This is a genomic window from Streptomyces yokosukanensis (assembly GCF_001514035.1).
Classification (GTDB): domain Bacteria; phylum Actinomycetota; class Actinomycetes; order Streptomycetales; family Streptomycetaceae; genus Streptomyces; species Streptomyces yokosukanensis.
Genome location: NZ_KQ948218.1, coordinates 1 through 57,671, shown reverse-complemented (window position 1 = coordinate 57,671; position 57,671 = coordinate 1). Strand labels below are relative to the sequence as shown.

The 57,671-nt window shown below is 72.2% G+C and carries 47 protein-coding genes, 1 pseudogene and 2 riboswitches (1 of these 50 running past the window's edge); of the genes and pseudogenes, 24 read left to right on the top strand and 24 right to left on the bottom strand.

The window, feature by feature from the left end; all coding sequences use genetic code 11:
- From AQI95_RS29445 to AQI95_RS29430, 4 genes are all read right to left on the bottom strand, one after another.
- A protein-coding gene (locus tag AQI95_RS29445; RefSeq protein ID WP_067130476.1) for an ABC transporter permease crosses the window boundary here: on the bottom strand, positions 1-792 show its 5' portion. It extends 216 nt beyond the left edge of the window; the window shows 792 of its 1,008 coding nt (coding positions 1-792); its start codon is at positions 790-792; its stop codon lies beyond the left edge, outside the window.
- Between the two features lie 341 nt (positions 793-1,133).
- Positions 1,134-1,919, bottom strand: coding sequence for an enhanced serine sensitivity protein SseB C-terminal domain-containing protein (locus AQI95_RS29440; protein WP_425264930.1), 786 nt, complete (start codon positions 1,917-1,919; stop codon positions 1,134-1,136).
- Positions 1,920-2,118: 199 nt separating this feature from the next.
- Entirely contained in the window at positions 2,119-2,910 is a 792-nt protein-coding gene (locus AQI95_RS29435) for an enhanced serine sensitivity protein SseB (RefSeq protein ID WP_067130468.1), read from the bottom strand.
- A gap of 227 nt (positions 2,911-3,137) precedes the next feature.
- Positions 3,138-3,809 (bottom strand): AAA family ATPase, encoded by a 672-nt coding sequence (locus AQI95_RS29430; protein WP_067130465.1) that lies wholly within the window; start codon positions 3,807-3,809, stop codon positions 3,138-3,140.
- A gap of 179 nt (positions 3,810-3,988) precedes the next feature.
- A riboswitch (glycine riboswitch) is annotated at positions 3,989-4,089 on the top strand.
- Positions 4,090-4,202, top strand: a riboswitch (glycine riboswitch). It begins immediately after the preceding riboswitch.
- Positions 4,203-4,245: 43 nt separating this feature from the next.
- Here AQI95_RS29430 and gcvT point away from each other — a divergent pair.
- From gcvT to AQI95_RS29410, 4 genes are all read left to right on the top strand, one after another.
- The gene (gene gcvT / locus AQI95_RS29425; protein WP_067130462.1) at positions 4,246-5,364 is read left to right on the top strand and encodes a glycine cleavage system aminomethyltransferase GcvT; all 1,119 of its coding nucleotides are present in this window, start codon (positions 4,246-4,248) and stop codon (positions 5,362-5,364) included.
- 118 nt (positions 5,365-5,482) lie between these two features.
- Positions 5,483-5,860 (top strand): glycine cleavage system protein GcvH, encoded by a 378-nt coding sequence (gcvH, locus tag AQI95_RS29420; protein ID WP_067130459.1) that lies wholly within the window; start codon positions 5,483-5,485, stop codon positions 5,858-5,860.
- Between the two features lie 14 nt (positions 5,861-5,874).
- A complete protein-coding gene (gene glyA, locus AQI95_RS29415; protein ID WP_067130456.1) occupies positions 5,875-7,143 on the top strand; it encodes a serine hydroxymethyltransferase in 1,269 nt (422 codons plus the stop codon).
- A 94-nt stretch (positions 7,144-7,237) separates the two neighbouring features.
- Positions 7,238-8,605 carry an L-serine ammonia-lyase gene (locus AQI95_RS29410; protein ID WP_067130453.1) on the top strand — a complete coding sequence of 456 codons (1,368 nt, stop codon included), beginning with the start codon at positions 7,238-7,240 and terminating at the stop codon, positions 8,603-8,605.
- Positions 8,606-8,690: 85 nt separating this feature from the next.
- Here AQI95_RS29410 and AQI95_RS29405 read toward each other — a convergent pair whose 3' ends face one another.
- Positions 8,691-9,092, bottom strand: a complete 402-nt coding sequence (locus tag AQI95_RS29405; protein ID WP_067130451.1) for a DUF6177 family protein — start codon at positions 9,090-9,092, stop codon at positions 8,691-8,693.
- Positions 9,093-9,133: 41 nt separating this feature from the next.
- Positions 9,134-10,480, bottom strand: coding sequence for a lipase family protein (locus AQI95_RS29400; protein ID WP_067130448.1), 1,347 nt, complete (start codon positions 10,478-10,480; stop codon positions 9,134-9,136).
- A gap of 186 nt (positions 10,481-10,666) precedes the next feature.
- On the opposite strand from AQI95_RS29400, the gene AQI95_RS29395 reads away from it, so the two are divergent.
- Entirely contained in the window at positions 10,667-12,541 is a 1,875-nt protein-coding gene (locus AQI95_RS29395) for a hypothetical protein (protein ID WP_244188889.1), read from the top strand.
- Positions 12,542-12,548: 7 nt separating this feature from the next.
- Here the strand turns inward: AQI95_RS29395 and AQI95_RS29390 are convergent, their stop codons facing one another.
- The 4 genes from AQI95_RS29390 to AQI95_RS29375 all read right to left on the bottom strand — a co-directional run bounded on the left by AQI95_RS29390 (position 12,549) and on the right by AQI95_RS29375 (position 16,475).
- Positions 12,549-14,975: an NB-ARC domain-containing protein gene (locus AQI95_RS29390; protein WP_244188888.1), complete on the bottom strand. Its 2,427-nt coding sequence runs from the start codon at positions 14,973-14,975 to the stop codon at positions 12,549-12,551.
- Between the two features lie 96 nt (positions 14,976-15,071).
- On the bottom strand, positions 15,072-15,947 hold the full coding sequence (locus tag AQI95_RS29385; protein ID WP_279617031.1) for a class I SAM-dependent methyltransferase: 876 nt from the start codon (positions 15,945-15,947) through the stop codon (positions 15,072-15,074).
- Entirely contained in the window at positions 15,944-16,294 is a 351-nt protein-coding gene (locus AQI95_RS29380) for a VOC family protein (protein WP_067130439.1), read from the bottom strand. Before AQI95_RS29380 ends, AQI95_RS29385 begins: the two co-directional genes overlap by 4 nt.
- A gap of 1 nt (position 16,295) precedes the next feature.
- Positions 16,296-16,475: a ribbon-helix-helix domain-containing protein gene (locus AQI95_RS29375; RefSeq protein WP_067130436.1), complete on the bottom strand. Its 180-nt coding sequence runs from the start codon at positions 16,473-16,475 to the stop codon at positions 16,296-16,298.
- Between the two features lie 152 nt (positions 16,476-16,627).
- On the opposite strand from AQI95_RS29375, the gene AQI95_RS29370 reads away from it, so the two are divergent.
- Together AQI95_RS29370 and AQI95_RS29365 are read left to right on the top strand one after the other, a co-directional pair.
- Positions 16,628-17,665, top strand: a complete 1,038-nt coding sequence (locus AQI95_RS29370) for a phosphatidylinositol-specific phospholipase C domain-containing protein (RefSeq protein ID WP_208614291.1) — start codon at positions 16,628-16,630, stop codon at positions 17,663-17,665.
- 96 nt (positions 17,666-17,761) lie between these two features.
- Positions 17,762-18,316, top strand: a complete 555-nt coding sequence (locus AQI95_RS29365; RefSeq protein ID WP_067130433.1) for a glycoside hydrolase family 25 protein — start codon at positions 17,762-17,764, stop codon at positions 18,314-18,316.
- A gap of 12 nt (positions 18,317-18,328) precedes the next feature.
- Here the strand turns inward: AQI95_RS29365 and AQI95_RS29360 are convergent, their stop codons facing one another.
- The 9 genes from AQI95_RS29360 to AQI95_RS29320 form a co-directional block, all read right to left on the bottom strand.
- Complete coding sequence (locus tag AQI95_RS29360) at positions 18,329-18,991, bottom strand: NADPH-dependent F420 reductase (RefSeq protein WP_067130430.1); 663 nt, start codon at positions 18,989-18,991, stop codon at positions 18,329-18,331.
- Between the two features lie 160 nt (positions 18,992-19,151).
- Positions 19,152-19,364, bottom strand: coding sequence for an EF-hand domain-containing protein (locus tag AQI95_RS29355; protein ID WP_067130427.1), 213 nt, complete (start codon positions 19,362-19,364; stop codon positions 19,152-19,154).
- A gap of 204 nt (positions 19,365-19,568) precedes the next feature.
- On the bottom strand, positions 19,569-20,174 hold the full coding sequence (locus AQI95_RS29350) for an ADP-ribosyltransferase (RefSeq protein ID WP_067131024.1): 606 nt from the start codon (positions 20,172-20,174) through the stop codon (positions 19,569-19,571).
- A 77-nt stretch (positions 20,175-20,251) separates the two neighbouring features.
- Entirely contained in the window at positions 20,252-21,436 is a 1,185-nt protein-coding gene (locus AQI95_RS29345; protein ID WP_067130423.1) for a YncE family protein, read from the bottom strand.
- Complete coding sequence (locus AQI95_RS29340; RefSeq protein WP_067130420.1) at positions 21,436-22,242, bottom strand: polysaccharide deacetylase family protein; 807 nt, start codon at positions 22,240-22,242, stop codon at positions 21,436-21,438. Before AQI95_RS29340 ends, AQI95_RS29345 begins: the two co-directional genes overlap by 1 nt.
- A 126-nt stretch (positions 22,243-22,368) precedes the next feature.
- Positions 22,369-22,872, bottom strand: a complete 504-nt coding sequence (locus AQI95_RS29335; protein ID WP_067130417.1) for an ATP-binding protein — start codon at positions 22,870-22,872, stop codon at positions 22,369-22,371.
- A 298-nt stretch (positions 22,873-23,170) separates the two neighbouring features.
- On the bottom strand, positions 23,171-23,938 hold the full coding sequence (locus AQI95_RS29330) for an enoyl-CoA hydratase/isomerase family protein (protein WP_067130415.1): 768 nt from the start codon (positions 23,936-23,938) through the stop codon (positions 23,171-23,173).
- 160 nt (positions 23,939-24,098) lie between these two features.
- The gene (locus AQI95_RS29325) at positions 24,099-25,328 is read right to left on the bottom strand and encodes a L,D-transpeptidase (RefSeq protein WP_425264928.1); all 1,230 of its coding nucleotides are present in this window, start codon (positions 25,326-25,328) and stop codon (positions 24,099-24,101) included.
- Between the two features lie 259 nt (positions 25,329-25,587).
- On the bottom strand, positions 25,588-26,799 hold the full coding sequence (locus tag AQI95_RS29320) for a L,D-transpeptidase (protein WP_244188887.1): 1,212 nt from the start codon (positions 26,797-26,799) through the stop codon (positions 25,588-25,590).
- 308 nt (positions 26,800-27,107) lie between these two features.
- Between AQI95_RS29320 and glgX the strand changes: the two genes are divergently transcribed.
- The 5 genes and pseudogenes from glgX (at position 27,108) to AQI95_RS29295 (ending at position 32,709) form a co-directional block, all read left to right on the top strand.
- On the top strand, positions 27,108-29,369 hold the full coding sequence (gene glgX, locus AQI95_RS29315; protein ID WP_208614289.1) for a glycogen debranching protein GlgX: 2,262 nt from the start codon (positions 27,108-27,110) through the stop codon (positions 29,367-29,369).
- A 112-nt stretch (positions 29,370-29,481) separates the two neighbouring features.
- Entirely contained in the window at positions 29,482-29,988 is a 507-nt protein-coding gene (locus AQI95_RS29310; RefSeq protein WP_067130412.1) for a SigE family RNA polymerase sigma factor, read from the top strand.
- Positions 29,989-30,061: 73 nt separating this feature from the next.
- Positions 30,062-30,592: a hypothetical protein gene (locus AQI95_RS29305; RefSeq protein WP_244188900.1), complete on the top strand. Its 531-nt coding sequence runs from the start codon at positions 30,062-30,064 to the stop codon at positions 30,590-30,592.
- A gap of 66 nt (positions 30,593-30,658) precedes the next feature.
- Positions 30,659-31,444 (top strand): annotated as a pseudogene (locus tag AQI95_RS29300) (dolichyl-phosphate beta-glucosyltransferase); the annotation flags it as partial.
- A 26-nt stretch (positions 31,445-31,470) separates the two neighbouring features.
- The gene (locus AQI95_RS29295; RefSeq protein ID WP_067130407.1) at positions 31,471-32,709 is read left to right on the top strand and encodes a glycosyltransferase family protein; all 1,239 of its coding nucleotides are present in this window, start codon (positions 31,471-31,473) and stop codon (positions 32,707-32,709) included.
- Between the two features lie 99 nt (positions 32,710-32,808).
- On the opposite strand, the gene AQI95_RS29290 is transcribed toward AQI95_RS29295, so the two are convergent.
- Positions 32,809-33,333, bottom strand: a complete 525-nt coding sequence (locus AQI95_RS29290) for a hypothetical protein (RefSeq protein WP_067130404.1) — start codon at positions 33,331-33,333, stop codon at positions 32,809-32,811.
- Positions 33,334-33,609: 276 nt separating this feature from the next.
- Complete coding sequence (locus AQI95_RS29285; protein WP_067130401.1) at positions 33,610-34,110, bottom strand: hypothetical protein; 501 nt, start codon at positions 34,108-34,110, stop codon at positions 33,610-33,612.
- 103 nt (positions 34,111-34,213) lie between these two features.
- Here AQI95_RS29285 and AQI95_RS29280 point away from each other — a divergent pair, with 103 nt between their 5' ends.
- The gene (locus tag AQI95_RS29280) at positions 34,214-37,078 is read left to right on the top strand and encodes an AfsR/SARP family transcriptional regulator (protein WP_067130398.1); all 2,865 of its coding nucleotides are present in this window, start codon (positions 34,214-34,216) and stop codon (positions 37,076-37,078) included.
- An 88-nt stretch (positions 37,079-37,166) separates the two neighbouring features.
- Complete coding sequence (locus AQI95_RS29275; protein WP_067130395.1) at positions 37,167-37,709, top strand: ester cyclase; 543 nt, start codon at positions 37,167-37,169, stop codon at positions 37,707-37,709.
- Positions 37,710-37,736: 27 nt separating this feature from the next.
- Here AQI95_RS29275 and AQI95_RS29270 read toward each other — a convergent pair whose 3' ends face one another.
- Positions 37,737-39,599 (bottom strand): ABC transporter ATP-binding protein, encoded by a 1,863-nt coding sequence (locus AQI95_RS29270; RefSeq protein ID WP_067130392.1) that lies wholly within the window; start codon positions 39,597-39,599, stop codon positions 37,737-37,739.
- Complete coding sequence (locus AQI95_RS29265) at positions 39,596-41,413, bottom strand: ABC transporter ATP-binding protein (protein ID WP_067131010.1); 1,818 nt, start codon at positions 41,411-41,413, stop codon at positions 39,596-39,598. Before AQI95_RS29265 ends, AQI95_RS29270 begins: the two co-directional genes overlap by 4 nt.
- 203 nt (positions 41,414-41,616) lie before the next feature.
- On the opposite strand from AQI95_RS29265, the gene AQI95_RS29260 reads away from it, so the two are divergent.
- The 9 genes from AQI95_RS29260 to AQI95_RS29220 all read left to right on the top strand — a co-directional run bounded on the left by AQI95_RS29260 (position 41,617) and on the right by AQI95_RS29220 (position 53,745).
- Entirely contained in the window at positions 41,617-42,525 is a 909-nt protein-coding gene (locus AQI95_RS29260) for an ABC transporter ATP-binding protein (protein ID WP_067130389.1), read from the top strand.
- Positions 42,522-43,256 (top strand): ABC transporter permease, encoded by a 735-nt coding sequence (locus tag AQI95_RS29255; RefSeq protein WP_067130386.1) that lies wholly within the window; start codon positions 42,522-42,524, stop codon positions 43,254-43,256. Before AQI95_RS29260 ends, AQI95_RS29255 begins: the two co-directional genes overlap by 4 nt.
- A gap of 25 nt (positions 43,257-43,281) precedes the next feature.
- The gene (locus tag AQI95_RS29250; protein WP_067130383.1) at positions 43,282-44,532 is read left to right on the top strand and encodes a sensor histidine kinase; all 1,251 of its coding nucleotides are present in this window, start codon (positions 43,282-43,284) and stop codon (positions 44,530-44,532) included.
- Positions 44,522-45,166, top strand: coding sequence for a response regulator (locus AQI95_RS29245; protein ID WP_067130380.1), 645 nt, complete (start codon positions 44,522-44,524; stop codon positions 45,164-45,166). Before AQI95_RS29250 ends, AQI95_RS29245 begins: the two co-directional genes overlap by 11 nt.
- 87 nt (positions 45,167-45,253) lie before the next feature.
- Entirely contained in the window at positions 45,254-47,020 is a 1,767-nt protein-coding gene (locus AQI95_RS29240; RefSeq protein ID WP_067130377.1) for an ABC transporter transmembrane domain-containing protein, read from the top strand.
- The gene (locus AQI95_RS29235; protein WP_067130374.1) at positions 47,017-48,813 is read left to right on the top strand and encodes an ABC transporter ATP-binding protein; all 1,797 of its coding nucleotides are present in this window, start codon (positions 47,017-47,019) and stop codon (positions 48,811-48,813) included. Before AQI95_RS29240 ends, AQI95_RS29235 begins: the two co-directional genes overlap by 4 nt.
- A 405-nt stretch (positions 48,814-49,218) precedes the next feature.
- Complete coding sequence (locus tag AQI95_RS29230) at positions 49,219-51,273, top strand: M4 family metallopeptidase (RefSeq protein WP_067130371.1); 2,055 nt, start codon at positions 49,219-49,221, stop codon at positions 51,271-51,273.
- 238 nt (positions 51,274-51,511) lie between these two features.
- A complete protein-coding gene (locus AQI95_RS29225) occupies positions 51,512-53,152 on the top strand; it encodes a M4 family metallopeptidase (protein WP_067130368.1) in 1,641 nt (546 codons plus the stop codon).
- Positions 53,153-53,223: 71 nt separating this feature from the next.
- On the top strand, positions 53,224-53,745 hold the full coding sequence (locus AQI95_RS29220; RefSeq protein ID WP_067130365.1) for a DUF1990 domain-containing protein: 522 nt from the start codon (positions 53,224-53,226) through the stop codon (positions 53,743-53,745).
- Between the two features lie 49 nt (positions 53,746-53,794).
- On the opposite strand, the gene glgP is transcribed toward AQI95_RS29220, so the two are convergent.
- Positions 53,795-56,413: an alpha-glucan family phosphorylase gene (gene glgP / locus AQI95_RS29215; RefSeq protein WP_067130362.1), complete on the bottom strand. Its 2,619-nt coding sequence runs from the start codon at positions 56,411-56,413 to the stop codon at positions 53,795-53,797.
- A 343-nt stretch (positions 56,414-56,756) separates the two neighbouring features.
- Here glgP and AQI95_RS29210 point away from each other — a divergent pair.
- Positions 56,757-57,671: maltotransferase domain-containing protein (locus AQI95_RS29210; protein ID WP_159056605.1), on the top strand; the 915-nt coding region annotated here is incomplete at its 3' end.

Here is a 57,671-nt window from a genome sequence, read left to right as displayed (position 1 = left end):
CGTGGGGATCATCATCGTCGTGTAGACGATGATGGGCGCGACGAGGTTGGGCAGCAGCTCCTTGAAGAGGATGTAGAACTGCCCGGCGCCGAGCGAGCGCGCCGCCTCGACGTACTCTCGCTCGCGCATCGAGAGCGTCTGGCCACGGACCACCCGGCCGATGTACGGCCACCCGAAGAAGCCGATGACCAGGATCATCACGAAGACGCGCACGCCCGTGCCGGTGAGCCCGAGCATCTGGTTGGGCATGACGGAGACCAGCGCGATGATGAAGAGCAGCTGCGGGAAGGCGAGCAGGCCGTCCATGACGCGGCTGATGAGGGAGTCCACCCAGCCGCCGAAGAAGCCCGCCAGGATGCCGAGGACCGTGCCCAGGACGACGGCGACCACCGCGGACAGGAAGCCGACGAGCAGCGAGATCCGGGCGCCGTACAGGACGCGGGCGAAGATGTCGCGGCCGTTGACCGGCTCCACACCGAGCAGGTGGTCGCCGCTGATGCCGCCCAGCGAACCCTTGGGGGTGCTGAACAGCGGGTCGATCAGGCCCTGGTGGTAGACGTCCGGGTCCTGGCCGACGAGGCTCGTGATCACCGGTGCGAGCAGCGCGATCACGATGAGGAGGAGCACGACTATGCCGCCCGTCAGGGCGAGTCTGTCCCGCTTGAGGCGTTCCCAGGCGATGCGGCCCAGGGACCGGCCCTGGACGGCCGTCGCGCCGGTGGCCGCGACCGCAGCTTCCTCGGCCGCACCCGGGGCCGCTTCCGCGGTCGGCTCGTGCAATGGTGCCGTCATCAGGCTGGGACCCCTCTCAACCGGCTGTAGCCGGCCCGCACTTGCCGCTGGTAGCGGCATCAAACAGTCCGTCGTACACAGGGGCGAACCCCTTGAAGGGGGAGTCTTCAACGCTGGCGCGATCAGCCGCCAGCCTTGACAGGGAATGGATGCGCAACCGTGATGCAAGCAGGCGTTTCCTGTTATGCGGACAGGACGTCACGCCGAACGGACGACGATCCGTGCGCGCACGAGGCGCCATGGGCGCCGAACGTCGAGGTCAGCGGCGGGCGTGCGGCAGCGGGAGCCGGGGTTCGCCGGACCGGCGTACGGCGACGGGGGCCGGGGCTCGCCGGACCGGGTCAGTAGCTGCCGCGCACCGGCGGATATCCGTATCCGGCGGCCGGGGCCTGCTGCTGGGGGGAGGCCTGGAGCTGGGGCGGGGGCGGGGCCGCGTGGGCTTCGCGGTCGTAGAACGGGCGGGCATTGGCCCGCAGCCAGATCACCACCGGGTCGTAGTCGTCGGTCATCGCGACGGTCGACACCGGCAGCCCCTCGGGAACCGCGCCGATGGACTGCTGCATCATCGCGCGCACCGAGTCGACCGCGGCCGGCGAGGTGTCGTAGACGTCCAGGCCGATGGCGAGGTACGGCGCGCCGAGCGCGGGATGCACCCAGGCGCGGCGCAGCGAGCGCAGGGCCGGGGTGCGGTGGGCGTTCTGCGCGAGCAGGGCGTAGAACTGGGGGATCTCGATCCCGGGTTCGGTCAGCCGGAGGGGACCGGCGGGCTGGCGGTCCAGGCCCGTGGCGATGCGGCGCAGGTCCAGCCAGGGGATGCCGACGCCGCCGCCGGGGCCGTGCGGGTTGAGCCAGAGGCCGTAGTGGTCCGGGTAGAGGGTGCGGGCCACGTCGAGCGCGTCGACGACCTCGTACGACCGGTTCCAGCCGCTGGCCGAGAGTTCCTGGGCGGAGGTGACGCAGGGGGCGTAGTGGAAGCCCTCCACTTCCATGTTTCCGTACTGGGCGTCCGGGGAGCCGCCCTGGCCGTGCCACAGCAGCATCCAGATCTGGCCGGAGGACGGGGAGGCGAGGGCGCGCAGCAGGGCTTCGTAGGCGTCGTAGCGGCCGGGGGTGACCTGGCGCAGCATGTGCTCCACGCTGCCGCCGCCTACGCTGCCGATCTGGCTCGCGCTCACCTGTCGTGCCCTTCTTCGTCGGTGCCCCGGTGTTCGGGGACAGCTTATGCGCCGACCGGCTCGTGGCCTCTTGTCCGTGCGCGGGTGCGGGTCCGTCGTGGTGTCCCGCGCCGTCGCCCGCGCCCCTGGTCGGGAGCCCCCGCGCCGGCTTCTAGTGGCCGTACTGATAGAAGGGGCGGACGTTCGACTTGAGCCATGCGGCCACCGGGTCGTCCGTCACGTCCAGGAGGACCAGGGTGACCGGCCAGGGCACCGGGATCTTTCCGAGGGCTTTACCGAGGGCCTCCAGGGGGCGGGCGCGCAGGTCGCCCTCCCACTGGGAGAGTTCGACGCCGACGAACATGACCGGGTCGGCCGTCTCGACGGCGGCCAGGCAGCGGCGGGCGGTGAGGACGACGCCGGTCTCGGCGAACTCGGCGGACGCGGCGGAGAGGAAGTCGACCGGGTCGTCCTGCCAGTCGGGCTCGAAGAGACGGACCCGGCCACCGGTGGCGGGGCCGTCCAGCGGGGTACGGCCGGACCGGCACAGCTCGGCCACCGCCGCCGGCGGCAGCGGGATGCCGACCAGGGCGTCGGGGTTGACGGCGATGCCGACCTGCGCGGGCAGACCGCGGGCGAACTCAACGGCGGGGGCGATGGTGTACGACATGTGGGAGCCGGCCGCCTGGCGCAGCTGCTCCTCGGAGCTGAACACCGGGACGTACACCTGGCCTTCGATGTCCAGTGTCGGCAGGTCGAGCGGGCCGCTGTTCGGGCCGCCGCCCTGGGGCAGCGGGATCCAGAGCAGGCTGCGGCCGAGGACCTCGATGATCCGGCCCGCCGCGGCGGGTATGCCGAGGGAGGCGGAGAGCACCTCCTCCAGCTCGTTGCCGGGCCAGCCGCTGTGCGGCTGGGGGTGCGCCTGTGTCGGGAAGTCCGCGGGAATGTCCGCCGGGAAGTCCATCTGCCTACCGCCTGCTGGGAACCACTGCTGTGACCATGAAGGCTAGCGGGTGGCGGTGACAAGACCTCACCCTCTGCGCACGATCCGCACGCCTCACCGTCCGCTCCCGGCCGGGAGGCCGCACTGTCCGGTGACGGCCGTGAGGCCGCGCGGCCCGGTCGCGGCCGGGAGGCGGCTCGGTCCGGTCGCGGTCGGGAGGCGGCTCGGTCCGGTCGCGGTCGGCGGGGTCATCCGGTGAACGCGATCCGCCGCAGGGTGTCCGCCGCCGCGCGGTCCAGCAGCACCGCCGAGCCGCAGCCCGCGGGCAGCTCGCCCCGCTCGACCGCGCCGAGCAGCCGGGCGGTCGTACGCAGATGGCGGCGGAAGGCGTGGCGGGAGACGCCCCGGCCGCGCTCGCGCTGGCCTTCGCGGGCGGTCTCGGGGGTGACGTCGAGCAGCAGCAGATGCAGGGTGCCGCCGCGGCGGCGGGCCTCGCGGGCGAGCCAGGCGCGCACCCAGGGCTGGGTGCCGCAGTCGTGGACCACGGCGCCGTGCCCGGTGCGCAGGGCGCGGCGCAGACCGGCGTAGTGGGCGAGGCGGACCAGGGGGCGGTAGAGCGCGTAGGGCAGGAGGCGGGGCAGGCGGGCCGCGAAGCGGTCGCGGGTGTCCTGGGAGTCGATGCGGTGGCCGGGGACCGAGCGCCGCATCAGGGTGGACTTGCCGCTGCCGGGCAGGCCGGTGATCACCACCAGGTCCGCGGGTGCGAAGAGCAGGGCGCGCGGGCCGCGGCCGGCGCGGTCGCGCAGGTCGCGGACGACCGGGGCCGGGCGCTCGGCGCAGCGCTCGCGCGCCGGCGCGCAGGGCTGCTCCGGCACCGCGATGCCGGTGGTGGCGGTGGCGTACGCCGGGGTGCTGTTCACCGTGATCGTCCTCCCCCTGTCGGCTTGGCAATACCCATGCCCGCAATACGTAAAGAGAAGGTAATGGACGGTCGTCGGCGATTCGGTTCGCGTCCTGCCACAGGTCGGTTACAGATGCGGCCCTGACGGGCGGGGGTGCGGCGTGCAATGATGTGGCCGCCAACTGCATACCGGCCGCTTGAATCCGCGCGGGAGAGTCCCCGGCAGTCCGTCTGCCCGGGGCGCCGAAGGAGCAAGTCCCTCCCTTGAATCTCTCAGGCCCCGTTACCGCGCGGGCGAGGCACATCTGAAAAGCGGGCCGCTGCGACAGTGGCTCCACCCAAGGTGCAAGCCGTGATCGTCCCCGTGGCGGTCCCGGCGAACCTCTCAGGTTCCGATGACAGATGGGGAGGAACGTTCCTCGCCCGTCCCATCCTTCCCTGGGAGCGACCGACCGATGAGCAGTACTGAACTCCGTCACACCGCGCTCGATGCCCTGCATCGCTCGCTGGGCGCGACGATGACCGACTTCGCCGGCTGGGACATGCCCCTGCGGTACGGCTCCGAGCGCGACGAGCACATCGCCGTGCGGACCAAGGCGGGTCTCTTCGACCTCTCCCACATGGGCGAGATCACCGTCACCGGCGCCGACGCGGCCGCCCTGCTGAACTTCGCCCTGGTCGGCAACATCGCCTCCGTGGGCGTCGGCCGGGCCCGCTACACCATGATCTGCCAGGCCGACGGCGGCATCCTGGACGACCTGATCGTCTACCGGCTCGCCGAGACCGAGTACATGGTGGTGGCCAACGCCTCCAACGCCCAGGTGGTGCTGGACGCGCTGACCGAGCGTGCGGCGGGCTTCGACGCCGAGGTCCGCGACGACCGGGACGCCTACGCGCTGATCGCCGTGCAGGGGCCCGAGGCCCCGGGCATCCTGAAGTCGCTCACCGACGCCGACCTCGACGGGCTGAAGTACTACGCCGGGCTGCCCGGCACGGTCGCCGGTGTCCCCGCGCTGATCGCCCGCACCGGCTACACCGGCGAGGACGGCTTCGAGCTGTTCGTGACGCCGGAGCACGCCGTGGAGCTGTGGCAGGCGCTGACCAAGGCCGGCGAGGGCGTCGGCCTGGTCCCGTGCGGCCTGTCCTGCCGGGACACGCTGCGCCTGGAGGCGGGCATGCCGCTGTACGGGCACGAGCTGACCACGGACCTCACCCCCTTCGACGCCGGACTCGGCCGGGTGGTGAAGTTCGAGAAGGAGGGCGACTTCGTGGGCCGCGAGGCGCTCGCCGAGGCCGCCTTGCGCGCGCAGCAGAACCCGCCGCGGATCCTGGTCGGACTGATCGCCGAGGGCCGCCGGGTCCCGCGCGCCGGGTACACCGTCGTCGCGGGCGGCGCGGTGATCGGCGAGATCACCTCCGGCGCCCCCTCCCCCACGCTGGGCAAGCCGATCGCCATGGCCTACGTCGACGCGGCACACGCGGCGCCGGGCACCGAGGGCGTCGGCGTGGACATCCGGGGCAGTCACGAGCCCTACGAGGTCGTGGCACTGCCGTTCTACAAGCGTCAGAAGTGACACTGTCGTAGCCCCGAGCAGCCCCAGGACGTGACGTCGGGCACATCACCGCTGCCCGCGTGCGCTTCCAGCCAGCCCCCTTCACCAGCATTCACGCGCGTACAGGAGAATTCAGGACATGAGCAATCCCCAGCAGCTGCGCTACAGCAAGGAGCACGAGTGGCTGTCGGCCGCCGCGGACGGCGTGTCGACGGTCGGCATCACGGAGCACGCGGCCAACGCGCTCGGCGATGTCGTCTTCGTCCAGCTCCCCGAGGTCGGCTCCACCGTGTCCGCGGGCGAGACCTGCGGCGAGCTGGAGTCGACGAAGTCGGTCTCCGACCTGTACTCGCCGGTCTCCGGTGAGATCACCGAGGTCAACGAGGACGTCGTCGACGACCCGTCGCTGGTGAACTCGGCCCCCTTCGAGGGCGGCTGGCTGTTCAAGGTGCGCGTCGCGGAGGAGCCGGGCGACCTGCTCTCCGCCGACGAGTACACCGAGTTTTCCGGCAGCTGAGGAGGAGTAGTCGTATGACCGTCCTGAACACGCCCCTGCACGAGCTGGACCCGGAGATCGCCGCCGCGGTCGACGCCGAGCTGAACCGCCAGCAGACCACGCTGGAGATGATCGCCTCCGAGAACTTCGCGCCGCTCGCGGTGATGGAGGCACAGGGCACGGTCCTCACCAACAAGTACGCCGAGGGCTACCCGGGCCGCCGCTACTACGGCGGCTGCGAGCACGTCGACGTCGCCGAGCAGATCGCCATCGACCGGGTCAAGGAGCTGTTCGGCGCCGAGTACGCCAATGTGCAGCCCCACTCCGGCGCCTCCGCCAACCAGGCTGCCCTGTTCGCGCTGGCCCAGCCCGGGGACACCATCCTCGGCCTGGACCTCGCGCACGGCGGGCACCTGACCCACGGCATGCGCCTGAACTTCTCCGGCAAGCAGTTCGACGTGGTCGCCTACCACGTGGACGCCGAGACCGGCCTGGTCGACATGGCCGAGCTGGAGCGGCTCGCCAAGGAGCACCGCCCGAAGGTGATCATCGCGGGTTGGTCGGCGTACCCCCGTGAGCTGGACTTCGCCGAGTTCCGCCGGATCGCCGACGAGGTCGGGGCCTACCTGTGGGTCGACATGGCGCACTTCGCGGGCCTGGTCGCGGCCGGCCTCCACGCGAACCCGGTGCCGTACGCCGACGTGGTCACCTCCACGACGCACAAGACGCTCGGCGGCCCGCGCGGCGGCATCATCCTCGCCCGCAACAAGGACTTCGCGAAGAAGCTGAACTCGGCGGTCTTCCCCGGTTTCCAGGGCGGTCCGCTGGAGCACGTGATCGCCGCGAAGGCGGTCTCCTTCAAGGTCGCGGCCTCGGAGGACTTCAAGGAGCGCCAGCGTCGTACTGTTGAGGGTGCCCGGATCCTCGCCGAGCGCCTGACGGCGGCGGACGCCCGCGAGGTCGGGGTGAACGTGCTGTCCGGCGGCACGGACGTGCACCTGATCCTGGTCGACCTGCGCGACTCCGAGCTGGACGGCCAGCAGGCCGAGGACCGCCTCCACGAGGTCGGTATCACGGTCAACCGCAACGCCGTCCCGAACGACCCTCGCCCGCCGATGGTCACCTCGGGCCTGCGCATCGGTACGCCCGCCCTCGCGACCCGCGGCTTCACGGCCGAGGACTTCACCGAGGTCGCGGACGTGATCGCCGAGACGCTGAAGCCGTCCTACGACGGCGAGGCTCTCAAGGCGCGCGTGAAGGCGCTCGCCGACAAGCACCCGCTGTACCCGGGCCTGAACAAGTAGGTCCGGCCAAGCAAGTCCCTGGTGGGGCGCCCGACGGAGAGCACCGGAGGGTGTCCCGGGCGCCCCACCACCCCCTGTTCCCCAAGGAGTGACCGTGGCCATCTCGGTCTTCGACCTGTTCTCGATCGGCATCGGCCCGTCCAGCTCCCACACGGTCGGCCCGATGCGCGCGGCGCGGATGTTCATCCGCCGGCTGCGCAACGAAGGCCTGCTGGAAAGGACCGCCTCCGTCCGCACGGAGCTGTACGGCTCCCTGGGCGCCACCGGGCACGGCCACGGCACCCCCAAGGCCGTCCTGCTCGGCCTCGCCGGCGACTCGCCGCGCACGGTGGACGTGGAGAGCGCGGACGCGCGCGTGGAGGCGATGAGGTCCGAGGGCCGGATCCGGCTCCTGGGCGAGCAGGAGATCGCCTTCGACTTCGACCGCGACCTCGTGCTGCACCGCCGCAAGGCACTGCCGTACCACGCCAACGGCATGACCCTGTGGGCGTACGACGCCGCAGGCGCGGAACTCCTCGCCAAGACCTACTACTCGGTCGGCGGCGGCTTCGTGGTCGACGAGGACGCGGTCGGCGCGGACCGGATCAAGCTGGACGACACCGTCCTGAAGTACCCCTTCCGCACGGGCGACGAGCTGCTCCGCCTCACGAGCGAGACGGGCCTGTCGATCTCCTCGCTGATGCTGGAGAACGAGCGGGCCTGGCGCACGGAGGAGGAGATCCGCGCCGGTCTGCTGGAGATATGGCGGGTGATGCGCGAGTGCGTCGGGCGCGGCATGTCCCGCGAGGGGATCCTGCCGGGCGGTCTGAAGGTCCGCCGCCGCGCGGCCGTCTCCGCCCGCCAGCTGCGCGCCGAGGGCGACCCGCTGGCGCACGCCATGGAGTGGATCACGCTCTACGCGATGGCCGTGAACGAGGAGAACGCGGCCGGCGGCCGCGTCGTGACCGCGCCCACGAACGGCGCGGCGGGCATCATCCCGGCCGTCCTGCACTACTACATCAACTTCGTGCCGGGTGCCGACGAGGACGGCGTGGTGCGCTTCCTGCTGGCCGCCGGCGCGATCGGCATGCTCTTCAAGGAGAACGCGTCCATCTCCGGCGCCGAGGTCGGCTGCCAGGGCGAGGTGGGCTCCGCCTGCTCCATGGCCGCGGGCGCGCTGGCCGAGGTGCTCGGCGGCTCCCCGGAGCAGGTGGAGAACGCGGCCGAGATCGGCATGGAACACAACCTCGGCCTGACCTGCGACCCGGTCGGCGGTCTGGTCCAGATCCCGTGCATCGAGCGCAACGGCATGGCCGCGGTGAAGGCGGTCACCGCCGCCAAGATGGCCATGCGCGGCGACGGCTCCCACAAGGTGTCCCTGGACAAGGTCATCAAGACCATGAAGGACACCGGCGCGGACATGTCCGTGAAGTACAAGGAGACGGCGCGCGGCGGGCTTGCGGTGAACATCATCGAGTGCTGAGGGGATGGGCCCTGAGTAGCGGTTTCGTGTCGTTCGGCGCGTCCTGCGCGGTGACGCGCGAGCGGCACTCGATGCCGCGCGTCCTCTACGGGGCGCCCCGCAGGTGCCGCAGCAGCATCTCGAAGGCGGTCCAGCCCACTGCCGACTCGCCGTCCCCCAGCGGGTAGTAGTAGCCCGGTCTGGCGGCGACGCCGAGCCGTACCGGGGCGGCGGGAAGCGGCGGGCGGGCGGCGACGCCGGTGCCCGCCTCGGCGACTTCGGCGGGGCCCAGGGCGAAGCCGAACGGCACGGGTGGCCGTTCGAAGCAGGGCGGCACGGTGAGGTCCGCACCCTCCTCGCGCAGGTGCGCGAGGAGGGTGCGCAGGCCGTGCCGCGCGGCGAGCCCGGCGGCCAGGTCCGCCACGGCGGACACCGGCGGCTTCTCGCCGTCGCGGAAACCGACGGCGAGGGTGACGTCCTCCTCGACTCCGTCCGGTGTGCGCAGCACGCGCAGGGTGGCGAGGGCGGGCCCTTCGGCGGTGCCAGGTGTCAGGGTGTGGGCGTCGGTGTCTCCGGTGTCAGGGAGTTGCCCGCGGGGATGTGGCCGCAGTCGGACGGGGCCGTCCTGTCCGCGAATCGGTCACGCAGCCAGCCCATCGCGCCGGACGCCCAGGCCACGGCGGTGGGAACGTGGCTGAGCAGGTCGTACTGCTGGAACTTGATCGACTCGTTGCCGGTGGAGCAGTACTGCCGGGCCAGCGCACGTACGTCTCCGGCGACCATGACCCCGTCGCCGGATCCGATGCCCGCGGGGCTGTTGAAGGTTCCCTCCGTGACGCCCTGGCCGCCCTGCGCGATGAACCCGGGCACGGTCGGGGTGGGGGCCGACCCGAGGTTCATCTTGTTCACCGCCTCCACGAAAGGGCGCAGCGCGTTCGGGTCGGCGTACTGCGGCTTCATCATCTTCTTCCACGTCAACCCGGGGTAGTGGCCCAGTGCGTCGAGGAGCGAACCGTGCTCCAGCTTGTTGTACACCTCCAGGCCGTAGCTGCTCAGGTACGGCTTGAGGCCGATGCCGTACGCCCGGTCGACCCCGATGATCGACATGGGGATGACGCCGGACCACACGAGGGAGCCGTCGACGTACTTGAGGTTGTGCGCCGGGTCGACGAGCAGGCCGCCTTCGGCGAAGCCCACGAGCCGCTCATTCACCTCGGGCGCGTAGCTCGGCGCGAGCGCGGCGGCCCAGCCGGTCGCGATGGAACCGCCCGAGTAGCCGAGCAGGCCGACCCGGGTGTCGGCGTTCATGCCGGTGTCCGCGGACGAGCCGGTCGCGGCCCGGATCGAGTCCAGGGTGTTGGCCGCGTACTCGGGCCCGGCCGCGAAGTCGGCGCTCTGGCCTTCGGTGTCGGGGATGATGACGTTGTAGCCCTGCAACAGCAGCGGCACCAGGAAGAGGTTCTCGGAGTCGGTCGTGACACCGCCCAGAGTGACGTCACCGGCGACGGCCCGGGACGGCCCGTCCGCGGGGTTGAGGGAGTCGTAGTACGACTGGTACGAGACCGCCATGCTGCTGTCGCCGCGCAGACTGCGCACCACCGTGGTCACGTTGGCGGCCGGACGGCCTTGCGCGTCGGTCGTGCGGTAGAGCAGTTGGACCGCCTTCACCGGAGTGGGAATGCCCACGACGTGGTACGTCAGCGTGCGCTTCTTCAGCACGGCGCCCAGCGCGTACGAGGACAGCGGCTCGCTGCCGTCGTAGGTGTAGAACGCGTCCGTCGCCGCGGCCTTCGACGGCGCCGAAGGGGCGGCCACGGCCGTGGCGGCCGGAGTGGCGGTGGCGGCCAGCGCGGCGACGACTGCGGTCGCCAGGTACCGAATGGCGTTCTTCCTCATGACTCCCCCAGGGTCGTGAAACGGGTCACGCAGTTGATTCCGATTCAAGTTACCAACAGGTAACACCGATGTGCAGGATCTTGCGAAGAGAACTCCGGCGACAGCGGCCCGACATGTCCGTGACGCACGAGGAGACGGCTCGGGGCGGACTTGCGGTGAACATCGTCGAGTGCTGAGGTGAACCCCGTGACGGGTGGGGTGGGTGGGGCGGCGTGGTTGCGTGTGCCCGTGGGCGAGGACGCGGGGCGATGGGCCACGCGTGTGGGCTGTCGCCATGTGCTGCTGGTGGTGCACAACGTGACGTCGGCGACGCGTCTGCTGGACGTGCTGCCGCTGTTCGACGGCGATCTGCGCGTACAGCTGTCCGCCACCTGCACCGGGTCGTCCCCGTTCCTCGCCGGAGTGCCCGAGCTGCTGGCGCGGGCGGGGCTGCCCGTCCTGCCCTGGGAGCAGGCCAAGGCCACCCCGTTCGACCTGGTGGTCTCCGCCAGCTACGGTGGTGAACTCGGGTCGCTCCAGGGCAGGTTGGCCGTCCTGTCGCACGGGGTCGGCTACAATAAAAGGCTGGCGACACCGGACACCGGACACCGGACACCGGACACCGGACACCCGTCGCCCGCGCCCTCGGCGCCCGTCTTCGGCATGTCGCCGGACTGGCTCCTCCAGGACGGGCGTCCCCTCGCCGCCGCCACCGTCCTCTCCCACCCCGAACAGCTGGACCGGCTCCGCTCCGCCTGCCCGGAGGCGGCGCCCACCGCGGTCCTCGCCGGGGATCCGTGCCATGACCGCATCCTCGCCGCGCTCCCCCAACGCGACCGCTTCCGCCGCGCGTTGGGCGTCGGACCCGGCCGACGGCTGATCGTCGTCAGCTCCACCTGGGCACCGCGCTCCCTGTTCGGCGGAGCCTGGGAACCGGAGGCGGACGACCTGCTGCCCTGGCTGCTGTCCCGCCTCTCGACCGAGCTGCCGGCCGACGAGTACCGGACCGTCGCGGTCCTGCACCCCAACATCTGGTACGGCCACGGGCCCGGACAGGTCCGCGCCTGGCTGGACAACGCACGGCGGGCCGGCCTCGACGCGATCCCGCCCCTCGACGGGTGGCGGCAGGCCCTGATCGCCGCCGACTGCGTCCTCGGGGACCATTCGAGCGTCACCTACTACGCGGCGTCGATCGGCGTCCCCGTGCTGCTCGGCGCCTTCCCGCAGCAGGACCTCGACCCGCACTCACCGGTCGCCGCCCTCGGCCGCACCGCCCCGCGCCTGGTCCGCCGGGGCAGCCTGCGCGCCCAGATCGACCGGGTCGTCGCGGAGCACGATCCCGGCCGGTACAAGGAGCTGGCGGAGCAGACCAGTTCGGCACCGGGCGAGTCGGCCGCCCTGCTGCGCCATCTGTTCTACGGCCTCATGGACCTCCCCGAGCCCGCGGCGCACCCCGCACTGCTCGACCCGCTGCCCCTGCCGCCGTATCTGCCCGACCGCCGCACCGCCCCGGTCCGCGTCCTCACCGGCGGCATCGACGCCCGGCCGCCGCAGGTGTGCGTGGTCCGCTACGCCGCCGCCGGTGGCGAGCCGGCACCGGACGTGGTGCGCTGCGACTCCGCGCACACCGTGGTCGACGAGGAGACGCGGGAGACCGGCCGGCTGGGCGTCGCCGACGTCGTCGTACGGTACGCGGCCGAGGACGATCCACGGCTCGGGCCGCCGGCCGTCTGGACGGCGGAGGCGCTGGACCGCCACCCGTACTGCGGGCTGGCCGCCTACGTGGACGGACCGGACCGCTGTGTCGTACGCACCCGCGAGGGAGACCTCGTGCGGCTGTCGGCCGCCGCGGCCGCGGACGGGCGGGCCGATCTGTGCGATCCCGCGGCCTACGCCTCCGCGCTCTACGCCTGGCTCGTGAGCGGCAGGAGCCTGGCCGCGGCGGTCCCCGTCCTCACCGTACGCACCGGCGCCACCGCGCACCGCGTCACCGTCGAACCCCTCGCATCCGCACCCCTCTCGCCCGCGCCTCTCTCATCCGGCCCCCTCCCGTCCGGCCCCCTCTCGTCCGGCGCGCCGTGAGCCGGGCTCACGCCTCCAGCTCGGCGAGGCGCGCCCGGACCCGGGCGAGGGCGACGGGGTCCTCGTTCCGCTCGTGGCACGCAGCGGCGGTGCGCAGATCCTCCGCCTCCTGCGCGGGGCGGCCCGACCGTCGGTGGCAGCGGGCCCTCGCCTCGACGGCGTCGGCCAGTTGCAGTCCCGCGCCCGCCTCGGTCATCGTCTCGACGGCCGCGTCCAGGCACACGCGCGCCTGCTCCGCGTCCCCGGCCTCCAGGTGCGCGTCGCCCAGGCTCATGTAGACCCGGCCGGCGTTGTAGGCGTCGCCGCCGCCCGGCAGACGGCGAAACTGCGCGAGGGCGTCGTTCAACCGGGCCATGGCGGCGGGGAAGTCGCGCTGCCTGGTCCGGGCGCGCCCGATGTGGTGCTCCAGCAGGGCCGTGGCGCGCGGCACGTCCTGCCGGCCGTCCGCGTCCGGGCCGATCCGGCCCAGGATCCGCTGGGCCTCCTCGAAGCAGCGCTGGGCCGCGGCGAAGTCCCACTGCTTGAGGCGGAGCAGCCCCAGCGCCTCGACGGCGGTCGCCTCACCGCGGTGATGGCCGCAGTCGCGGTCGGCGGCCCGGGCCCGTTCGAGGGCGTCCTCGGCCTGCGCGACCTGGCCGGATCCCAGGTAGCCGAAGGCGAGCTGTGTGCACATGCGGCCCACGGCGCGCGGATCGCCGAACTCCTCTGCGCTGCGCCGGGCGGCCTCGACGCCGAGCAGATGCGTGTCGATCCACTGGGCGTGGAAGCCGAGCAGCAGATGCAGACCCCACAGGGCCTCGCACAGCTGCCAGACGAGGTCGTCGAAGCCGTGGTGCGCGGCGGCCCGGACGGCGGCCGCCAGGTTCTCCCGCTCGGCGCGCAGCTCGGCCAGCGCGCGCTTGCCGTCTTGGGGCTCGCGGTGCTCGGAGAGGGCGAGCCCCTGGTAGGCGGGGCCGAGCCGCCAGCGCAGCGGCATGACACGGAAGTCCGCGCCCGCCGCGAAGCGCAGCTGCGCGACCGCCACGCGGCGGACGGCGGCCGCCATCCGGCCGTGTCCGTCCTCGGCTTCGGCGAGACCGCGGGCGTGTGCCCGGGTCAGGTCGTGGAACCGGTAGCGCTCCTCGCCGACCTCCTCCAGCAGATGCGCCCTGGCCAGCCGCTCCAGCAGCGCCCGCGCCTCGTCCTCCTCGACGCCGGCGGCATGCGCGGCGCACCGGACGGTCACGGTCGGCCAGGGCCACACCGCGACGGCGCGGTAGAACGCGGCGCAGTCGGGGCTCAGTTCGGCGTAGGCGGCGTCCTGGACGAGTCGGACGGGGTCGGCCGTGCCGTCCGGGGTGTCGTCGCGCACGGCGGTGCCTCCCTGGTCCTGCCCGCGGCTCCGGTCGGACAGCTGCTGGGCGACGCGCTCCCAGGTGAGCTGGTGGCGGACGGCGAGGCCGGCACCCGTGGTGCACACCGCGAGGGGGATCCCACCGGTGCCTTCCGCCACGGCCCGGACGACGGCGTCCGGGGCGCAGGGGCGGTCGCGGCCGGCGACCCGCCGGATCAGGGTCACGGCGTCCTCGGTCGACAGCGGCCCCAGCGCGTACGGCCGGGCACCGTGCTCGGCGACGAGGCGCGGCAGGCGGTAGCGGCTGGTCACCAGGACGAGACAGGTCGGCGAGGCCGGCAGCAGCGGGCCGGCCTGGGCGTCGTCATGGGCGTTGTCCAGTACGACGATCAGGCGTCGCTCGGCCGTGCAGTCACGGTAGAGATCCCGCTGGCGTGCCTCGCCGCCCGTCACCATGGCGGGCGGCACGCCGAGCCGCTCCAGGAAGCGGGCGAGCACGTCGGAGGGTGCGAGCGCCGTGGCGGCCGAGGCGCCGCACAGGTCCGCGTACAGGACACCGTCGGGAAACCGCTCCCGCAGCTCGGCCGCGCAGTGGACGGCGGCGGCAGTCTTGCCGATGCCGCCCGGCCCGGTGAGAACGGCGATCGTCGGCGCGCCCGGCGAGCGCTCCTCGCGGCTCTCGCACTCCTCGCGGTCCAGCAGTCCGGTGATCCACGCGAGCACCTCCGCGCGGTCGGTGAACGCGGCCGTCGTCGGCGGCAGCATCTGCGGCCGGGAGGCGCCGTGCGCCACGGCGGGCACGGCCCGGGGCGACAGCCACCCGGCCTCACGGACCCACTCGGTCACCTCGCGGGCGAACTCCGGTGAACTGCGGGCGAGTTCCAGCAGCCGCCGGGCGGCCGCCGTCTGCTCGGGCTCGGTGACGGGCAGTCTGGGACGACCCGAACCGCTCGCCGGGTAGGCGGAGTTCCCCGTGCCGTCACCGTCGGCACGGCCCCGGCTGAGCAGGTCGTAGAGCCGCTCGGAGGTCCGTCGGCCCATCTCGCCGCCGGCTCCGGAAAGGGCGCCCGAGACGACCGTGCCGACGGCCGATACGGCCATGCCCATCAACGGTTCCAACTGGACTCCCCCAACTCGCCGTTCCGGTCATCGTAGCGACGCGCCGAAGGCGTCAGGCCGGAACGACGGGGGCGGGTTTCACGTGGTGGCCAGTAGCAGGTCCTCGCCGGTCGAGGGGCGCAGGCCGTCGGTGCGGCCGGCGAAGTACCGCTCGGCCAGTACGGTGCCCGGCACGTGCCGGGCCTCCCCGAAACCCGCCTCCCTGGCCAGGCGCAGCATCTCCTCGGGGGTGTAGAAGCTGCGGAACGGCGTGCCCGAGCCGCGTGCGCCGGCCGTGCTGGCGCGCAGGCCCGGCCGGTCGGCCTCGGCCACGAGGTCCTCCGGCAGCAGGAAGGTCATGGCGAGGGTCGAGCCGGGGGCCAGCCGGGCGATTTGGCGCAGGGTGGCGGCCGTGGCCTCCTCGGTGAGATACATCGTGACGCCGCTGGAGGCGACGACCGCCGGCCGGCCAGGGTCGAATCCGGCCGCGGTGAGCTGCTCGCTCCAGGCGCCGCCGCTCGTCTCGAAGTCGACCGGCACGAGGTGCAGCCGGTCGGGGACGCCGTGGCCGAGGGCGGTGAGCCGGCGGCGCTTCCATTCCTGCGGGCCGGGCCGGTCGACCTCGAAGACGCTCAGATGCGACGCGGCCTCGGGGGCGCGCTGGGCGAAGGTGTCGAGACCGGCACCCAGCAGGACGTACTGGTCGACGCCCCGGCCGGCCTGCTCGATGACCAGGTCCTCGATGAACCGGGCGCGGGCCACGACGGCCGCCCGGAACCCGCGCGTGGCCTGCGGGTCCATGTCGGGGCGGGTGCGCCAGCCGTCGTCCGGGTCCGCGATGCGCAGGCCGATCTCGTCCTCCAGCACATGCGGAGGCGGGTCGGCACGGACGTGCATGGCACGCCACAGGGCGCACCGCACGGCGGTGCCGTCCGGTCCGGTCCGCGTGTCCGCCGGGGGGCCGCCCGCCGTCACGGCTGGTCCTTCCGGGGGGCCTGGAGGCTCCACAGGCGCCCGTCGGGGTCGCGGACGGTCATCATCCGGGTGCCGAAGTGGGTGTCCTCGAAGGGGGTGACCACCTCGACGGCGGGATCGGCGCGGAACGCGTCCGCGTCCGGCACCTTGAACACGATCTGCGTCCGCGGCTCGCGGTCCTCGGGGATCTCGGCGATGAACACGGACGGACCGTCGCCGTTGCGCAACTGGCCGGAGTTGTGGTCGGTCGTGAACTCCAGGTCGTAGCCCAGCGCCTGGAAGAACGCGGCCGCCTTGCCCCAGTTGTGTGTCTCCAGGAAGACGGCCTCGATGCCTTCGGTCGCCATGTCAGGTCTCCTTCTCGGTCGGCTGCCGGTCCTGCCCCTGGGCGTCGTCGAGGTAGGCGCGCAGCGCGTCTGCGACCAGGGCCGACAGGGACGAGCCGGACTCGATGGCGCGGTACTTGACCTGCTTGATCAGCCCGATCGGCAGGTACACGTTGAACTGCTTGACCTCTTCGTCACCCACGCTTGCGAGGCTAGCATGCTAGCAATCTAGCCGCCAGCCGTGAGATGCCGCGCCGGACCGGGAGTGACTGATGTTCCTCCGGGAGCTACCGTGCAGTAACCGCTTGCTCCTACGCTTCCGTCAACTCGACGGAAACGAAGGAGAGTTGGGCGATGGGCGCAGTGAGACGAGCGGCGGCACTCCTGGGAGCGGCCGGCGTGCTGATGGCGGGGCCGGGCAACGCGCACGCGGCGGCGCCGAGGCTCTCCGAGACGACTTCGATCGGCACGCACAACGCGTACGACAAGGCGAAGTACACGTACTTCGCGCAGGCGCTGGACTCCGGCGCCTCACTGCTGGAGCTGGACGTGTACGTGGACAGCATCACGCACCGCTGGCGGGTCAGCCACAGCAATCCGTTCGGCGACGACAACAACTGCGAGGCCGCGAAGACCCCGGGCGAGCTGTACGGCAAGAACCGCGACCAGGACCTCGGCAGCTGCCTGGACAACATGGCCGCATGGAACCAGCTCCACCCCGACCACCCGCCGATCACCATCAAGGTCGAGATGAAGGTCGGCTTCAACAACAACGCAGGCATGGGGCCGGACGAGTTCGACACGCTGGTGTCCCAGAAGCTCGGCGGCAGTGTCTACAAGCCGGCCGATCTGCTGGGCGGCACCTACGGCTCGCTCGACGCGGCGGCGAAGGCGAACGCCTGGCCGAGCCGCGACTCCCTCAAGGGCAAGTTCCTCTTCGAGCTGATCCCGGGCACGGTGGAGCAGGCCAACCCGTTCGACCACTACTGGACGGACCAGGAGTACGGCGACCACCTGCGCGACCTGTACGCGGCCGGGAACATCTCCGAGGCCCAGGCCTTCCCCGCGGTGCTGGGCGCGGCGGGCGGCGACCCGCGGGCGACCCGCTGGACCTCGGACACCTCGATCCGCCCCTGGTTCGTGTTCTTCGACGGTGACGCGGCCAGTTACGTGAACAACGGCTACGACACCTCGTTCTACTCCACGAACCACTACATCTCGATCATGACGGACGCCTACAACGTCTCCCCGGCCATCTCCTCCACCAACCCGACGGACGCCGAGGTCGCCGCCCGGCTGGCACTGCTCGCCAAGGACCACGCGAGCATCATCACCTCCGACTGGTCGGCGAAGACCGCGTCGGTACTCAGTTCGACGGCCGCCCGGGGCTGACGTTCCTTGCGCCCGGGGCGGATCGGGGGTGCCATCGTGGGGCATCACCTATCCAGCAACTCCGGTCCCCCACCCGCACTTCGAGGAGTCCCCCACATGCTCCGCGGCATCGACGTCAGCGCGTACCAGTCGTCCTCCTACGACACGAGCGGTCTCTCCTTCGCCTTCATCAAGGCGACGGAGGGCCATTCGTACGTCAACCCCCACGCCGGCGCCCAGGCGAAGACCGCCCGTGACGCCGGCCTGGTCGTGGGCTTCTACCATTTCCTGTGGCCCGGCAACCTCACCGCCCAGGCCGAGTACTTCGTGGCCAAGGCCCCGTCGAAGGCGGGCGACATCCTCGCCGTCGACTGGGAGACCACCGGCGACGGCACCCATGCGAGCAACTCGGAGAAGGACAGCTTCCTCAGGAAGGTGAAGGCCCTGCGGCCCACCCACCGGATCGTCCTCTACACGAACCGCGACTTCTGGCTCAACATCGACAACACCTCCTACGCCGCCGACGGCCTGTGGATCGCCGACTACGTCACCGCCGGCAAACCCCGCATCCAGGCCAAGTGGCGGTTCCACCAGTACACGAGCGATCCCCACGACAAGGACGTGGCGAACTTCGCGACCAAGGCGGCGCTGCAGGACTGGGCGACGCCGTAAGGACGGGGCCCGTCAGCCCCGGAACTCGGCCGGGCGCACCTCGGAGGCCTCCGAGAGGGCGCGCTCGACTCCTTCCGCGTCCGCGCGAAGGCCGTAGACCGGGGTGCCGGGCTGCTGGCGCCAGGAGGTGTCGAGACCGCCCGCGTCGACCGTGTCGAAGCCGAGCGCGTCGATGAGGGCGCGGACGGTCCGCTTGGCCTGCTCGTCGTCGCCGGCGACCGGCAGGGCGATGCGCTCGGGGTCGCCCGCGGGGCGGTGGCGGTCCAGGATGTCCTGGGCGTAGGTGCCGTTGAAGGCCTTGATCACCGGGTGGCCGAGGTGCCGTTCGGTCCAGCGGCTCTCGGTGACGCCCTCGTCCTCGATGCCGGCGATCCGGCCGTCGCGCTCGCGCGGGTAGTAGTTGCCGGTGTCGATCACCGCCGCACCCTCGGCGGCGCCGTCCAGCAGGCCGGAGGGAAGGTCCGGGACCGACTTCAGGGGGACGGTGACGACGACCACCTGGGCGCCCGCGGCCGCGTCCTCGGCCCGGACCGGCGTCGCACCGGTCTCCTCGGCCAGTTCCTTGAGCGTCTCGGGTCCTCGGGAGTTGGCCACGGAGACGTCGTGGCCGAGGGCGGTGAGCCGCCGGGTGAGGTTGCCGCCGATGTTCCCCGCGCCGATGATGCCGATCTTCATGACAGGCCTTCCGGATGGACGACACTTGCATGCACGTGCATGCTTCTGTTGTCGGGCGTCAACCCCGGGCGGTCGGAGACTATTCCTGCCCTGTGGCGATCGGGTGAGCGCAGGGCATGACAAAGGGGCCCTCACCTGCGGGAGGGCCCCTTTGTGCGCGTCACTTGCTCAGGTACGCCCAGAACTCGTCGAACGACAGGACCTTGTCGCCGTTGAGGTCGCGCTGCTTGATGATGGCCTCGGCGACGGTCTCGGTGACGTTGAAGTCTCCTGCCTGCGCCAGGGCGGTCTTGAACTCGGCGGCCGTGATGAATCCGTCACCGTCCGCGTCGATCCGGTCGAACTGCTTGCGTGCTTCCTCGATGTCCGCCACCGATCCGCCCCTTTTGTTCGTGTTGCTGATGCCGTGCTGGCGTACTGACGCTGGTCAGATTAACGGCCCGGCCAGGCCTTCAGTGCCGCGCCCACCCGGCCGGACTCCTCCGAGGCACCGGCCGGGGTGTCCGGAGCGAGGACGCCGCCGTCGGAAAGGGGCGGGAACGCCCGTGGGCGCGGGCGTTCCCGGGGGCCGGTCAGGTCAGTGCCAGGGCCGGTAGTACGGATTGCTCACGCAGTCGTCGAGGATCTCGGTCTTGGTCGGCTTGTCGACCGGGCAGGCCCCGACGATGTACTGCCGGGCGATGCCGCCGGGGAAGGCGACCTCGACCTGGTCGGCCCATTTGTGGGTGTCGCCGATGGTCTTGTTCACATCGATGCCGCCCGGGGCGTCGATGTAGTAGTTGTACTTGGACTTCCAGGTCTTGTAGAGGTCGTGGTCGTAGGTCGTGGAGACGTACGGCGAGGGCTGGTTGACGAGGACGTACTGCTCGATGTCGTACTGGCCGTTCTCCACGTCCCGCGGGAAGAAGCCCTGTTCGAAGATGGCGCCGGGCGCGCGGTTGTCGTTGCGCCAGAGCGTGCCGCAGGTGGTGCGCCAGGCGGGCGCCGGGGTGATCCGGCCGAGGTCCACGTTCCGGTCGGCGGCGGCCTCGAGCTTGTCCGCGAACTGGGGACAGGACGGCGCGGCCTTGGCCGGTGCCGCCGCGGCGGGCGTCGTGGGAGCGGTGGCGGCCGTCGTGACGAGAACGGCGCCCAGGGACAGGGCAACGGCAACAAGCTGCCGCCGCAGGCGAGTTGAGATCATGTGGAGCACGATCCCCACTCACCGGCGGCGGCACGCGGATCATCACCCGAACGGCGGCGTGTCCAACTGACCGTGGTTCAACGGAAGATGCCCGTGTGACCCAGCGAGTAGCGGCCCGGCTGGGGATAGACCGCGAGGCCGTGCGGGCCGCTGCCGACCTTGATGCGGGCCAGCTGCCTGCCCGTGTGCGTGTCGATGGCGTACACCTCGGAGTTGTAGCGGCCGGACAGCCACAGGACCTTGCCGTCGGCGGAGACGCCGCCCATGTCGGGGCTGCCGCCGCCGGGCAGGTGCCACTTCTCGGCGAGCCGGTTCCGGGCGAAGTCGAAGACGGAGATCGAGCCCTCGCCCCGGTTGGAGATGTACATCTCGCGGGAGTCGCGGCTGATGTAGAGGCCGTGGCAGCCCTTGCCGGTGTAGAGGAAACGGGGCTTTGCGAAGGTGTCGCCGTCGAGGATCCACAGGCCGTTGGCCACCATGTCGGCGATGTAGAACAGCTTGCCGTCCGGGGAGATCTTGACGTCCTGCGGCATCGCCCCGCGGTACGGCAGCTTCTGCTGGGCGACGACCTTCATGCGCGCGGTGTCGACCTTGAGCAGTTCGCCGCTGAACTCGCAGGAGACGATGAAGTAGCGGCCGTCCGGGGAGAAGTCGGCGTGGTTGACGCCGTAGCAGCGGACCGGGACGGCCTTGGCGACCTTCATCGTGTGCGCGTCGCGGAAGACCAGCTGGCGGTCCATCGACGCCATGACGACGGCGTACTTGCCGTCGGGCGTGAAGTACAGGTTGTACGGGTCGTGCACGTCGACCGGCTTGCCGGCCTTGCCGGTTCTCGGGTCGATGGGGGTGAGGCTGTTGCCGAGGTCGTTGTTGACCCAGAGGGTCTTCAGGTCCCAGGAGGGTACGACGTGCTGGGGCTGGCGGCCGACCGGGATCGTGTCGATGATCTTGTAGGTCGCGGGGTCGAGGACGGTGACGGTGTTGGAGTTGGTGTTGGGGACGTACACCCGGGAGGGGAAGTTCCGCACGACCGGCGAGAGCCGGTTCGGGCGGTCGGCGGAGTAGAGGTCCTCGCGGTTCTCCACCGGCGGCATCCCGGGCAGCACGTTCACCCCCTGGGCTTCGACCCGCGGCCGTGCGGGGGGCTTGCTGCCGATGGCCTCGTTGTCGTGCCGGGAGCCGGAACTGCACGCGGACAGCAGAGTCAGGGCGGTGAGGGCGGCGCCCGCGGCCAGCAGGCGGGCGGCTTTCGTGGTTCGCATCAGCTCAGCAGCTCCGTGGTGGTGACCGCGCGCAGTCCGCGCCGGTCGAGTTCGTGGAGGAGGTCGGGCAGGGCGGCGACCGTGTCCGGGTATCCGAAGTGCAGGCTCACCACCGACCCGCCGCGCACCTCGGCGAGAACCTTGCGGGTGACGGCGGCGGCGCCGGGGCGGGTGTAGTCGAGCGAGTCGACGTCGTACGACAGCACGTGGGGGTAGCCGGCGGTGCGGGCGAGCCGCGTGACCAGCGGGGAGGCGGTCGGCGAGCGCGAGGGGCGGAACCAGGTGCCGATGGAGCCGGTGAGCCGCTTGAGCCGGTCCGCGCAGTCGGTGATCTCCTTGCGGGCGTCCGCCTCGGCCATGGTGTTGATGGAGATGTGCCGCTGGGTGTGGTTGCCGAGGTCGTGGCCGCCGTCGAGGATCCGCCGGGCGACGTCGGGGTGTTCGTCGAGCCAGGTGCCGACGGCGAGCACGGTGAGGTGGGCGCCCCGCTTCTCCGCCGCCTCGAGCAGCGAGTGGGCGATGCCGGGGTCCCCCTGGCCGTGGAAGGTGAGGGCGACCTGGGGGCGGGTGCGCGGACCGTGGGTGATCTGGGCGGGCTGTGCGGGGTAGGGGCGCGGGGCGGGGGCCGCCCGGACGCCGGCCGTGGGGGCACCGGCCGTGCGGTGGCCGGAGGCAGGGGCGGACGGGGAGGCGGCGGGCGGGGCGGCCTGGCCTGCGCCGCAACCGGCGGCGAGCGCGCCGCCGACGGCGAGCCCGGCGCCCGCGCGCAGCACCCCGCGTCGGTTGGTGGTGGTCACGCGCACCATTTAAGGGGCGATAGGTAAGAAAACCGCCGATTACCCCGAATGGGGGGCGATTTCGGGTCGCGCCCGGAGCAACGACCTGACCAGGGGGCGACCACCGGACTCCCGCCCTCACCGCAACGACAGGACCTAGCGGTCGGCGACTCTCATCTCGAACCATGTCGTCTTGCCGCGCGGCAGCAGATCCACGCCCCAGCGGTCGGAGAGTTTGTCCACGAGGAACAGGCCGCGGCCGCTGACGTCCATCTCCTGAACCGGCATCAGACAGGGCAGGCCGCGCGAGGGATCGCGGACCTCCACCCGGATCCAGCCGGGGCGGCGGCGCATCCGCAGGCCGAAGACCCGGGCGCCGGTGTGCCGTACGGCGTTGCCGACGAGTTCGGACACGAGTAAGACCGCGTCCTCGGTCAGCTTGGGGGTCAGCCGCCAGGTCCGCAGAACGACGACCTGGGCGAGGCGGCGCGCGGTGGCCGCGGATTCCGGGCGGGAGGGCAGCGGTACCTCTGCCTCCGTCGGGTTGCCGAACAGTTCGAGCGCCCTGAGCGCCTGTTCGTCCTCGACCGCGGGCGACCAGCGCGCCGCGGCCGCACGGCTGTGTCCCCGCGGCTGTTCGATGCCCTCCAGCCCCGCCATGCCCCCATGATGGCGGCCCGGAGCCCTCTTGGGGGCCGTTCCGGAGGAATACGCCCCCTGTACGCCCCTGTTCCACGCCGCGCGACCGGCATATGCCGACGTCATGTCACTGGCCGGCAGGGCCCGGTTGACCTGCGCGGACGGCTCACTTCCGGGCAATCGTCAGGCTCCCTCGACAGCACAGGCTTAAGGTTGCCTTAAGGCTCCCATAAACCGCTCCATCGAGGGACCCGGAGGAGACGATGCGTCAATTGCAAGGGATCCCACAGGAGTTACGGGGAAGTTCACCCCGCTGACGTCAGAGGAACTTGGCCTTGCCCGGACCCTCCTCGACGAAGCTGCGCATGCCGCGCTCGCGGTCCTCGGTGGCGAACAGGCCCGCGAACCAACCGCGTTCGACGGCGAGACCGGTGTCGATGTCGGTCTCCAGGCCGGTGTCGATCGACTCCTTCGCCGCGCGCAGGGCGATCGCCGGGCCCTGCGCGAGCCTCGCGGCCCAGGCGTGCGCCTGCTCGTAGACCTCGGCGGCCGGGACGACCCGGTCCACCAGGCCGATCGCGAGGGCCTCGTCGGCCTTCACCTGACGGCCCGTGAAGATGAGGTCCTTGGCCTTGGAGGGGCCGATCAGCCGGGGCAGCCGCTGGGTGCCGCCGGCGCCCGGGATCAGTCCGAGCAGGATCTCGGGCTGGCCGAGCTTGGCGTTGTCGGCAGCGATGCGGTAGTCGGCGCACAGGGCCAGCTCGCAGCCGCCGCCGAGGGCGTAGCCGGTGATGGCGGCGACGACGGGCTTGGGGATACGGGTCACGGCCGTGAAGGAGTCCTGCAGGGCGCGGGCGCGCTGGATCATCGCGGGGTGGTCCATGTTCTGCATTTCCTTGATGTCCGCGCCCGCCGCGAACACCCGCTCACCGCCGTAGATCACCACGGCGCGCACGTCGTCGCGGCGCGTGGCCTCCTCGGCCAGTTCCTTCAGCCGGTCCTGGGTGGCGACGTCCAGCGCGTTCATCGGCGGCCGGTCCAGACGCAGGGTTCCGACACCTTCGGCGACTTCGAGATTGACGGTCATGCAGGCAGGTTAACGGGGACTAACGGCGACGGGGCGGGTGCGGTCGATCACACTCGGCCGGGGGTCTGGGGGTTGCCCCCAGGCGGGCACAGCACGGGGACCAACGGCGACGGACCCGGTGCCGTACCTCACAGCACCGGGTCCGTACGTCACGCGTGGGTCACTTCGTCCAGTCCGCCCAGGACATGTTCCAGCCGTTGAGCCCGTTGTCCGGGGCCACCGTGTGGTCGTGGGAGTTCTTCACGATCACCACGTCGCCGATGATCGAGTGGTTGAACATCCAGGCGGCCGGGGTGGACTTGTCGTAGCCGCCGCGCACGTCGCTCAGGCCGACACAGCCGTGGCTGGCGTTGTAGTTGCCGAACGCGTCGCCGCCCCAGTAGTTGCCGTGCAGGAAGGTGCCGGAGGTGGTCAGGCGCATGGCGTGCGGGACGTCCTTGATGTCGTACTCGCCACCGTAGCCGACGGTCTCGCCGTTCATACGGGTGACGGCGAGCCGCTCGCTGATGACCATCTGGCCGTTCCAGGTCGCGTAGCCGGGCTTGCCGGTGGTGACCGGGATGGTCTTGACGACCTTGCCGTCCTGGGTGACCTTCATCGTGTGCTTCGCGGCGTCCACGACGGAGACCTGGTTGCGGCCGATGGTGAACTTCACGGTCTTGTGCTGCTCGCCGTAGACGCCGGCGCGGCCCTCGACCCCGTCGAGGTCGAGGTCGACGGTGACCTTGGTGCCTTCCTTCCAGTACTTCTCGGGGCGGAAGTCCAGGCGGTCGTTGCCGAACCAGTGGCCCTCGACGTCGACGGCGGGCTGGGTCGTGATCTTGATGGCCTTCTCGACGGCCTTCGGGTCGGTGATGCCCCGGGTGAAGTTGACGGAGAACGGCATGCCGACGCCGACGGTGGAGCCGTCCTCGGGGGTGAAGTCGCCGAGGAAGGTGTTCTTCGGGGTCAGCGTCGTGAACGTGGAGTCCTCGGCGGCCGCACGGCCGTCGGAGTCCTTGGCGACCGCGTGCACCGTGTACTTGGTGGCCGCGGCCAGGTGGCTCGACGGCGTCCACGACGCGCCGGAGCCGGTGATGGTGCCGTCGATCTTCTCGCCCTTGGCGTCCTTGACGGTGACCTCGGTCAGCTTGCCCTTGGCGACGTCCACCTTCAGCGCGCCGCTGGTGTCGACGCCGGTGGCGCCGGACTTGGGCGTGATGGTGACCGCGGCGGTGGACTGCCGCTCGGCCTGCTGGGTGCCGCCCTTGCCCTTGCCGTCGTCCGCCCCCTTGCCGCCTCCCCCGCCGCACGCGGTGAGGGACAGCACCAGGGCGCCGGCCATGACCGCCAGTCCCCCACGACCTCGCCGCCCCGCCGTCGACGCCCCCGATATAGGCCGCACGTTCAACTCGTTCTCCCCTCGCCGGACCTGGTCAGGCCCGCTCCCCACCACATTGGTGCGCGCATATTAACCGTCTGGTTCTCAGCGGGGTGTCAGGCGTATGTCACCGTTGCGTCGCAACTTCCGTCCGGCGCGCCGACTGCGGACCCCGCCCCAGGAACGTCTACCCGCCCCGGGCCGAAAGCGTGCCGGAGCGCGGGGACATGGCCCGGAGCGGCTTCGTCGTCGCGGTACCGGCGGGGAAGGGAGTCCCGCCCCCCGGCGGTCACTTGGCGGACGGATCCGCCGTCCACTGCGGCCAGGGCATGTTCCAGCCGCCCAGGCCGTTGTCGGGGGCGACCGTCCGCTCCGCGCTGTTGACCACCTCGATGACGTCACCGATGAGGCTGCGGTCGAAGAACCAGCCCGCGGGGGTGTCCGAGCCGCCCCCCTTGACGTCCCTGAGGCCCACGCAGCCGTGGCTGACGTTGACGTGCCCGGGGGCGGTCGGCGACCAGTAGTTGCCGTGCAGGAAGGTGCCGGAGTCGGTGAGCTTCATGGCGTGCGGGACGTCGGGGATGTCGTACTCGCCGCCGAAGCCGACCGTGCGGCTGTTCATGCGGGTGACGTCCAGCATGTCCATCACCACCATCCTGCCGTTGTACGTGGGGTTCCTCGGAGCGCCCGCGGTGACGGGCACGGTGGCGAGCAGCCGGCCGTCCCGGCGTACCTCCATGGTGTGCCGGGCCGCGTCCACCAGCGAGACCTGGCTGCGGCCTACGGTGAAGGCGAAGGTCTTGTCCTGCAGCCCGTAGACGCCGGGCGCTCCCTGGACGTCGCGCAGGTTCAGGTCGACGGTGACCTCGGTGCCGGGTTTCCAGTACTGCTCGGGGCGGAAGTCCAGACGGTCGTTGCCGAACCAGTGCGGGCGGATCTCGACGGGCGGCCGTGCGCTGACCCGGACGGCACGTGCGACGGCGGCGCGGTCGGTGATGTGCCGGTTGAAGGCGAGCGAGACGATCATGCCGGTGCCGACGACGGCACGGTTCTCGGGGGTGACGTAGCCGATGAACCGCTGGTCGGGGACGAGCGTCGTGAACGTGGTGTGCCGGGCCGAACGGCGGCCGTCCGGATCCACTGCCACGACGTCGACGGTGTACCTGGCGGCGAGCGCCAGCCGGTCCTCGTCCGGACGCCAGGTCAGGCCGTCGGCGCTGATCCGCCCGGGGACCGCGGAGTCCTGCGCGTCCTGCGACTTCACGACGGTCACCTTCTCCAGACGGCCGCCGGGCACCCGGATCCGCAGCGGCCGGCCGGGACGGACGGCCCTGCCGCCGTCGGCGGGGGTGACGCGGATGACGTCCTCGGGTGCCGGGGGTGCGCCGGGCTCCCCGCCCGGGGCGAGCGGGCCGGAGCACCCCGCGAGCAGGGCCGCCCATGCCATCGCGGCGGCCAGCACGGCTCCCGTGCGCCGTGCGCGTCCTTCTACGTGCCTCACGCGGGGCTCAACGACCGGGCCCGCTCCGGGGAAACGTGAGTGCGACGCACGCACTGGGCAGAACAGAGGGAAGGACGACACGCTGGGGAGCCGCCGCGCCCGCGCCGGAGGGGGCGCCTTCTGGATCCGTCGGCCGGATCAGCCGGCCGTGAGGGACGAAACGGCCGACGCCGACACGATCGAGAAGGCACCCCCTCCTGCCGGGGCGCAGCCGTACCGGGTGGCCGGGGTGCCGCGGGGCACACCCGGCCCTTCGGCACGGCCGACTGCGCCGCCCCGGGGGCGAGCCACTGAAAGAGGGGCCGAAGGTGACGAGCGCAGCCGAGCAGCGGGCACCGGCCGGGGAGCCGGCCGCCGGGACCGGGCAGCAGCCGGCCGTGGTGAACGGCGCCCGGCGCGCCGCGGTGCCGGCCCCGGTGGTGTGGCCGGGTGCGCCGACCCCGCTGGGGGCCCGGTTCCGGGTCGGCCCGGACGGGGTCGCGGGCACCAACTTCGCGCTGTGGGCGGCCGGGGCGGAGGCGGTCCGGGTGTGCCTGTTCGACGAGCGGGGCCGCGAGACACAGCTCGGTCTGAGCGAACTGACCCACGAGATCTGGCACGGCTTCGTGCCGGGCGTGATGCCGGGGCAGCGCTACGGCTACCGGGTGGACGGCCGCTGGGACCCCTGGACCGGCGCCCGCTGGAACCCGGCCAAACTGCTGCTGGACCCCTACGCGCGGGCGGTGGACGCGGGCGAGGGAAACGACTACGGCCGGCTGCCGCCCGAGGTGTACGGGCATGTCCGGGACTGGCCCGAGCAGTCGGTCGCCGACACCGTGCGCGACGACCGGGACTCGGCACCGTACGTCCCGAAGGGTGTCGTCGTGCACGACGACGACGACTGGTCCGACGACCGGCGGCCCAAGACGCCCTGGGCGGACTCGGTGATCTACGAACTGCATGTGCGCGGCTTCACCAAGCGGCACCCCGGCATCCCGCGGCAGCTGCGCGGCACGTACGCCGGTCTGGCGCATCCGGCGGCGATCGAGCACCTGGTGACGCTGGGCGTGACGGCCGTCGAGCTGCTCCCCGTCCACCAGTTCGCGCACGAGGACCATCTGCTGCGCCGGGGCCTGCGCAACTACTGGGGCTACAACTCCGTCGGCTACTTCGCCCCGCACGCCGCCTACGCGGCCTCCGGTACGACGGGGCAGCAGGTCGGCGAGTTCAAGCGGATGGTGCGCGCGCTGCACGCCGCCGGCATCGAGGTCATCCTGGACGTGGTCTACAACCACACGGCGGAGGCGGGCGAGTTGGGCCCGACGCTGTCTCTGAAGGGCATCGACAACCGTGGCTACTACCGGCTCCAGGACGACGCCCGCCGGTACGCCGACTACACCGGCTGCGGCAACACCCTGCACGTGGTCCGGCCCCAGGTGCTGCGGCTGATCACCGACTCGCTGCGCTACTGGGTGACGGAGATGGGCGTGGACGGCTTCCGCTTCGACCTCGCGGCGGCGCTGGCCCGTTCGATGCACGACGTCGACATGCTGTCGCCGTTCCTGGCCGTGATCGCCCAGGACCCGGTCCTCAGGCGCGTCAAGCTGATCGCCGAGCCCTGGGACATCGGCTCCGGCGGCTACCAGGTGGGTGCCTTCCCACCCCTGTGGACGGAGTGGAACGACCGCTACCGGGGCGCGGTCCGGGACTTCTGGCGGCACGCCCTGCCGGACGTCCGCGAGATGGGCTACCGGCTGTCCGGCTCCAGCGACCTGTACGCCTGGGGCGGGCGGCGCCCGTACGCCTCGGTCAACTTCGTCACCGCGCACGACGGTTTCACCCTGCGCGACCTGGTGTCGTACGAGCGCAAGCACAACGAGGCCAACGGCGAGGACAACCGTGACGGCACCGACGACAACCGTTCCTGGAACTGCGGCACGGAGGGCGAGACGCGGGACGAGGGGGTACGGGCGCTGCGCCGGCGCCAGCTGCGCAATCTGCTGACGACCCTGCTGCTGTCCACCGGCGTGCCCATGCTGGTGGCAGGCGACGAACTCGGCCGCACCCAGCGCGGCAACAACAACGCCTACTGCCAGGACAACGAGATCGGCTGGGTGGACTGGTCGCTGCTGGACGACCCGGCCTGGCGTCCGCTGTTCGACCTGACCTGCCGGCTGATCGCACTGCGCCACCGGCACCCGGTGCTGCACCGCCGCGCCTTCTTCTCCGGCCGCGCGCACGCGGCGGACGGGCTGCGCGACCTGGCCTGGTTCACCCCGCGGGGCACGGAGATGACCGAGGCCGACTGGTACGCCCCCGCGGCCACGCTCGGCATGTATCTGTCCGGGCGGGACATCCCGGGCCGTGACGAACGGGGCGCGCCGGTCACGGACGACAGTTTTCTCGCGGTGCTGCACGCGGGCGACGGCCCGACCGGCTTCGTCCTGCCGGGTCCGCCGTGGGCCGAGCGGTACGAGGTGCTCGTGGACACCTCCCGCGAGGACCAGGCCGAACCGCCGGGTACGGTCCACGGGGCGGCGGCGCGGATCACGGTGCCGGCACGCGCGGTGCTGCTGCTGAGGGTGGCCTGAGCCTGTGTGAGAACCGTGCGTGACGCGGATCACGCCCTTCGGGTGCAGCGCCCCAGGGGCTCCAGGGCCTTATTCCTGGTGTAGGCAGCCGGCGAGGACAGGAACCGTGAGGATGGAGCAGGCCAGGGCCGGTGAGTACGACGCGTTCGTGGCGGCCCGCTGGTCGGTGTTGTTCCATCTGGCCCGTCTGCTCACCGGAGGGGATCGGCATCGGGCCGAGGACCTGTTGCAGGAGTCCTTGGTCAAGCTGTGGTTCGTCTGGCCGAAGGTCGCCGACGAGGCACCGGAGGCGTATGTGCGCCAGGTGCTGGCGCGGGCCGCGGGCCGTTCCGCCCGTCGGCGCTGGTGGGGCGAGCGGCCGGTGGAGGTGCTGCCCGAGGTGGCGGCGAGTGGCGACATGTCGGCGACCGTGGCCGAACGCTCCCGGCTGGAGGCGGCGCTCGCCCAGCTGAGCCCGCAGCAGCGCGCCGCGGTCGTCCTGCGCTACTACCAGGACCTGCCCGACCGGCAGGTCGCGGAGATTCTGGGCTGCCCGGCGGGCACCGCCCGGTCCCATGCCGCGCGCGGGGTGGCCCGGCTGCGCCGGCTGCTGGCCGACGTCATCGAGCCGGTGGGGTGAGGGGGGACGCATGGAGCACATGGATCAGCGGGATCACATCGATCGCACGGATCACTTGGATCACGTGGATGACGTGGATGACGCGAATGACGTGGATCACTTCGAGCGGCAGCTGGCGCGGCTCATGCACGGCACCCGTGAGCAGACGGCCTTCGACGCCGGGCGCCGGGACCGGCTGCACGCGGGCGTGCGCGCCCGGCGCCGGGTGCGCGCGGCACGCCGGGCGGCCGGTTCCGTGCTGGCGCTGGCCGGGCTCGGCCTCGGGCTGTTCCTGTGGCCGCACGGCCATGTCGACGACCGGCCCAGCGCCCCGCGTCCCCGGCCCGCGACCAGTCCGACGCCCGGCCCGAGCATCTCTCCGAGCACCACGAACTCGCCGAGCGGGCCACCGCCGTCGTCCGCGACGGACTCCCCGACCCCGGACTCGACGCCGACCACCTCCAACCCGCCCGGGGCGGACGGGGGTTCGGCCACCAGCACCCAGCCGGCGCCGCCCGCCACGACCACGTCGCAGATCAGCACCACTCCCCCGGCCTCCGCGACACAGAGCGCACCGGCCGGACCGTCGGACACCCCTTCGTCGGAGATCAGCCCGACCCCCTGACCCGCCCCTCCCACCCCTTCCGCGTGCTTCGGCATGCCCGTATCTCTGGAACAAACGGGGAGCAACATGATGAAACTCCGCTCCGGCCGACCGTCGGCCCTGGCCCCCGCGCCTCGGCGCACCCCCCTGCCGAACCACGCCGAGGATCCCGTCCTGGACCTGGCCGTACCGGTGTTCAACGAGGAGAAGGACCTGGAGCCGAACGTCCGGCGGCTGCACACGCATCTGCGGGACACCTTCCCCTACCCGTTCCGGATCACCATCGCCGACAACGCGAGCACCGACGCCACCCCGGAGATCGCCGCCCGGCTCGCCGGCGAACTGCCCGAGGTGGTCTCGCTGCGGCTGCCCGAGAAGGGCCGCGGCCGGGCCCTCAGGGCGGCCTGGTCGGACTCGCGGGCGCCCGTGGTCGGGTATCTGGACGTCGACCTGTCCACCGGGCTCGCGGCGCTGCTGCCGCTGGTCGCGCCGCTCATCTCGGGCCATTCCGACCTGGCCATCGGCACCCGGCTCGCGTCCGGCGCACGCGTGGTGCGCGGCGCCAAGCGCGAGGTCATCTCCCGCTGCTACAACGTGCTGCTGCGCTGCACGCTCGCCGTCGGCTTCTCCGACGCGCAGTGCGGGTTCAAGGCGGTGCGCCGCGATGTCGCCGAACGGCTGCTGCCGCTGGTGCGGGACGGGGAGTGGTTCTTCGACACCGAGCTGCTGGTGCTGGCCGAGCGGGCGGGCCTGCGGATCCACGAGGTCCCGGTGGACTGGGTGGACGACCCCGACAGCAGCGTCGACATCGTCGCGACCGCGCTGGCCGACCTGCGCGGGATCGCGCGGATGCGCCGGACCCTGGCCCGCGGCCGGCGCCGTACCGGGCCGGTCGCCCCATGACCGTGACCATGCCCCGGCTCCGGACCCCGGCCGCACAGCCCGCGTCGGGCTCCCGGCTGCGGGCCGCCGCCCACCGGCACGGCCCCGTGCTCGCGCTGTTCGGCGCGCTGAAGCTGGCCGGTTTCTGCTCCTTCATGTACCTGCTGTCCTCCGCCGGGGACTTCCGCACCAAGGACCCCCGGTTCGGCGGCGGAGCGCACGCCTGGGACGTGCTCGCCACCTGGGACGGCTGGTGGTACCAGCAGATCGCCCTGCACGGCTACGACCCGCGGCTCGTCCCCGTCCCGGGCGCCACCGGCCTGATCACGCTGGAGGGCAACTCGGCGGCGTTCTTCCCGCTGTACCCGGCCCTGACACGGATGGTCATGGCGGTCACCGGCCTCGGCTCGTACGGCGCGGGCCTGCTGGTGTCGATCCTCGCCTCCTTCGCCGCCGCCCTCGGCATCTACGCGGTCGCCGAGCGGTTCGGCGGGCGGCGGGCCGGGTTCGCCGCGGCCGGGCTGTGGGCGGTGTGGCCGGGCTCGGGCGTGGAGTGGGCGGTCTACTCGGACTCCCTGTACGTCGCCCTGGCCGCCTGGACCTGTCACGCCGTCATGACCCGCCGCTGGCTCACCGCCGGCGTCCTCGCCTTCGCCGCCGGCCTCAACCGGCCCACGGCCGCCGCGCTGATCGCCGGGCTCGGCATCGCCGCCCTGCTGTCGCTGCGCCGCAGCGAGGACGGCGTCCTGCGCCCGCTGCTGGCAGCGGCCCTGGCCCCGCTGGGCCTGTTCGGCTACCTCCTGTGGGTCGGCAACCGCATGGGCGACCTGGGCGGCTACTTCACGCTGCAGTCGGGCGCCTGGGCGCACGAGTTCGACTACGGCAAGCAGACCCTGGACGTCCTCTCGTCCGTCCCGGTGGGCAAGTTCGACTATCTCTTCGCGTACCCCTTCGCGGACGTCATCTCGGTCGGCGTCATCCTGCTGGCCTGCGCGCTGCTGCCACTGCTGATACGGCTGCGCCCGCCGGCGGTGCTGATCGTGTACACCGTCCTCACCCTCGTCCTGGTCCTCGGCAGCCAGCAGATCGTCGCCAACATCTCCCGCTATCTGCTGCCCTGCTTCCCGCTGTTCCTGCCGCTCGCGGTCGCGATGCGCCGGCTGAGCCTGCCCGTGCAGTGCACCGTGCTCGGCATCGCAGCGCTCGCCTCCGGGTCGTACGCCGGGTACGCCCTGTTCGAGCTGGGGGTGCCGTGATCCGGACGGCCCCGCATCCGACGGGCAGGGCGATCGGCGGCCCGGCGCCGGGGCCGGTTCCTCCCGGGGGAGGCACCGGCCCCGGCGGGTAGTCGGGGCTCAGCTCAGGCCGAGGCTGGACAGGGCGGTCGTCCAGTCGGTCATCATGGCCTTCTGCGCATCGGTGAGGCTGACCTCATCCGCGCAGACGGCCTTCTTCAGCTTGTTCTCGACGGAGTCCTTGTCCGCGGAGGTCTCGTTGCCGTAGTGCGGCTCGGGCCACAGGTTCTGCTCGCTCCTCGGGGCGCCGCCGAGTTCGAGCGGGACGAAGTGGTCCTCCTCGTAGTCCGAGAGGCTGGTGTCGGAGTAGCCGTACTCGACGATCTGCTTCTTCTTCAGCGCGGTGGTGTAGGAGCTGGGCGGCCGCACGGTCGCGGTCCAGCCGGAGACGCAGATGGTGGAGCCGATGGTGCTCTGGGTGACGTCGGGGTTGAGGTCCCCGGGCGTACAGGCCGGGTCGGGCAGGGGGAGGTAGCTCTGGCTGCAGCCGGCGGCGTGGGCGGAGCCGGTGGTGACGGTGAGGCCCGCGGCGGCGAGGGCCAGCGTGGCGAGGGTGGTCACCAGAGGGCGCGGTGTTCGGGACATGTGGGGGTCTCCCGGTGGGGGGCCCGGCAAAGATTCCGGGCGGTCGTGGGCATGACAGCACCGGGATCATCTATGCGGGTAGACCTCTTTGCCCGACCGAGAGTCGGTTTGATTTAACGTTTGTCCATGCGGGAACAGCCCGAGACAAGGTCTTGATGCGGCCTTGACGAGAGCCTCCGAAACGGGTTCGGACACGCGGGCCGGGGCGGCATGACGTCTCGTCAACCATCCGCCACAGCCCGCGTGAACACAAGGCGAACCCGCGCTGTCCGCGGGTCAGCTCAGTCCGCTGACCGTGCCGCCGAAGATCCCGTTGCCGACGGACAGGGCGTAGCCGTCGCCGTTGCTCAGGTACCAGTGGGCGAAACTGCCGTAGGCGGTGCCGAAGCGCAGGACGACCTGCGTGGAGCTCCAGGAGACGACGGTGATGCCGATGCAGTTGGCGCCGCCGGCGTCGCTGTAGCCGGCTTCGAAGTTGTTGTCGTCGGTGAAGTAGAGCTGGTTGCCGTAGGCGTTGCCGTTGGCGGTGTAGGTCCCGCAGCTGGTCACGTTGTTGTTGGTGCCCGCCGGCGCGGTGGCGCCGAAGCCGGAGCCGTTGACAGTGATCGTCGGCGAGCCGACCCCGGGGCCATGGGTCCCGCTGAAGGACAGCGAGCCGATGGAGGGCTGTGCCGCCGCGGCGGCCGTAGAGGCCTGGGCGGGGGCGGCGGTCGCCGCGAGGCCCGCGGTGAGCGTCAACGCCGTGGCCGCCAGGGCGAGTCTGTGGGTCCAGCTCATGTCTGCGTTCTCCTTTGGGAGGAAGGGTGGGAATCGCGTCGGATCCGGCGTTCCCCACTGTGTCCGGGTGGGGTTTCAACGGGCTTACAGCTATGGTGAGTTGGTGATCTTCTGCCGGGTTCTCGGCCCGATCGACGTAGAGATCGACGGTGTCAGGGCCGAACTCGGCGGCCCTGTTCCACGCCGGCTGCTGGCGGCGCTCGCGGCCGGTGCGGGAGCGCCGGTCTCGCTCGCGGCGCTGGCCGAAGCGGTCTGGGACACCGAGCTGACCGCCGAGGTCACCAGCGCGATCCGGGTCGTGGTGCACCGCCTGCGCAGCGCGCTCGGCCCGCGCGGACGCGGATGCCTGGAGTCGGCTCCGCGGGGCTATCGGCTCGCGCTGGCGCCCGAGGCGACCGACCACGGCCTGTTCGAGCAGCGGGTGGCACGCGGCAGCGGGCAGCTGACCGGCGACGACCCCCGCGGCGCGGTGCGGACGCTGGAGTCGGCGTTGGCCCTGTGGCGCGGACGCCCCTGGGCGGAACTGGGTGAGTCCCTGCACGTGTCCGGCCAGCGGGCACGGATGGTGGAGCTGCGGGAGATCGCGGTGGAGGAGCTGCAGGCCGCGCGGCTGGCCCGTGGCGACACCGCTCGCGCCGTCGCGGCGCTGAGCCAGGCGGTGATCGAGGCCCCGTACCGCGAACGGCGATGGGAACTGCTCGCCCTGGGCCTGTACCGCAGCGGCAGACAAGGGCACGCGCTGGCGGAGCTGCGGCGCGTACGGGGGCTGCTGGTCGGCGAGTTGGGCACCGAACCGGGCCCGGCGCTGCGGGCGTTGGAGCGGCGCATGCTCGTGCACGATCCGAGTCTGCTGATCGTGCCGGAACCGGCGCCGCCGGACGAACCGCGAGCGGCGGACCCGGCGCGGCGGGCCACGGTCCCCCGGCCCTTGACGCAGCTGATCGGGCGCGCCCGGGAGCTGTCGGCGCTGGCCGCGGCGCTCGGCACGTCCCGGCTGGTGACGGTCACCGGGCCCGCGGGGGTGGGCAAGACCCGGCTCGCCGTGGAGCATGCCGCCGACCGCGCCGACGCCCGGCTGGTGCGACTGGCCGACATCCGCGGCGCCGAGGCGATCGGCCCCGCGATCGCCTCGGCCCTCGGTGTGACGCGGCCGTCCGGTGATCCGCTCACCGCCGTCGCCCATGTGCTCGGCGACCGGCGCCGGCTGCTGGTGCTGGACAACTGCGAGCACCTCACGGACGCGCTCGCCGATGTCGTCCTGCCGCTGCTGGCGCGGTGTCCCGGGCTGCGGATCCTGACGACCAGCCGCTGGGCGTCGGGGCTGGACGGCGAGCGGGTGCTCGCGCTGGCGCCGCTGCCGATCGACGGCGAAGCCGGTTCGGCGGTGGACCTTCTGTTCGACCGCGTGCGGGCGGTGCGGGCGGGCTGGGCACCCACCGCACGGGACACGGCCGCGGCCACCGCCATCTGCGCCGCCCTCGACGGGCTGCCCCTGGCGATCGAACTGGCCGCCGCGCGGGCACGGTCGTTCGGCCTGGCCGATATCGCGACGCATGTGCGGGAACGGTTCGACGGCCTCGGCGCACCCGCCCGCGGCTCGGTGTCCCCCCATGACTCGCTGGTGGCCGCCATCGCCTGGAGCGTGGAGCAACTTCCGGACGCGGAGCGTGCGTTCCTGCTGCGGCTGTGGCCGTTCGACGGCGGATTCCCGTGGCAGGCGGCCTCGGCGGTGCGCCCGGCCGGCGCGGACGGTGCGGTGTTCGCGGGCCTTGCGGCACTGGTCGACCGGTCCGTGCTCACCGCGGACGTGTCCGGCGAGCCTGTGCGCTACCGCCTGCTGGAGACCGTCCGCAGGTACTGCCGCGACATCGACGCCGACCGCGCCGGCACACTGCGAGCCCACGCGGCCTGGGTGCGCTCCTTCGTCGTCGACCAGACGTCGCTGTTCGCCGGAGCGCGGTTCAGCGAGGCGGTACGGACGCTGGCGGGCGAACTGGCCAACATCCACGCGGGCATCGCCCACGACCTGGAGCACGCGCCCGCGCAGGCCCTGCGGACCACGGGTGCGTTGCGCTATCTGTGGGCGGCGCACGCCGGGCAGGTGCCCGAGGGGCGGCAACTGCTGCGACGGGCCCTCGACGCGTGTCCCGACGCACCCGTCGCCGATCGTGCGGCCGCCCTGATCGGGTTGGCGCTCGCCTGCGGCCACATGGGTGAGCCCGACGCCGCGCTTCGTGCCGCCGATGCCGCGCTCGCGCTGCTCGACGACGAGGATCCGGCGCACGACGATCTGCTGCTGGAGGCGCACATGCGGCGCTGCAACTCCCTGGCCGACCTGGACGCCGGCGAGCGACTGCGCGGTGCGGCACTGGCCTTCAAGGCGGCCTGCGACCGCCGGGATCCACCGGGTTTCCTGCGTGCGTCGACGCTGTGGGGCATCGCCCTGGTCCACTTTCAGGACGGGGACATGCCGGCCGTCGTCGAGACCCTGACCCGGGCGCACGGGATCGCCACGCGCTGCGGGTTCACCTCGGGGGAAGCCATCAGCGATCTGCAGCTGGCCTGGTATCTGCTGGCCGATGCGGCGGGGGTCGAGCCGGGCGCGCTGCGGGCCCTCGATCTCCTGCTGCGCGCGGTGGACGTGTTCGAACGGCAGCCGAACGGCTCCGACGAACTCGCCGCACTCCACGCGGGCGTGTTCGCCCTGGCTCTGCTCGGAGCTCCCGACGCCGCGGCGAGGCTGCACAGCGCGGTCGCCCACCACGCCGAACGCGGCGGCACCCGTCCGGACCGCTACCTGCGCTTCGCCGGGCCCGGCCTGGAGCAGCGGATGGCCCGGCTGCTCGCGTCCCTGCCTCCGGTCCGAAGCGGTCCCCTGGCCTGGGACGAGATGGTCGCGCTGTTCACCGACGCGGCCACCGCGCTGTCCGCGAGCCGTGCACAGACCCAGGGCGCCCGCGCTCTGTAAGCCGGCTGAAATGCCGTCCGATCACAGTGGAGAACGCGCCGCCCGACCGGGGGGCGCGCGCGGACCCGGGCGAGAACAGGACGTCACGATGACCGAACCCCAGCTCACCGCACGCGACATCGCGATCCGCTGCGTACGGATGATGGGCGAGGGCGACGGCCTCGCCGCTTTCGAGGCGCTCATCCACCCCGATGCCGTCAACCGCGAGAGCCGGGCCGAGCCGCCGGCGGCGCGGGGCCGCGGACCGAGGGCCTTCCACGCCAGTGCGCTGTGGCTGCGCGCCGCCTACTCCGACCTGCGTTGGACGATCGACGAGGCGGTGGTGGAAGGCGACCTCGTGGTCCTGCACACCACCATGTCGGCCCGCCACACCGGCACGTTCGTCACCTACGACGAGAACGCCCGGCCCACCGGGGCGTTCCCCGCGACCGGGAAGACCTTCTCCGTCACCCAGACACACTGGTGCCGCGTCGCCGACGGGCGGCTGATCGAGCACTGGGCCAACCGCGACGACCTCGGCCAGGCCGTCCAGCTGGGCTGGGTGCCGCCCACGCCCTGGTACGTGCTGCGCATGCGGCTGGCCGTCCGCCGGGCCCGCCGCGGCCGGGCGGACCGAAGCGAGCCCTCGTGAAGCGGCGCGGCACGTCCGCGCCGAACCTCAGGCCAGACTGTCCCGCCAGGCCCGGTGCAGCCGGGCGAACTTGCCGGTGCCCGCGATGAGTTCGTCGGGGCGGCCGTCCTCGACGATGCGGCCCTGCTCCATCACCAGCACCCGGTCCGCGATCTCGACCGTCGACAGCCGGTGCGCGATCACCACCGCCGTACGGCCGCGCAGCACCGTCGCCATCGCCCGCTGCACGGCCCGCTCGCCGGGGATGTCCAGCGAGCTGGTCGCCTCGTCGAGGATCAGCACCGCCGGGTCGGCGAGCAACGCGCGTGCGAAGGCGACCAGTTGGCGCTGTCCGGCCGAGATGCGCCCGCCGCGCTTGCGGACGTCGGTGTCGTAGCCGTCGGGCAGCGCGCCGATGAACTCGTGCGCGCCGATCGCCTTCGCCGCCCGCTCGATCTCCTCACGGGTCGCGTCGGGCCGGCCGATGGCGATGTTGTCCGCGACCGTGCCGGAGAACAGGAACGCCTCCTGGGTCACCATCACCACCCCGCGCCGCAGTTCCGGCACGGACAGCTCGCGCACGTCGACCCCGTCGAGCAGCACCCGGCCGTCGGAGGGGTCGTAGAAGCGGGCGAGGAGCTTGGCGAGGGTGGACTTGCCGGCGCCCGTGGCGCCGACCACGGCGACCGTCTGCCCGGCCGGGAGGGTCAGATCGAAGCGGGGCAGTACCTCACCGCCCGTGCGGTAGCCGAACCGGACCCCGTCGAAGACGACCTCACGGCCCGGGAGGTCTCCCTTCCGCGGCGGGAGTCCGCGCGGCACCGACGGCTCCGGCACGGACGGGGTCTGCGCCAGCAGCCCGGCGATCTTCTCCAGCGAGGCGGCGGCCGACTGGTAGGAGTTCAGGAAGATCCCCAGCCGGTCGATCGGGTCGTACAGCCGGCGCAGGTACAGCACGGCCGCCGCCAGTACGCCCAGCTCCAGCGAGCCGGTCGCCACCTGGTAGGCACCCCACAGCACGATCCCGGCGACGGCCGTGTTGGCCACCAGCCGGGAGCCCACCACATAGCGGGCCATCTCCAGCAGGGCGTCGCCGTTGGTGCGTTCGTGGCGTCCGTTGAGCACGGCGAACTCGGCGTCGTTCGCGGCCTCCCGCCGGAAGGCGCGCACCGGCCGGATGCCGTTCATCGTCTCCACGAACTTGACGATCACCGCCGCGATAGCCGTGGACCGCGCCCGGTACACCCGACCCGCCCGCCGCTGGTAGAGCCGGACCAGCAGATACAGCGGGACGAAGGAGGCCACCGCGAGCGCGCCGAGGCCGAGATCCAGCCACAGCAGCATCGCCGAGATGTAGACGAAGGACAGTACGACGGTGACCAGTTCCTGCAGACCCTCGTCGAGCAGCTCCCGCAGCGACTCGACGTCCGTCGTGGAGCGGGAGATCAGCCGTCCCGAGGTGTAGCGCTCGTGGAAGTCGACGCTCAGCGCCTGTGCGTGCCGGAAGATCCGGCCCCGCAGCTCCAGCAGCACGTCCTGGCTGACCCGGGCGGAGGTCTCGATGAAGGCGAACTGCAGCCCTCCGGAGAGCAGCGCGCTGACCAGGCAGCCGACGGCGACCGCGATCAGCGGGCCGTGCCGGTGGTCCCGGAAGGCCGGTACGGCGGTGTCGATGGCGTACGCCACCAGCAGCGGGCTCACCTGCACCGCCGCCTGCTGGAGGAGCAGCAGGGCGGTGGTCAGCGCGGCTCGGGCCTTCAGGGGCGCGAGCAGGGAGCGCAGCAGGGCGAGCGTGGCGCCGGGCGGAGCGGGCAGTACGTCCCGGTCGAACACGTCGCCGCCCTCGCCCGCTCGGGGCGGACCGGGGAGTTCGTCGTCGGCGGTGGGCGTCGAGGTGGCCGTGGTGGTCAACGGGAGTCCTCCCTGTCCCTGGAGTCTCCGGACATCAGATGCGCGTACTCGGCGTTGGTGCGCAGCAGTTCCTGGTGGGTGCCGACGGCGGCGATCCGGCCGCCCGAGAGCAGGGCGACCCGGTCGGCGAGCAGCACCGTGGACGGCCGGTGGGCCACGATCAGCGCGGTGGTGTCGGCGAGGACCTGCCGCAGCGCGGCCTCCACGGCGGCCTCCGTGTGCACGTCCAGGGCGGAGAGGGGGTCGTCCAGCACCAGGAACTGCGGTGTGCCGACCACCGCGCGGGCCAGCGCGAGGCGCTGGCGCTGGCCGCCGGAGAGGCTGAGGCCCTGCTCGCCGACGCGGGTGTCGGTGCCCTGCGGCAGGGCGTGGGCGAAGTCGGCCTGGGCCACGGCCAGTGCGCGGTCGAGGTCCGCCGCTCCGGCGTCGGCCGAGGCGCCCATGAGGACGTTCTCGCCGATGCTCGTGGAGAACAGCGTGGGTTCCTCGAAGGCGACGGCCACCTTGGCGCGCAGTTCCTCGCGCGGCATCGCGGCGATGTCCACGCCGTCGAGCGTGATCCGGCCCGAGGTGACCTCGTGCAGCCGGGGGACGAGCGCGGTGAGCGTCGTCTTCCCGCTGCCCGTGGCGCCGACCAGGGCCATGGACTCGCCGGGGCGTATGTGGAGGTCTATGCGGTGCAGGAGGGGCGGGGAGTCGGGGGACGCGTCGGGGTAGCGGAACCGGACGTGCTCGAAGCGGAGTCCGGCGTCGCCGCCGATCGGGGGCCGGGTCGCCCGCCCGTGCGCGGGGGGTGCCGCCGGGACGGGCACCGGGTCGGCTTCCGGCTCCTCGTCCAACGCCTCGAAGTATCGTTCCGTCGCCGTGGCCGCCTCCTGGCTCATCGCCAGCAGGAAGCCGATCGAGTCCACCGGCCACCGCAGCGCGAGTGCCGTGCTCAGAAAGGCCACCAGGGTCCCCGCGCTCAGGGCGTCGGAGGCGACCCGCGCCACGCCCAGCACCAGCGCCGCCCCGATCGCCAGCTCCGGCAGGGTCACGATGACCCCCCAGATCGACGCGAGCAGCCGCGCCTTGCGCAGTTCGGTGCCGCGCAGGGTGACGGACAGGGCGCGGAACGCCCGCGCCTGGCTGCGGTGGCGGCCGAAGCCCTTGATGACTCGGATGCCGAGCACGCTCTCCTCGACGACCGTCGTCAGGTCGCCGACCTGGTCCTGCGCGCGCCGGGCCACCTCGGCGTAGCGCCGCTCGAAGACCGCGCAGGTCCACATCACGGGGATCGCGGGAGCGAGGATGATCAACCCCAGCGTCCAGTCCTGCAGCAGCATGATCATCACGCCGACGAGAATGGTGACCCCGTTGACCAGCAGGAACGTCAGCGGGAAGGCGAGGAACTGACGCAGCAGCATCAGATCGGTGGTGCCCCGGGACAGCAGCTGGCCCGAGGCCCAGCGGTCGTGGAAGGCGACGGGCAGCCGCTGCAGACGGCCGTAGAGACGCGCCCGCATCTCCGCCTCGACGTGCGACAGCGGACGGGCCACCAGCCAGCGCCGTACGCCGAACAGGACCGCCTCGGCGATGCCGAGGAGGAGCAGATACAGCGCGCCCAGCCAGACGCCCGCCGGGTCCCGGTGGGCGACCGGGCCGTCCACGATCCACTTGAGGACGAGCGGGATCACCAGCCCGGTGCAGGAGGCGACGATCGCGATGAACGCGGCCGTGAACAGGCGCGCCCGCACGGGGCGGACGAACGGCCACAGCCGCAGCAGGGTGCGGACGGTGGAGCGGTCCTCGGTGGTTGCACGTGTCGTGGCCATCACCGCGAGCGTACGGACCGGCACCGACATCGCCCACCGAGTTTCGGCCGGACCCTCCTGCGCCCTTGGTCCTACGACCTGCCCGTCCGGGGGGCGTACACGGTGTCGCGAGGAGTCGTAGCCCGGCATCAACCGATCGGACGATGCCGCTTCGAGCGGGTCGGCCGATGTGGCGGACCCCGCCCGACCGGGATTCTCGACGCATGCCATCCGTCATCGAAGTCACCGATCTGCGCAAGTCGTACGGCGGCCGGGCCGTCGTCGACGGCGTCTCCTTCACCGTCGAGGAGGGCGAGATCTTCGGGATCCTCGGCCCGAACGGCGCCGGGAAGACGACCACCGTGGAGTGCGTCGAGGGGCTGCGGGTCCCCGACACCGGCCGTGTCCGGGTCGCCGGCCTCGACCCCGTCGCCGACCACGACGAGGTCGCGAGGATCCTCGGCGCCCAGCTCCAGCAGAGCGAACTGCAGGCCAAACTCACCGTGCGGGAGGCGCTGGAGCTGTACGCCGCCTTCTACCCGAACCCGGCCGACTGGCAACCGCTGGCCGAACGCCTGGGCCTCACGGCGAAGCTCGGCACCCGGTTCGGCAAACTCTCCGGCGGGCAGCAGCAGCGCCTGTTCATCGCGCTGGCGCTCATCGGCGCTCCCCGCGTCGTGGTGCTGGACGAGCTGACCACCGGCCTCGACCCGCGCGCCCGCCGCGACACCTGGCAGCTCATCGAGGACGTCCGGGCGAGCGGTGTCACCGTGCTGCTCGTCACCCACTTCATGGAGGAGGCGCAGCGGCTCTGCGACCGCATCGCGGTCATCGACAAGGGGCGGGTCGCGGCGCTGGACACCCCGACCGGGCTCATCCGGCGCTCCGCCGGCGCCACCGTCGCCTCCTTCACACCGTCCGCCCCGCTGGACGAGCGGGAGCTGTCCGGACTGCCCGCGCTCGCCTCCGTCGAGCGCAAGGGCGACCGGATCACCCTCACCGGCACCGACGAGACGGTCGACGCCGTCATCTCGCTGCTCGCCCGCCACCACGTCACCGCCCACCAGTTGCGTGTGACCGACGCCACCCTCGACGACGCGTTCCTCGACCTGACCAAGGAGGCCACGGCATGAACACCGCCGTCCTGCGCACCGAGTTCCGTCTGTTCCGCCGCGAACCCGCGGCCGTCTTCTGGATCTTCCTGTTCCCGACGCTGCTGCTGGTGATCCTCGGCTCGATCCCCTCGTTCCGCGAGGCCGACGCGTCCATGGGCGGGCTGCGGCCGATCGACGCCTATGTGCCGGTGGCGGTGCTGATCGCCCTGATCATGTCCGGGGTGCAGGCGCTGCCGCAGGCCCTGACCGGCTACCGGGAGCGGGGCATCCTGCGCCGGATGTCCACCACCCCGGTACGGCCCTCCGCCCTGCTGTCGGCGCAGATGGCCGTGCAGGGCGTGGTCGCCGTGGCCTCGGCGCTGCTCGCGCTCGTGGTCGGCCGGCTCGCCTTCGACGTGACCCTGCCCCGGCAGCCAGCCGGCTATCTGCTCGGCCTGCTGCTCGCGGCAGCGGCCGCGCTCGCCCTCGGCAGCGTCGTCTCGGCGCTGTCCCGGACCACGAAGATCGCGAGCGCGATCGGATCGGCGGTGTTCTTCCCGATGATGTTCTGCGCGGGTGTCTGGCTGCCGGTCCGGTCCATGCCGCACGCCCTGGCCCGGGTGGTCCAGCTCACCCCGTTCGGCGCGGCGGCCCGCGCCCTGGACCAGGCGGCCGCCGGGAACTGGCCCGGCTGGACGCACCTGGGCGTGCTCGCGCTGTGGACGGTGCTGCTGACGGCGGGGGCGGCGCGCTGGTTCCGGTGGGAGTGAGCGAGCCGTGCCGGAGACTGGTGGCATGACGAACGCCGCACCACTGCATCCCCGGGCCTCCTTCAACACCTGGGGACCCTGGGCGCTGCTGGCCACCGGGACCGTCGCGGCGGCGATCTCCGCCCGCGCGGTCGGCATGGACCGGCCCGGCCTGATCGTCTCCGCCGTACTCGTGCCCGCGGGTGTCGTGCTGCAGCTGTACTGGGGAAGGGTGAAGCGGAAGCGGCCGGGCCCGAGCCGGACCGGTGTCGTCCTCTACGTGCTGCGCTGGGCCATCGCCTTCATTCTGACCTGGGCCAACCCGTTCTTCGCCTTCTACGCCGCGACCGGTTACTACACCGCCGGCATCGACCTGCCCCGCCGCCTGGTGCTGCCCGGTCTCGTCCTGACCGCCGTCACCATGGCCGGCAGCGAGATCGGCGGCTGGCCGCCGCACGGGCTGACCCTGTGGCTCGGCTTCTTCCTCGTCCTGCTCGTCAACGTCGTCATGGTCACCGTGTTCACCCGGTACGCCGTGCAGGAGCAGAGCCGCGCCGTCGCCCAGGCCGACACCATCGCCGAACTGGGCCGCACCAACACGGCGTTGCAGCAGGCCCTCGACGAGAACGCCGCCCTGCACGCCCAGCTCCTCGTCCAGGCGCGGGAGGCCGGCGTCGCCGACGAGCGCCGCCGGCTCGCCGCCGAGATCCACGACACCATCGCGCAGGGCCTGACCGGGATCATCGCCCAGCTCCAGGTGGTGGCGAACGCCCCCGACCTCGACACCGCCCGCACCCATCTGGAGCGCGCCTCCTCCCTGGCCCGGCACAGCCTCGGCGAGGCCCGCCGCTCGGTGCACAACCTCGCCCCGGTCGCCCTCGCCACCGACGGGCTGCCGCAGGCGCTGAGGAAGACGGTCGCCGAGTGGGGGGAACGCACCGGGGTGCGCGCCGAGTTCACGGTCACCGGCACCGCCGAGCAACTGCACGACGAGGTCTCGGCGACCCTGCTGCGCATCGCCCAGGAGGCCCTGTCCAACGCGGCCCGGCACGCCCGGCCGACCCGTGTCGGGGTGACCCTGTCCTTCATGGGCGACGAGGTCTCGCTGGACATCCGCGACGACGGCACCGGCTTCGACCCGGCCGCCGTACCCGAACGCACCCGAGGTGGGGGCTTCGGCCTGGACGGCATGCGGGCCCGCGCCGAGCGCATCGCCGGCTCCCTCGCCCTCGAGTCGGAGCCTGGGCACGGGGCGGCGGTGTCGGCTCGCGTACCGTTGGTGCGCGATGACCGCTGACACCACCATCTCCCTGCTGATCGTCGACGACCACCCGGTCGTCCGCGACGGCCTGCGCGGCATGTTCGAGTCCGCCCCCGGCTTCACCGTGCTCGGCGAGGCCGCGAACGGGGTGGAGGCGGTCGACCGGGCCGCGGCCCTGGACCCGGACGTGATCCTCATGGACCTGCGGATGCCCGGCGGTTCCGGTGTGGACGCCATCCGCGAGCTGACCCGGCGCGGCGCCCGCGCCAAAGTGCTGGTCCTCACCACGTACGACACCGACTCCGACACCCTGCCCGCGATCGAGGCGGGCGCGACCGGCTATCTCCTCAAGGACGCCCCGCGCGACGAGCTGTTCACCGCCGTCCGCGCCGCCGCCGACGGCCGTACGGTCCTCTCCCCGGCCGTCGCCTCCCGCCTGGTGCACGCGGTGCGCACCCCGCGGCAGCCCGGCGCCGAGCCGCTGTCCGCACGCGAGCGCGAGGTGCTGGTCCTGGTCGCCAGGGGCACCTCGAACCGCGAGATCGCACGCGAACTTTTCATCAGCGAGGCCACCGTCAAGACCCACCTCACCCACCTGTACGCCAAGCTCCGCGTGAACGACCGTGCGGCGGCGGTGGCGGCGGGGTACGACCGGGGGATCCTGGGCTGAGCGGGGCTCCGGTATTTCGATGGAGCCGGCGTCCGGGGCCCCGATAGGTTCGATGACTCGCAGCGGGCCGAGCCGACCGGGGGACGGATGATCGACGCGTACGAGGAACCTGGCACGCCCGACACTCGCGGCGGCTGGCGCTATCTGTGGTGGCTGGTGCGGTGCCAGCCGGGCCGCGCGGTGACCGGGGCGCTGCTCGGCAGTGTGTGGATGGTGCTGCTGGCCGCGCAGCCGTATCTGATGGCGCGGGCCGTGGACGACGGGCTGGTGCCGGGACGGCTCGGGGTGCTGGCCGGGTGGGCCGCGGCGATGTTCGTGCTCGGGTCGGTCAACGCCTGGGTGAGCATCATGCGGCACCGCACGATGACCCGGGTGCGGATGGACGCCAACTTCCGCACGGTGAAGGTGGTGATGGGCCAGGTCGTACGGCTCGGGGCCGCGCTGCCGCGCCGGGCGGGGGCCGGTGAGGTGGTGACGATCGGGGTCGGCGACGTACAGACCATCGCGCAGGCGCTGACCGTGGTCGGACCCGGCACCGGCTCGGCCGTCGTCTATGTGGTGGTGGCCGGGGTGCTGCTCACGATCTCGGTGCCGCTCGCCGCCGTCGTGGTGCTCGGACTGCCGGTGATCGCGCTGGTCACCGGGCCGCTGACGGTGCGGCTGCAGCGCGAGGTGAGCACCTACCGGGAGCGGCAGGGCGTGCTGACCGCGCGCATCGGCGACCTCGCCGGCGGACTGCGCGTCCTCAACGGGCTCGGCGGCAAGGGGCTGTTCGCGGACGCCTTCCGCGCGGACTCGCAGCGGCTGCGGGCACAGGGCTACCGGGTGGGCGCGGTGACCGGCTGGGTGCAGGCGCTCGGCGTGGGCCTGCCCACCCTCTTCCTGGCCGTGGTGACCTGGCTGGCGGCCCGACTCGCGGCCCAAGGGGCCATCAGCATCGGCCAGTTGGTGTCGGTGTACGGCTATGTGGCGATGCTGGTGGGGCCGGTGGCCTTCTTCGTGGAGGCGACCTACGAACTGAACCGGGGCGTGGTGGCCGCGCGCCGGGTCGTACGCCTGCTGCGGCTGGAGCCGGAACCGGACGACGGCACGCGGCAGGCGCCCGAGCGGCCGGCCGAGCTGCACGATCCGGCGTCCGGGGTGCGGGTGGTGCCGGGCCGGCTGACCGCACTGGCCGCCGCCCGGCCCGCCGAGGCTGTCGCCGTGGTCGACCGGCTCGGCCGCTTCGGACCGACCGACGCCACCTGGGGCGGGGTACGGCTGGACGCGGTGCCGCTCGCACAGGTGCGCGCGCGGATCCGGGTCGCGGACAACGAGGCCGACCTGTTCGCCGGACCGCTGCGGGAGGTCGTGGCCGCCGAGCGCACCCCGGACGAGTCGGCGCTCTCCGGTGCGCTGCACGCTGCCGCTGCCGAGGACGTCGTGCGCGGGCTGCCGGACGGGCCGGACGGGGCGGTGGCCGGGCAGGGCCGCAGCCTCTCGGGCGGGCAGCGGCAACGGGTGCGGCTGGTGCGGGCGTTGCTCGCCGACCCCGAGGTGCTGCTCGCCGTGGAGCCGACCTCGGCGCTGGACGCGCACACCGAGGCGGCGGTGGCGCGGCGGCTGCGGGAGGCCCGGGAGGGCCGTACGACGGTGGTGGTGTCCACCTCGCCGCTGGTGCTGGACCGCGCGGACACGGTCGTGTTCCTGGTGGACGGGAAGATCGCGGCGAGCGGACCGCACCGTCGGCTGCTGGCGGCGGAGCCGGGCTACCGGGCGCTCGTGGCCCGGGACACGGAACGGGACATGGAACGGGACGCGGAACCGGACACGGAAGCCGACGGGGAGCGGGACGCGGAAGGGATCGCGCGGTGACCGCGGGCGAGGGGCTGCTGCCGGTCGCGGACCGGGGCCGGGTGCGGCGGGCAGCGCTGCGGCTGGTGCGGGCCGACAAGCGGGCGTTCGCCGCCGCGCTGCTGCTGAACGCCCTGGCGGCGGGGGCCGGGCTGGTCGGGCCGTGGCTGGTCGGACGCATCGTCGACGAGGTGCGGGCCGGGCAGGGGGTCGGCGCGGTGGACCGGCTCGCACCGTGGATCCTGGTGTGCGCGCTGGCGCAACTGCTGCTGGCCCGCTGGGCGCGCGCCGTGGGCTACCGGTTCGGGGAGCGGACGCTGGCCCGGGTGCGCGAGGAGTACGTCGAGCGGGTGCTGGCGCTGCCCGCGTCCGCGGTGGAGCGGGCCGGCACCGGCGATCTGACGGCGCGCGGCACGGCGGACGTGGCGATCGTCGGCACCACGCTGCGCGACGTCGGCCCGGAGCTGCTGGTCAACACCGTGCAGGCGCTGTTCGTACTGGTCGCGGTGTTCGCGCTCGACCCGGTGCTCGGGGCGTTCGGGCTGCTGGGGCTCGCCCCGATCTGGCTGGCGTTGCGCTGGTATCTGCGCCGGGCCCGGGACGGCTATCTCGCGGAGGGCGCGGCCACGTCCGAGGTCGCGGAGATCCTCGCCGCCACGGCGGCCGGGGCCCGGACCGTCGAGGCGTTCGGGCTGCGCCGCCGCCGCATCGCGGCGAGCCGGGACGCGCTGGAGAAGTCCCGCCATACCCGCTTCTACACGCTGTTCCTGCGGACGGTGTTCTTCCCCGCGGTCGAGGTGACGTACACCGTGCCCGTGGCGGGCGTGCTGCTGCTCGGCGGGTGGCTGCACGAGCGCGGCGCGATCGGGGTCGGCGCGGTGGTGACCGCGGCGCTGTACCTGCGGCAGTTCACCGAGCCGCTGGACCAGATCCTGATGCACGTGGAGCAACTGCAGAGCAGCAGCGCCTCGTTCGCACGCGTGGAGGGGCTGGCGCAGACGCCCGGCAAGGAGGGCTCAGGACCGGCGCGAGGGCCCCGCGAGGAGAGTGCGACCGGCGCGCCGGTCCCGGTGGACGACCGGATCGACGTGCGCGGGGTGCGGTACGCCTACGAGCGCGGCGGCGAGGTGCTGCGCGGGGTGGATCTGACGGTGCGGCCCGGGGAACGGCTCGCGGTGGTGGGGCCTTCCGGCGCCGGGAAGACGACGCTCAGCCGGCTGCTCGCGGGCATCGACCGGCCCGGCAGCGGCACGGTGACCGTGGGCGGGGTGCCGGTCGCCGCGCTGGCGCCGGAGCTGCTGCGCCGCCAGGTCGTCCTGGTCACGCAGGAGCACCATGTCTTCCTGGGCTCGGTCCGCGACAACCTGCTGATCGCCGAACCGGAGGCGGCGGACGCCGACCTGTGGGCGGCGCTCGCGGCGGTCGGGGCCGACGAGTGGGTGCGCGACCTGCCGGCCGGCCTCGACACCCGGCTGGGCGAGGGCGGCTGCTCCACCGACGGCTCCCAGGCCCAGCAACTCGCCCTGGCCCGAGTGGTGCTGGCCGACCCGCACACCCTGATCCTGGACGAGGCGACCGCCCTGCTGGACCCGGCGACGGCCCGGCACACCGAGCGCGCGCTCGCCGCCGTCCTCCAGGGCCGTACGGTCATCGCCATCGCCCACCGCCTGCACACGGCCCACGACGCCGACCGGGTCGCGGTGATGGAGGACGGCCGCCTGACGGAACTGGGCACGCACGAGGACCTGGTGACGGCCGACGGCGCCTACGCCGCCCTGTGGCGGACCTGGCACGGCGACACCGCCGAGCCGTGACAACCGTCGGCTTCCCTGCCACCGGCCGCCCCGGCCGCCGAGACACCGGCGGCCGGGGCATCGAACCGGACAACCGCGGTCGTGCGTGCGGCGGATGGCGGGATCGGCGCCCAGGGCGGCCGCCCTGGTGAGGGCACCTCCTCCCCCGGTGACCGGTTCGCATATCGAACATGAACATCCGGTCAACGGAGCATTTCCGGCCAAGTTTGTGACGCGGTCCTGACAGGTGCACTGATCCCCTGTCACTCTTCCCAGGCCGACTCACAGCAACCCCACAGACCTACCCGCTGTGCCGAGCGGCCTGCACGTGGTTCCGCGTAACGCCCTGTTCTGCCCGGACGTCCCAAACCCACCGTCCGGTCTCCCCTGGCCGCGCGACCCGCGGTCATGCAGAAGGAGTCAGTGTTGAGAAGCAGTTCCTCTCGCGGACGCACCTCCCACACAGCACAGCGCCGCACGGCGCACCGCCGCACCGCCACCGTCGCCCTCGCCGGCGTCGCCGCCCTGATCGCCGTCGCCGTCCAGTCGGGCGCGGCCAGTGCCACGCCCGCGAAGCCGCAGCCCGGCAAGATGAACCCGGCCCACGCGGCGGTCCGGCTCACCCCCTCCCAGCGCGTCGAGCTGATACGCCACGCCGACGCCACGAAGGCCGCCACCGCCCGCTCGCTCGGCCTCGGCGCCAAGGAGAAGCTGGTCGTCAAGGACATCGTCAAGGACGCCGACGGCACGCTGCACACCCGCTACGAGCGCACCTACGCGGGCCTTCCGGTCCTCGGCGGCGACCTCGTCGTCACCACCCGGTCCAACAAGACGATGGACGTCATCAAGGCCGACGGCGCCACGCTGAAGGTCGCCGGGCTCACCCCGGCCGTGTCGAAGGCCGCGGCGGAGAAGCAGGCCGTGCAGCGGGCCAAGGCCCGCGGCGGCAGCAAGTCGGCGGCCGACTCCGTGCGCAAGGTGATCTGGGCCGGCTCCGGCAAGCCCGTCCTCGCCTACGAGACGGTCGTGGGCGGTCTGCAGGACGACGGCACCCCGAACCAGCTGCACGTCGTCACCGACGCCACCACCGGCAAGAAGCTCTACGAGTACCAGGGCATCGAGACCGGGGTCGGCAAGACCCGGTACAGCGGGCAGGTGAACCTGACCACGACCCAGTCGGGTTCGACGTACACGCTGACCGACGGGGCGCGCGGCGGCCACAAGACGTACAACCTCAACCACGGCTCCTCGGGCACCGGGACGCTGTTCTCGCAGAACAACGACACCTGGGGCGACGGCACCAACACCAACGCCGCGACCGCGGGCGCGGACGCCCACTACGGCGCGCAGGAGACCTGGGACTTCTACAAGAACACCTTCGGCCGCAGCGGCATCAGGAACGACGGCGTCGGCGCCTACTCGCGCGTCCACTACGGCAACTCGTACGTGAACGCCTTCTGGGACGACAGCTGCTTCTGCATGACCTACGGCGACGGCTCCGGCAACAACGACCCGCTGACCGCCATCGACGTCGCGGGCCACGAGATGAGCCACGGCGTCACCTCCAACACCGCGGGCCTGGAGTACAGCGACGAGTCCGGCGGCCTGAACGAGGCCACCAGCGACATCATGGGCACGGGCGTGGAGTTCTACGCCAACAACAGCTCCGACCCCGGTGACTACCTCATCGGCGAGAAGATCAACATCAACGGCGACGGCACCCCGCTGCGCTACATGGACAAGCCCAGCAAGGACGGCGGCTCCGCCGACAGCTGGTACTCCGGCGTCGGGGGCCTCGACGTGCACTACTCGTCCGGTGTCGCCAACCACTTCTTCTACCTCCTCTCGGAAGGCAGTGGCGCCAAGGTGATCAACGGCGTCAGCTACGACTCGCCGACGGCGGACGGGCTTCCGGTCACCGGCATCGGCCGGGACAAGGCGCTGCAGATCTGGTACCGGGCGCTGACCACCAAGTTCACCTCCACCACGAACTACGCCGACGCCCGCACCGGCACCCTCGCGGCGGCCGGCGAGCTGTACGGCACCTCCGGCGCCGAGTACAAGGCGGTGCAGGACGCGTGGGCGGGCGTGGCGGTCGGCTCGCGCTCCGACGGCGGCGGTGGCGGCACCGGTACGACGTACGAGAGCCACACCCAGGTGGCCATCCCGGACAACGGGCCCGCCGTCACCTCCGGCATCACGGTCTCCGGCCGGAGCGGAAACGCGCCCGCCAACCTCCAGGCGAGCGTCGACATCACGCACACCTGGCGCGGTGACCTGGTGATCGACCTCGTCGGCCCGTCGGGCAAGGCCTACCGGCTGAAGGACTTCAGCTCCTCGGACTCGGCGGACAACGTCAAGCAGACCTTCACGGTCAACGCCGCCGCCGAACCGGCCAACGGCACCTGGACGTTGCGGGTGCAGGATCAGGCCACGTACGACACCGGAACGATCAATGGATGGAAGCTGACGTTCCCGTAAATCAGCCACTACAAGCCCGGAATTCGGGCGCCGTCCGAGGGTCCGGCACCCTCGGACGGCGCCTGTTAACACAACCGCAACGTTTCTCAGACAGTCGAGTTTCGGCCAACATCACTTCAGGGCCCTGACATGTACGCGCCCTTAATGCCACTCTTCCTTCACCCGCCGCAGAGCTTCACCACACAACTCCGGCCAGTAACCCCACGCTGACCGGACTCCCCCACGAGAAGGAGCTTGCGTGAGCCCCCTCTATGCGCGTCACAAGCGCACCACTCTGGCCATCGCCACCGCCGTTGCCGCCGGAGCCCTCCTCTCCACCGGTCTGGCCACCAGCGCGACCGCCGCCGCCAAGACCCCCGGTGCCGCCCCGGTCTCCCTGTCTGCGGCCGCCCACACCTCCCTGATACAGAAGGCCCAGGCCGACGCCGCCGCGACGGCGCAGCAGATAGGCCTCGGCGCCAAGGAGAAGCTGGTCGTCAAGGACGTCGTCAAGGACGTCGACGGCACCGTCCACACCCGCTACGAGCGCACCTACGCGGGCCTCCCGGTCCTCGGCGGCGACCTCGTCGTGCACACCGCCAAGTCGGGCAAGACCGAAGGCGTCACCAGAGCGACCAAGGCGACCATCAAGGTGGCCTCGCTCAAGCCGCAGCTCTCCGCCGCCAAGGCCGAGCAGCAGGCGGTCTCCGCCGCCAAGACCCTCGGCTCCGCCAAGTCCTCCGCGAACGGCGCCCGCAAGGTGATCTGGGCCGGCTCGGGCAAGCCCGTCCTCGCCTACGAGACGATCGTCGGCGGTCTGCAGGACGACGGCACCCCGAACCAGCTGCACGTCATCACCGACGCCGCCACCGGCAAGAAGCTCTTCCAGTACCAGGGCATCGAGAACGCGACCGGCACCGGCAAGACGCTGTACTCGGGCACGGTCAGCCTGAGCACCACGCAGTCGGGCTCGTCGTACAACCTGACCGACGCCTCCCGCGGCGGTCACAAGACCTACAACCTGGCCCGCAAGACGTCCGGCAAGGGCACCCTGGTCAGCAACTCGACCAACACCTTCGGCACCGGCACCGCCTCCACGTCCTCCAGCGACCAGACGGCCGCCGCCGACGCCGCCTACGGCGCGCAGGAGACCTGGGACTTCTACAAGAGCGTCTTCGGCCGCAGCGGCATCAAGAACGACGGTGTCGGCGCCTACTCCCGCGTCCACTACGGCAGCAGCTATGTCAACGCCTTCTGGGACGACAGCTGCTTCTGCATGACCTACGGCGACGGCTCCGGCAACAAGGACCCGCTGACCTCTCTGGACGTGGCCGGCCACGAGATGAGCCACGGTGTCACGGCCAACACCGCCGGCCTGGACTACAGCGGTGAGTCCGGCGGCCTGAACGAGGCCACCAGCGACATCATGGGCACCGGCGTGGAGTTCTACGCCAACAACTCGTCCGACAAGGGTGACTACCTCATCGGCGAGAAGATCAACATCAACGGCGACGGCACCCCGCTGCGCTACATGGACAAGCCCAGCAAGGACGGCGGCTCCGCCGACTCCTGGTCCTCCTCCGTCGGCGACCTGGACGTCCACTACTCGTCCGGTGTCGCGAACCACTTCTTCTACCTCCTCTCGGAGGGCAGCGGCGCCAAGGTGATCAACGGGGTCTCGTACAACTCCCCGACCTCCAACGGCTCCACGGTCACCGGCATCGGCCGGGACAAGGCGCTGCAGATCTGGTACAAGGCGCTGACGACGTACTTCACGTCGACGACCGACTACTCGGGCGCCCGCTCGGGCACCCTGAAGGCGGCGTCCGACCTGTACGGCGCCAGCAGCACCGAGTACAAGACGGTTGCGGCGGCCTGGTCCGCGGTCAACGTCAGCTGACGTAGGCGCGGTCGACGCAGGGCGGCACCCGGGAGGCAGGCTTCCCGGGTGCCGCCCTACCCTTGTGACCCATGTCCTCGGCGCCCTTCACCTACGAGCCGGTCGGCGCGACCCGCGACGATCTGACGTACTGCCCGCCCGGCTTCCACCCGATGCTCGTCCGCACCCGTCTCGGCGAAGGCCACAAGGTCTTCCAACGGGCGGCCGAAGCTGTCCTCACCTGGGAGATGCACCGCGCCCTCGGCGTGGGCATCGACGCCGGCGCCGACCGCGCGGCCCCCGGTGTCGACGTCACGGTCACCCTGGCCGCCCTGATCAAGGCCCCCTGCCGCATCCTCTGGACCGCCGAGGAACCCCGGCGGGCCGGCTGGGCCTACGGCACCCTGGAAGGCCACCCCGAGTGCGGCGAGGAGGCCTTCGTGGTCGACCGCACGGGCGACGGCACGGTGTGGCTGACGGTCGCGGCCTTCAGCAAGGGAGCCAAGTGGTACGCCCGTGCCGGCGGCCCCGCGACCCGAGGCCTCCAGCACGCCTACGCCCGCCGGTGCGGGACGGTGCTGCGCAAGCTGTGCGAGGGCCTGTCCGAGGTGTGAGCCGAGCCCCGCTCGCACCCCGGCGCCCGGCCCTCGCCGCGCACGTCCCTCACCGCAACAGCACCCCCGCCCCCGCCACCACCTCCTCCGGCGGCAGCGCCACCAGGCCCGGTTCCGCGCTCGACGCCAGCAGGCGGTGGGTGGGCAGGATGCGGACCGTGTAGCCGTAGGGGCCGGTGCGGTCCAGGGCGAGGGGGCCCTCGTACAGCAGCCGGCCCTCCAGATCCGGGGTGCCGGCCGGCTTCAGGGGGACGACGGTCGCGTCGGTGATGCGGTCCTCGGCGTCCACCCGCCCCGACACCGCCTGCACCTCCACGTCCTCCGGGGTCAGCTCGCCGAGGGCCACCCGGACCCTGAGGCCCACCGTCGTGCCCAGCTCGGCCGTGGCCGTCGTCGCCGTCGTCTCGACATGGTCGACGCTCACCACGGGCCAGGCCGCCCGCACCCGCGCCTTCCACACGGCCAGTTCCCGTGCCGCGTCGGGGGTCAGCGCGCGGTGTGCCTGCGCGGCGGGGACGTACAGGCGCTCGACGTACTCGCGGACCATGCGGCCGGCCAGCACCTTGGGGCCGAGCAGGGTGAGGGTCTGGCGGACCATCTGGATCCAGCGGTCGGGCAGTCCGGCCCGGCCTCGTTCGTAGAAGCGGGGAGTGACCCGCTGTTCGAGGAGGTCGTACAGCGCGGCCGCCTCGATGTCGTCGCGGCGGTCGGGGTCGGTGCCCGCGCCGTCGGCGGTCGGCACGGCCCAGCCGAAGTCCGGCTGGAACCATTCGTCCCACCAGCCGTCCAGGACCGAGAGGTTCAGACAGCCGTTCAGCGCCGCCTTCATACCGCTCGTACCACAGGCCTCCAGCGGGCGCAGCGGGTTGTTCAGCCAGACGTCGCAGCCGGGATAGAGCTTCTGCGCCATCGCCATGCCGTAGTCGGGCAGGAACACGATCCGGTGCCGGACCCGCGGGTCGTCGGCGAAGCGGACCAGTTCCTGGACGAGGCGCTTGCCGCCGTCGTCCGCCGGGTGCGCCTTGCCCGCGACGACGATCTGGATCGGGCGCTCCGGATGCAGCAGCAGTTCCATCAGGCGGTCGCGGTCGCGCAGCATCAGGGTCAGGCGCTTGTACGACGGCACCCGGCGCGCGAAGCCGATCGTCAGGACGTCGGGGTCCAGCACGCCGTCGATCCATCCCAACTCGGCGTTCCCCGCGCCCCGTTGGCGCCAGGAGGCGCGCAGCCGCTCGCGCACCTCGAACACCAGCTGCTCACGCAGTGTGCGGCGCAGATCCCAGATCTCCTGGTCCTCGATCTCCGCGACCGAGTCCCAGCGCTCGGAGCCGCCGACGGTCAGCGCGTCCTCGGCCCGCTCGGAGCCGACCTGCCGGGCCCCGAGCCGCAGCACCTCGGGGGCGACCCAGGTCGGCGCGTGCACCCCGTTGGTCACGGAGGTGATCGGCACCTCCTCGGCGTCGAATCCCGGCCACAGCCCGGCGAACATCTCCCGGCTGACCTGCCCGTGCAGCAGCGACACCCCGTTGGCCCGCTGGGCCAGCCGGAGCCCCATCACGGCCATGTTGAACAGGTTCGGCTCGCCGCCCGGGTAGGTCTCCATGCCGAGGCGCAGGATGCGGTCCACCTCGATGACGGGAAGCTCGGCGTCCGCCCCGAAGTGCCGGGCGACCAGCTCCCGGTCGAAGCGGTCGATGCCGGCCGGGACGGGGGTGTGGGTGGTGAAGACCGTACCGCCGCGCACGGCCTCCAGCGCCGAGTCGAAGTCCAGTCCGTGCTCGCACAGTTCGGCGATCCGCTCCAGGCCGAGGAGGCCCGCATGCCCCTCGTTGGTGTGGAACACCTCCGGCCGCGGGTGCCCGGTGAGCCGGCAGTACGTCCGCACGGCCCGCACACCTCCTATGCCCAGCAGCATCTCCTGCAGCAGCCGGTGCTCGCTGCCGCCGCCGTAGAGCCGGTCGGTCACCCCGCGCTCGCCGAGGTCGTTCTCCTCCACGTCCGAGTCGAGCAGCAGCAGCGGCACCCGGCCGACCTGCGCCAGCCAGATCCGGGCGTGCAGCGCCCTGCCGCCGGGCAGCGCGAGGGAGACCTGGGCGAGGGTGCCGTCGGCCTCCTTCAGCCGGGTGAGCGGCAGCTCGTTGGGGTCGAGCACCGGGTAGTGCTCCTGCTGCCAGCCGTCGCGGGACAGGCTCTGCCGGAAGTAGCCGTGCCGGTACAGCAGCCCGACCCCGATCAGCGGTACGCCGAGGTCGCTGGCCGCCTTCAGATGGTCGCCGGCGAGGATGCCCAGGCCGCCCGAGTACTGGGGCAGCGCGGCCGTGATGCCGAACTCCGGGGAGAAGTAGGCGACGGCGGCGGGCAGCCCGTCCGCCCGCCCCTGGTACCAGCGGTCCCCGGTCAGATAGTCGTCGAGGTCGTCGGCGACCGCGGTCAGCCGGCGCAGGAACCGCCGGTCCCCGGCCAGCTCGGCCAGCCGCTGCGGCCGCACCCGGCCCAGTATCCGCACGGGGTCGCCCCCGGCGGCGTCCCAGGCCTCGGGATCGACGGACTGGAACAGATCGCGCGTTTCCGCATGCCAGGACCAGCGCAGATTGCGCGCCAGGTCGCTCAGCGGCCGGAGGGGTTCGGGGAGAACGGGACGGACGGTGAACCGACGGATCGCCTTCACATTCCACCTCGGACGCGTTACGGGGTGAGACGCACGCGGCCGTACGTCTCGTCGTCATCCTCGACGGTAGTGGTTACCCGGGCGTCGGTGGGGACCTGCCGGACGGGGGTGTCGGGGGCGTGCGGCGGCGGTCCGGGGGCATCCGGAAAGGGAGAGCCGGAAAGGGGCCGGTCTTGTGGGTGGACATACGCGTGAGTAGTTAACAAAGTTCCGGATTGCCCACCCGAAAAGGATGGGAAGGCTCCTCCGGTACACACCCCACAGGCGTCCCACAGCACCTCCGCAGGACCCACCTCCCCATATCCCTCCGCCCATAGCCACGTTGACGCGGACAGGAGCGGTCATGCCCGCCACGCACCACTCGTCAGCACCCCCGACCAGCAGCAAGACCCCGGCAGCGGCAGAGACGGAACCGGCCAGGAAGAAACCGGCGAAGAAGACAGCAGCGAAGAAGACAGCGGCGAAGAAGACCGTGGCGAAGACAGCGGCGAAGAAGACGGCCGCGGCGGGCAGGAAGGCCGTGCGGCCCGCCGCCGACGCACCCGGTCGGCCCGGCCTCGGCCGCATCCCCGTCCTCGACGTACGCCCCGTGGTCCAGCAGGGGCGCAGGCCGGCCAAATCGGTGACCGGTGAGCCGTTCGAGGTGTCCGCCACCGTCTTCCGTGAGGGCCACGACGCCGTCGCGGCGAACGTGGTGCTGCGCGATCCGGCCGGCCGGCCCGGTCCCTGGACACCGATGCGCGAACTCGCCCCGGGCACCGACCGCTGGGGCGCCACGGTCACCGCGGGCGAGCCGGGCCGCTGGACCTACACGGTCGAGGCCTGGTCCGACCCGGTCGCCACCTGGCGGCACCACGCCCGTATCAAGATCCCGGCGGGCATCGACACCGAGCTGGTCCTTCAGGAGGGCGCCGGACTGTACGAGCGTGCGGCCGCCGCGGTGCCTGATGGGGAGCGGCCGATCCTGCGGGAGGCGGTCGCGGCCCTGCGGGACGAGGGCCGCCCGGCCGCCTGGCGTCTCGCGGCGGCGCTGGCGCCGGAGGTGGAGGCGCTGCTGGCCCGTCATCCGTTGCGGGAGCTGGTCACGGCCTCCGATGCGATGCCGCTGCTGGTCGAGCGCGAACGCGCCCTGTACGGCTCCTGGTACGAGTTCTTCCCCCGCTCGGAGGGCACCGCCGAGCAGCCGCACGGCACCTTCCGCACGGCCGTGCACCGGCTCGGACCCATCGCGGACATGGGCTTCGACGTCGTCTACCTC

Bases quoted from the DNA above. Each gene is read 5' to 3' on its own strand.
- AQI95_RS29370 (WP_208614291.1), top strand. From the start codon at position 16,628: ATGGGCGCAGTGAGACGAGCGGCGGCACTCCTGGGAGCGGCCGGCGTG.
- glyA (WP_067130456.1), top strand. From the start codon at position 5,875: ATGACCGTCCTGAACACGCCCCTGCACGAGCTGGACCCGGAGATCGCC.
- AQI95_RS29240 (WP_067130377.1), top strand. From the start codon at position 45,254: ATGATCGACGCGTACGAGGAACCTGGCACGCCCGACACTCGCGGCGGC.
- AQI95_RS29310 (WP_067130412.1), top strand. From the start codon at position 29,482: ATGGAGCAGGCCAGGGCCGGTGAGTACGACGCGTTCGTGGCGGCCCGC.
- AQI95_RS29330 (WP_067130415.1), bottom strand. From the start codon at position 23,938: ATGACCGTCAATCTCGAAGTCGCCGAAGGTGTCGGAACCCTGCGTCTG.
- AQI95_RS29255 (WP_067130386.1), top strand. From the start codon at position 42,522: ATGAACACCGCCGTCCTGCGCACCGAGTTCCGTCTGTTCCGCCGCGAA.
- AQI95_RS29245 (WP_067130380.1), top strand. From the start codon at position 44,522: ATGACCGCTGACACCACCATCTCCCTGCTGATCGTCGACGACCACCCG.
- AQI95_RS29360 (WP_067130430.1), bottom strand. From the start codon at position 18,991: ATGAAGATCGGCATCATCGGCGCGGGGAACATCGGCGGCAACCTCACC.
- AQI95_RS29435 (WP_067130468.1), bottom strand. From the start codon at position 2,910: ATGGACTTCCCGGCGGACATTCCCGCGGACTTCCCGACACAGGCGCAC.
- AQI95_RS29380 (WP_067130439.1), bottom strand. From the start codon at position 16,294: ATGGCGACCGAAGGCATCGAGGCCGTCTTCCTGGAGACACACAACTGG.
- AQI95_RS29440 (WP_425264930.1), bottom strand. From the start codon at position 1,919: ATGCTGCGCCAGGTCACCCCCGGCCGCTACGACGCCTACGAAGCCCTG.
- AQI95_RS29350 (WP_067131024.1), bottom strand. From the start codon at position 20,174: ATGATCTCAACTCGCCTGCGGCGGCAGCTTGTTGCCGTTGCCCTGTCC.
- AQI95_RS29220 (WP_067130365.1), top strand. From the start codon at position 53,224: ATGTCCTCGGCGCCCTTCACCTACGAGCCGGTCGGCGCGACCCGCGAC.
- AQI95_RS29275 (WP_067130395.1), top strand. From the start codon at position 37,167: ATGACCGAACCCCAGCTCACCGCACGCGACATCGCGATCCGCTGCGTA.
- AQI95_RS29250 (WP_067130383.1), top strand. From the start codon at position 43,282: ATGACGAACGCCGCACCACTGCATCCCCGGGCCTCCTTCAACACCTGG.
- gcvT (WP_067130462.1), top strand. From the start codon at position 4,246: ATGAGCAGTACTGAACTCCGTCACACCGCGCTCGATGCCCTGCATCGC.
- AQI95_RS29290 (WP_067130404.1), bottom strand. From the start codon at position 33,333: ATGTCCCGAACACCGCGCCCTCTGGTGACCACCCTCGCCACGCTGGCC.
- AQI95_RS29390 (WP_244188888.1), bottom strand. From the start codon at position 14,975: ATGGCCGTATCGGCCGTCGGCACGGTCGTCTCGGGCGCCCTTTCCGGA.
- AQI95_RS29335 (WP_067130417.1), bottom strand. From the start codon at position 22,872: ATGGCGGGGCTGGAGGGCATCGAACAGCCGCGGGGACACAGCCGTGCG.
- AQI95_RS29285 (WP_067130401.1), bottom strand. From the start codon at position 34,110: ATGAGCTGGACCCACAGACTCGCCCTGGCGGCCACGGCGTTGACGCTC.
- AQI95_RS29340 (WP_067130420.1), bottom strand. From the start codon at position 22,242: ATGGTGCGCGTGACCACCACCAACCGACGCGGGGTGCTGCGCGCGGGC.
- gcvH (WP_067130459.1), top strand. From the start codon at position 5,483: ATGAGCAATCCCCAGCAGCTGCGCTACAGCAAGGAGCACGAGTGGCTG.
- AQI95_RS29345 (WP_067130423.1), bottom strand. From the start codon at position 21,436: ATGCGAACCACGAAAGCCGCCCGCCTGCTGGCCGCGGGCGCCGCCCTC.
- AQI95_RS29400 (WP_067130448.1), bottom strand. From the start codon at position 10,480: ATGAGGAAGAACGCCATTCGGTACCTGGCGACCGCAGTCGTCGCCGCG.
- AQI95_RS29260 (WP_067130389.1), top strand. From the start codon at position 41,617: ATGCCATCCGTCATCGAAGTCACCGATCTGCGCAAGTCGTACGGCGGC.
- AQI95_RS29295 (WP_067130407.1), top strand. From the start codon at position 31,471: ATGACCGTGACCATGCCCCGGCTCCGGACCCCGGCCGCACAGCCCGCG.
- AQI95_RS29365 (WP_067130433.1), top strand. From the start codon at position 17,762: ATGCTCCGCGGCATCGACGTCAGCGCGTACCAGTCGTCCTCCTACGAC.
- AQI95_RS29265 (WP_067131010.1), bottom strand. From the start codon at position 41,413: ATGGCCACGACACGTGCAACCACCGAGGACCGCTCCACCGTCCGCACC.